43 protein-coding genes (1 of these 43 cut by a window edge) are annotated in these 57,671 nt (G+C 40.5%); 11 read left to right on the top strand and 32 right to left on the bottom strand.

The annotated features are described in order from the left end of the window. Positions 1–239, top strand: partial view of a serine hydrolase domain-containing protein gene (locus tag ACFSKL_RS03895; RefSeq protein ID WP_376883662.1) — the 3' portion only. It extends 1,063 nt beyond the left edge of the window; only the last 239 of its 1,302 coding nucleotides appear in the window; the start codon falls outside the window, past its left edge; it ends in the stop codon at positions 237–239. 75 nt (positions 240–314) lie between these two features. After that, entirely contained in the window at positions 315–545 is a 231-nt protein-coding gene (locus ACFSKL_RS03890) for a hypothetical protein (protein WP_376883660.1), read from the top strand. Positions 546–750: 205 nt separating this feature from the next. Here ACFSKL_RS03890 and ACFSKL_RS03885 read toward each other — a convergent pair whose 3' ends face one another. From ACFSKL_RS03885 to ACFSKL_RS03860, 6 genes are all read right to left on the bottom strand, one after another. After that, a complete protein-coding gene (locus tag ACFSKL_RS03885; protein WP_376883658.1) occupies positions 751–1,599 on the bottom strand; it encodes a prephenate dehydrogenase in 849 nt (282 codons plus the stop codon). Between the two features lie 10 nt (positions 1,600–1,609). Further along, positions 1,610–2,755, bottom strand: a complete 1,146-nt coding sequence (locus ACFSKL_RS03880; RefSeq protein WP_376883656.1) for a pyridoxal phosphate-dependent aminotransferase — start codon at positions 2,753–2,755, stop codon at positions 1,610–1,612. Next, positions 2,755–3,573, bottom strand: a complete 819-nt coding sequence (locus ACFSKL_RS03875) for a prephenate dehydratase (RefSeq protein WP_376883654.1) — start codon at positions 3,571–3,573, stop codon at positions 2,755–2,757. Before ACFSKL_RS03875 ends, ACFSKL_RS03880 begins: the two co-directional genes overlap by 1 nt. 424 nt (positions 3,574–3,997) lie before the next feature. Continuing rightward, positions 3,998–5,206 carry a 3-phosphoshikimate 1-carboxyvinyltransferase gene (locus ACFSKL_RS03870; protein ID WP_376883652.1) on the bottom strand — a complete coding sequence of 403 codons (1,209 nt, stop codon included), beginning with the start codon at positions 5,204–5,206 and terminating at the stop codon, positions 3,998–4,000. 42 nt (positions 5,207–5,248) lie between these two features. Further along, entirely contained in the window at positions 5,249–6,286 is a 1,038-nt protein-coding gene (aroB, locus tag ACFSKL_RS03865; RefSeq protein ID WP_376883650.1) for a 3-dehydroquinate synthase, read from the bottom strand. A 195-nt stretch (positions 6,287–6,481) separates the two neighbouring features. Next, a complete protein-coding gene (locus tag ACFSKL_RS03860) occupies positions 6,482–7,579 on the bottom strand; it encodes a chorismate mutase (protein ID WP_376883649.1) in 1,098 nt (365 codons plus the stop codon). Between the two features lie 619 nt (positions 7,580–8,198). Between ACFSKL_RS03860 and ACFSKL_RS03855 the strand changes: the two genes are divergently transcribed. Continuing rightward, positions 8,199–8,426: a hypothetical protein gene (locus tag ACFSKL_RS03855; RefSeq protein WP_376883647.1), complete on the top strand. Its 228-nt coding sequence runs from the start codon at positions 8,199–8,201 to the stop codon at positions 8,424–8,426. 126 nt (positions 8,427–8,552) lie between these two features. Here ACFSKL_RS03855 and ACFSKL_RS03850 read toward each other — a convergent pair whose 3' ends face one another. From ACFSKL_RS03850 to ACFSKL_RS03800, 11 genes are all read right to left on the bottom strand, one after another. After that, entirely contained in the window at positions 8,553–9,176 is a 624-nt protein-coding gene (locus ACFSKL_RS03850; RefSeq protein ID WP_376883645.1) for an HmuY family protein, read from the bottom strand. A 19-nt stretch (positions 9,177–9,195) separates the two neighbouring features. Beyond that, positions 9,196–11,523 (bottom strand): TonB-dependent receptor plug domain-containing protein, encoded by a 2,328-nt coding sequence (locus tag ACFSKL_RS03845; protein WP_376883643.1) that lies wholly within the window; start codon positions 11,521–11,523, stop codon positions 9,196–9,198. A 50-nt stretch (positions 11,524–11,573) separates the two neighbouring features. After that, positions 11,574–12,617, bottom strand: a complete 1,044-nt coding sequence (locus tag ACFSKL_RS03840) for a hemin-degrading factor (RefSeq protein ID WP_376883641.1) — start codon at positions 12,615–12,617, stop codon at positions 11,574–11,576. Positions 12,618–12,624: 7 nt separating this feature from the next. Then, positions 12,625–13,428, bottom strand: a complete 804-nt coding sequence (locus tag ACFSKL_RS03835; protein ID WP_376883639.1) for a heme ABC transporter ATP-binding protein — start codon at positions 13,426–13,428, stop codon at positions 12,625–12,627. A gap of 1 nt (position 13,429) precedes the next feature. Next, a complete protein-coding gene (locus ACFSKL_RS03830) occupies positions 13,430–14,503 on the bottom strand; it encodes a FecCD family ABC transporter permease (protein WP_376883637.1) in 1,074 nt (357 codons plus the stop codon). Next, a complete protein-coding gene (locus ACFSKL_RS03825) occupies positions 14,500–15,351 on the bottom strand; it encodes a heme/hemin ABC transporter substrate-binding protein (protein ID WP_376883636.1) in 852 nt (283 codons plus the stop codon). Before ACFSKL_RS03825 ends, ACFSKL_RS03830 begins: the two co-directional genes overlap by 4 nt. Positions 15,352–15,648: 297 nt before the next feature. After that, positions 15,649–17,205, bottom strand: coding sequence for a hypothetical protein (locus ACFSKL_RS03820; protein ID WP_376883634.1), 1,557 nt, complete (start codon positions 17,203–17,205; stop codon positions 15,649–15,651). Further along, positions 17,202–19,121, bottom strand: coding sequence for a glycosyltransferase family 2 protein (locus ACFSKL_RS03815; RefSeq protein ID WP_376883632.1), 1,920 nt, complete (start codon positions 19,119–19,121; stop codon positions 17,202–17,204). Before ACFSKL_RS03815 ends, ACFSKL_RS03820 begins: the two co-directional genes overlap by 4 nt. Continuing rightward, complete coding sequence (locus tag ACFSKL_RS03810) at positions 19,118–19,963, bottom strand: transporter family protein (protein WP_376883631.1); 846 nt, start codon at positions 19,961–19,963, stop codon at positions 19,118–19,120. The genes ACFSKL_RS03815 and ACFSKL_RS03810 overlap by 4 nt, the downstream gene beginning before the upstream one ends. After that, a complete protein-coding gene (locus tag ACFSKL_RS03805) occupies positions 19,950–22,007 on the bottom strand; it encodes a cellulose biosynthesis cyclic di-GMP-binding regulatory protein BcsB (protein WP_376883629.1) in 2,058 nt (685 codons plus the stop codon). Before ACFSKL_RS03805 ends, ACFSKL_RS03810 begins: the two co-directional genes overlap by 14 nt. A 30-nt stretch (positions 22,008–22,037) precedes the next feature. Continuing rightward, positions 22,038–23,384 (bottom strand): sensor histidine kinase, encoded by a 1,347-nt coding sequence (locus tag ACFSKL_RS03800; protein WP_376883628.1) that lies wholly within the window; start codon positions 23,382–23,384, stop codon positions 22,038–22,040. Positions 23,385–23,524: 140 nt separating this feature from the next. Between ACFSKL_RS03800 and ACFSKL_RS03795 the strand changes: the two genes are divergently transcribed. The 3 genes from ACFSKL_RS03795 to ACFSKL_RS03785 all read left to right on the top strand — a co-directional run bounded on the left by ACFSKL_RS03795 (position 23,525) and on the right by ACFSKL_RS03785 (position 30,071). Continuing rightward, positions 23,525–24,526: a glycoside hydrolase family 5 protein gene (locus ACFSKL_RS03795; protein WP_376883626.1), complete on the top strand. Its 1,002-nt coding sequence runs from the start codon at positions 23,525–23,527 to the stop codon at positions 24,524–24,526. Positions 24,527–25,026: 500 nt separating this feature from the next. Then, the gene (locus ACFSKL_RS03790; RefSeq protein WP_376883624.1) at positions 25,027–28,146 is read left to right on the top strand and encodes a SusC/RagA family TonB-linked outer membrane protein; all 3,120 of its coding nucleotides are present in this window, start codon (positions 25,027–25,029) and stop codon (positions 28,144–28,146) included. 20 nt (positions 28,147–28,166) lie between these two features. Then, the gene (locus tag ACFSKL_RS03785; RefSeq protein ID WP_376883622.1) at positions 28,167–30,071 is read left to right on the top strand and encodes a SusD/RagB family nutrient-binding outer membrane lipoprotein; all 1,905 of its coding nucleotides are present in this window, start codon (positions 28,167–28,169) and stop codon (positions 30,069–30,071) included. A 69-nt stretch (positions 30,072–30,140) separates the two neighbouring features. Here the strand turns inward: ACFSKL_RS03785 and ACFSKL_RS03780 are convergent, their stop codons facing one another. The 5 genes from ACFSKL_RS03780 to ACFSKL_RS03760 all read right to left on the bottom strand — a co-directional run bounded on the left by ACFSKL_RS03780 (position 30,141) and on the right by ACFSKL_RS03760 (position 39,999). Beyond that, entirely contained in the window at positions 30,141–30,734 is a 594-nt protein-coding gene (locus ACFSKL_RS03780) for a carboxypeptidase-like regulatory domain-containing protein (RefSeq protein WP_376883620.1), read from the bottom strand. Positions 30,735–30,951: 217 nt separating this feature from the next. Next, the gene (locus ACFSKL_RS03775) at positions 30,952–33,369 is read right to left on the bottom strand and encodes a glycoside hydrolase family 2 protein (protein ID WP_376883619.1); all 2,418 of its coding nucleotides are present in this window, start codon (positions 33,367–33,369) and stop codon (positions 30,952–30,954) included. Between the two features lies 1 nt (position 33,370). After that, the gene (locus tag ACFSKL_RS03770; RefSeq protein ID WP_376883617.1) at positions 33,371–34,963 is read right to left on the bottom strand and encodes a glycoside hydrolase; all 1,593 of its coding nucleotides are present in this window, start codon (positions 34,961–34,963) and stop codon (positions 33,371–33,373) included. 230 nt (positions 34,964–35,193) lie between these two features. Beyond that, positions 35,194–36,894: a RagB/SusD family nutrient uptake outer membrane protein gene (locus ACFSKL_RS03765; protein ID WP_376883615.1), complete on the bottom strand. Its 1,701-nt coding sequence runs from the start codon at positions 36,892–36,894 to the stop codon at positions 35,194–35,196. A 12-nt stretch (positions 36,895–36,906) separates the two neighbouring features. Continuing rightward, complete coding sequence (locus tag ACFSKL_RS03760) at positions 36,907–39,999, bottom strand: SusC/RagA family TonB-linked outer membrane protein (RefSeq protein WP_376883613.1); 3,093 nt, start codon at positions 39,997–39,999, stop codon at positions 36,907–36,909. A gap of 224 nt (positions 40,000–40,223) precedes the next feature. On the opposite strand from ACFSKL_RS03760, the gene ACFSKL_RS03755 reads away from it, so the two are divergent. Next, positions 40,224–44,279, top strand: coding sequence for a two-component regulator propeller domain-containing protein (locus tag ACFSKL_RS03755; RefSeq protein WP_376883611.1), 4,056 nt, complete (start codon positions 40,224–40,226; stop codon positions 44,277–44,279). A 71-nt stretch (positions 44,280–44,350) separates the two neighbouring features. On the opposite strand, the gene ACFSKL_RS03750 is transcribed toward ACFSKL_RS03755, so the two are convergent. Beyond that, the gene (locus ACFSKL_RS03750) at positions 44,351–44,914 is read right to left on the bottom strand and encodes a hypothetical protein (protein ID WP_376883609.1); all 564 of its coding nucleotides are present in this window, start codon (positions 44,912–44,914) and stop codon (positions 44,351–44,353) included. A gap of 187 nt (positions 44,915–45,101) precedes the next feature. On the opposite strand from ACFSKL_RS03750, the gene ACFSKL_RS03745 reads away from it, so the two are divergent. Further along, a complete protein-coding gene (locus ACFSKL_RS03745; protein ID WP_376883607.1) occupies positions 45,102–45,467 on the top strand; it encodes an iron chaperone in 366 nt (121 codons plus the stop codon). Beyond that, positions 45,468–48,068, top strand: a complete 2,601-nt coding sequence (locus tag ACFSKL_RS03740; RefSeq protein ID WP_376883606.1) for a glycoside hydrolase family 3 C-terminal domain-containing protein — start codon at positions 45,468–45,470, stop codon at positions 48,066–48,068. A gap of 343 nt (positions 48,069–48,411) precedes the next feature. On the opposite strand, the gene ACFSKL_RS03735 is transcribed toward ACFSKL_RS03740, so the two are convergent. From ACFSKL_RS03735 to ACFSKL_RS03710, 6 genes are all read right to left on the bottom strand, one after another. Beyond that, positions 48,412–49,128 (bottom strand): head GIN domain-containing protein, encoded by a 717-nt coding sequence (locus tag ACFSKL_RS03735; protein ID WP_376883604.1) that lies wholly within the window; start codon positions 49,126–49,128, stop codon positions 48,412–48,414. Between the two features lie 94 nt (positions 49,129–49,222). Further along, positions 49,223–49,915, bottom strand: coding sequence for an alpha/beta fold hydrolase (locus ACFSKL_RS03730; protein WP_376883602.1), 693 nt, complete (start codon positions 49,913–49,915; stop codon positions 49,223–49,225). 47 nt (positions 49,916–49,962) lie between these two features. Continuing rightward, complete coding sequence (locus ACFSKL_RS03725) at positions 49,963–50,361, bottom strand: SRPBCC family protein (protein ID WP_376883600.1); 399 nt, start codon at positions 50,359–50,361, stop codon at positions 49,963–49,965. A gap of 201 nt (positions 50,362–50,562) precedes the next feature. After that, positions 50,563–51,000 carry a VOC family protein gene (locus ACFSKL_RS03720; protein WP_376883598.1) on the bottom strand — a complete coding sequence of 146 codons (438 nt, stop codon included), beginning with the start codon at positions 50,998–51,000 and terminating at the stop codon, positions 50,563–50,565. A 12-nt stretch (positions 51,001–51,012) separates the two neighbouring features. Further along, the gene (locus tag ACFSKL_RS03715; RefSeq protein WP_376883596.1) at positions 51,013–51,879 is read right to left on the bottom strand and encodes an SRPBCC family protein; all 867 of its coding nucleotides are present in this window, start codon (positions 51,877–51,879) and stop codon (positions 51,013–51,015) included. A 153-nt stretch (positions 51,880–52,032) separates the two neighbouring features. Further along, the gene (locus ACFSKL_RS03710) at positions 52,033–53,007 is read right to left on the bottom strand and encodes a GlxA family transcriptional regulator (protein ID WP_376883594.1); all 975 of its coding nucleotides are present in this window, start codon (positions 53,005–53,007) and stop codon (positions 52,033–52,035) included. A 122-nt stretch (positions 53,008–53,129) separates the two neighbouring features. On the opposite strand from ACFSKL_RS03710, the gene ACFSKL_RS03705 reads away from it, so the two are divergent. Beyond that, positions 53,130–53,360, top strand: coding sequence for a hypothetical protein (locus tag ACFSKL_RS03705; RefSeq protein WP_376883592.1), 231 nt, complete (start codon positions 53,130–53,132; stop codon positions 53,358–53,360). A 33-nt stretch (positions 53,361–53,393) separates the two neighbouring features. Then, positions 53,394–54,818, top strand: a complete 1,425-nt coding sequence (locus ACFSKL_RS03700) for an MATE family efflux transporter (RefSeq protein ID WP_376883591.1) — start codon at positions 53,394–53,396, stop codon at positions 54,816–54,818. A gap of 1 nt (position 54,819) precedes the next feature. On the opposite strand, the gene ACFSKL_RS03695 is transcribed toward ACFSKL_RS03700, so the two are convergent. The 3 genes from ACFSKL_RS03695 to ACFSKL_RS03685 all read right to left on the bottom strand — a co-directional run bounded on the left by ACFSKL_RS03695 (position 54,820) and on the right by ACFSKL_RS03685 (position 57,365). Beyond that, positions 54,820–54,939, bottom strand: coding sequence for a FeoB-associated Cys-rich membrane protein (locus ACFSKL_RS03695; RefSeq protein WP_376883589.1), 120 nt, complete (start codon positions 54,937–54,939; stop codon positions 54,820–54,822). A gap of 1 nt (position 54,940) precedes the next feature. Then, positions 54,941–57,064, bottom strand: coding sequence for a ferrous iron transport protein B (gene feoB, locus ACFSKL_RS03690; RefSeq protein ID WP_376883588.1), 2,124 nt, complete (start codon positions 57,062–57,064; stop codon positions 54,941–54,943). A 76-nt stretch (positions 57,065–57,140) separates the two neighbouring features. Continuing rightward, on the bottom strand, positions 57,141–57,365 hold the full coding sequence (locus ACFSKL_RS03685) for a FeoA family protein (protein WP_376883586.1): 225 nt from the start codon (positions 57,363–57,365) through the stop codon (positions 57,141–57,143). Positions 57,366–57,671 lie beyond the last annotated feature (306 nt).

Here is a 57,671-nt window from a genome sequence, read left to right as displayed (position 1 = left end):
GTGTTGGCAAAGATCATTTTGCCTATGGCTATCAGATTGCTGCTGAAGATGGTGATCTGAGATTTGACAGAAAGGCAGGAAAGATCTCTTGGGGCGGTGCTTTCCAAACCACATTCTGGATGGATCCAACCCGAGGTATAGTCGCCATCCTACTCACGCAAGTCTACCCATCCATGCATTCCCAAAAACTCTATGGCCCATTTGAACAAATGGTAAATGGGGCTGTATTGGAGGATTGAATGGGCTAACAAAAATTAGAATAATTCATGAAATATTTTTAAATTGAAGTAGAATTTAAAGATCAGACTAAGAAAATGAATATTGAAAAAGATAAACTGGAAATAATCAAATGGATTACTACAATCAAAGATGAAACGTCTATTGAAAAGCTTAGGATGTTAATGAATAGTACTATTGATATTGATTGGTTGGAACAGATTTCTGATGAAGAATTAAATTCAATTGAAAAAGGATTAGAAGACATTAAAGCGGGCAGAGTTAAACCCCACAAAGATGTGAAAAAACTGTATGAAAAATGGTTATGAAATCAGAGGGCTGTCCCTGATCTACCTCAAAAATTAACCACCACGAACACAAAGGCTGCACAAAGGACACAAGGTTTTTAATCCATTACGATTTTCTTGTGTCCTTTGTGTTAACCTTAGTGAACTTAGTGGTTTTCAAATTCCTTTAAGCAGACAACAGTGTATTTGCAAAGACTAAATCTCTCAGGTTATTATTACCCCCAACTTATTTCCCCAAATCCAAGATATCACCAATCTTGTTGATTTTTTGCATTTCCAATGCCAAGCCTTCATAATCATCTTCAATGATTTTATCCCTAAACTTGGATAAATTGGAGATATATAAACTCAGGGCTTTGAGCATGTTGTTTTTGTTTTCTTCCATGATAGGCGCCCACATTGCTGGGGAAGATTTTGCCAACCTCACAGTAGAGGCGAAACCAGAACCTGCCATATCAAAAATGCTTTTTTCATCTTCCATCTTATCCAAGACAGTTTTGCCCAGCATAAATGAAGACACGTGGGAAAGATGGGAGACAAATGCCAAATGGCGGTCATGCTCTTCCGCATCCATAAACCTCAACTTCATATTGAGCGCTTCGAAAATTTCATAAGCCAAACCTTTCAGTTGTACATCTGTCAGTTCCATTTCACAGATGATAAAGACTTTCTGATCCAACAAATCTGCCTTGGCAGCCTTTGGTCCCGAATATTCTGTACCCGCAATCGGATGCCCTGCCAAATACTGGGCTCTCTTGGGATGGTCTGCTACTGTTTTACAAAGATTCTCTTTGGTGGATCCGAAATCAATGACCAAGGTATTTGGTCCAATCTGATCCAAGGTTTTGGTCAACAAGCCCCCAAGCGTGTTGGCTGGAGTAGCAAGGATAATGACGTCGGTATCTTCATCAGGTTGTGATTTCCCCTCGTCAATAATTCCCAAAGCCAAGGCATCTTCCTGATTTTTCGGATCGGCATCAAAACCTGTAAACTTTATTTCCGGCTTTATTTTTTTCAACGCCAATGCAAAAGAACCTCCCAAAAGTCCCAAGCCTATGATATGTATTTTTTTCATTCTGATATATTTACGTTATTCTATCTATTGCTTCCTGAATCAATTCTGTCGTAACACAAAGCGAGAATCTGACATAGCCTTCTCCTTTGCTCCCAAAAATCCTTCCGGGTGTGATGAAAATTGATTTCTCATACAAGAGCTTGTCAACCAAGTCCAAGTCGCTCATCTGCTCCGGCAACTTCGCCCAAACAAACATCCCTACCGCACTTTTATCATAGCTCAAGCCCAATTTCCCAGCCAACTTCCAAACCAGATTCCTTCTTTTTCTATACTCCTTGTTTAGCTCGGCATACCAATCATCTTTGAGGTTCAATGCCGCTATCGCGCCTTCCTGAATTCCCAAAAACATCCCCGAATCCATATTGCTTTTTACTTTGGTGATCGCTTGGATCCAATCCTTCTTCCCCCCTACCATCCCTACTCTCCAACCCGCCATGTTCGCCGTTTTGCTCAGGGAGTTCAACTCCAAAGCCACATCCATAGCTCCTTCCACTGCAAAGATGCTCAATGGTTTCTCTTCCAAAATAAAACTATATGGATTATCATGGACGATAATGATATCATTCTTTTTTCCAAATTCAACCAATTTCCCAAACAAGGCTTTACTTGCCTTGGCACCGGTTGGCATATTGGGATAATTGACCCACATCAATTTGACTTTGCTTAAATCCATTTTTGACAAAGCCCCAAAATCCGGCTCCCAGTTTTGGTTTTCCACCAGATCAAAATATATAGGCTCTACTTGTAGCAACTTGCATACAGAACTATAAGTCGGGTAGCCTGGGTTCGGTACCAATACCTGATCCCCTGCGTCCAAAAATGCCATAGAGATATGCATGATTCCTTCTTTTGAACCCAACAAGGGCAAGACTTCTCCCTCAGGATTCAAATTGACCCCATAATGCTCTTTGTAGAAATCCGAAAAAGACTCCCTTAATCTTGGAATTCCCTGGTAGCCCTGATAGCCATGTCCTTCGGGATTGATGGCGGCTTGGCAAATGGCTTTGACCACTTTGGCATGTGGTGGCAGATCGGGACTTCCTATGCCCATATTCAAAATAGGTTTCCCGGCTGCTTTCAGGGTATGGACTTCTTTGAGTTTTTTGGAAAAATAGTATTCCTGTACTTCCTCCAATCGTTTCGAAAACCCTTTCATTATTTTCTGTTCAGATATTTTCCAAAAATTTTGACTGTCCCGAAATTCGCATTTATCTCTGACACAGCGCTTTCGAAAGCATTATGATCTTCAAATTGTGTATCGATGAAAAAAGCATATTCCCAAGGCTTTTCGATTACTGGAATGGACTGGATTTTACTTAGATCCAAACCGTATTCACTCATCAGCATCAAGAGTTCTGCCAAAATCCCCTTCTCATTGTTTACTGTCACTTTTATGGAAGCTTTATTGGCTTTGACCAAACCAAGATCCAAAGAAGGTTTTTGCAGAATGATGAATCTTGTAAAATTATTCTTTACTGTCTGGATATCGGAAGCAAGGACATCCAATTGATATATCTGTGAAGCTGTTTTGCTTGCGATTGCACCTACTCCTTTTATTTTTTCTTCATGGATTCTTTTGGCTACCGAAGCGGTGTCAATATCATCCACCAGTTTGATTTGTGGATAATCCGCAAAAAACTTTTTGCACTGGAGCAATGCCATTGGATGGGACCTGACTTCTACCAAATCCTCTATCTGCTGTCCTTTCAGGCACATCAGATTATGTGAAATGGGCAGGTAATATTCGTCTTTGATGGTCAGATTGTAGCGGTCTATCAATTCATAATTTGGAAGAATCGCCCCAGCGATGGAGTTCTCTATCGCCAATACGCCATAGTCGCAGGTACCTTGAGCCACACATTTGGCAACTTCTTCAAATATCCTATACCCCACAATTTCCACTTCAGCCCCAAAACAATTGATCGCTACCTGATGGTGAAATGAACCTGGAATTCCTTGTATTGCTATTTTCATTTTCTTAAGATATGAGATATGAGATTTTAGACGTTAGACACAAGATACAAAGCCAGAGAGATTCTGGTAGCTAACCGACTTAACATATAAATTCCGTTGTATGTTCACTTTTTTTGATTGTACAAAGTACGATGTACCAAGTACCAAGAAATCCACCAAAGGAAAACTCAATCCAATCTTTAATCCCCACAGTCAGACAAGTCCGATTGATTGTACTAAGTATCAAGAATCCCCCAACTTTGTAACCTTAAAACTTTTTAACTTTCCAACTAATCTTGCAATTTTTCAATCTTCCAATCCCTATAAATCGGAACAAGCTCTTCCAATTTTACAATCCCTATTAAGAAATCCATTGCCTCAACTTTTCAACATTTAAACTTCTTAATAATTTTCAAATCTTCCCAATCTTTAAATTCATCAATTTTCAACCCTCTACCAGCTCCACATGCTTCCAAAAGCTTGGATAGGACTTGTTGACTACTTCGGGATCTTCGATGATTACGTTGGTTTTGGTCATCAGTGGCATAAATGCCATCGCCATCCTGTGATCGTCATAGGTATGAATCTGCACTTCATTTGGGATCTCCACAGACGGTATCAGTGTAAATACTTCGTTCTCTCCTTCTACAAGCTGTGCATTGAATTTAGCCAGTTCTTGTTGCAGTGCGTAAATCCTATCTGTTTCTTTGATCCGCAAACTTTCAAGACCTGAAAAGTCTACTTTTTGCCCCAATACAGAACATGTTACTGCGACTGTTTGAGCCAAATCAGGGCAATGTGTAAAATCCCATGATTTCAGACCTTTCACTTTCTGTTTTGTCAACTGGACGCCTCCTTCGACAAACTCACTTTTCACCCCAAGGTGATCCATGATTTCGACGATTTTGGAATCTCCCTGCAAACTGTCTTCCTTCAAACCTTTCAAAAACAAAGAACCGCTCTCTGCACAAGCCAACAAACTAAACCAATAACTCGCACCTGACCAATCTGATTCTACTGCAAAGGTTGTTGGCTGATACTTTTGTGATTCTACTTTGATCAAATTGCCTTCCCAAGTATGTTTTATCCCAAACTGCTTCATCAATTCCAAAGTCATTTGGATGTATGTCACCGAACCTACTTTCCCAATAAGTTCGAGTGTCAATCCATTGGGTAAAAGTGGAGCAACCATCAACAATGCAGAAATATACTGGCTGCTGACATCTCCCCTAATACTGATTCTGTCAGTCAATTGCCCCTTGAATCCATTGATTGCCAAAGGAGGGTAACCTTCTTTGTTCATATAATGAATATCTGCACCGAGTTCCCTCAATGCATCCACCAAGATCCCGATAGGTCGCTCACACATCCTTGCAGTGCCTGTCATCACTTTGTTTTGGTTGGTCACAGCAGAGAAAGCCGTCAAAAAACGCATCGTCGTACCAGCATCCAACACATCAAAAACCGGCGGGTTGGTAGTAAGTAGCCGGATCATCGTCTGGGTATCCCTAGCTTCTGCGAGATTGGAGATTTGGTTGTCACCATCCGTCAATGCATCGATGATCAATACCCTGTTGCTTTCACTTTTGGATGAAGGCAAAGGGATTTCCGTAGGTATAAAACTCGGTAATTGTTTGAGGTAAATCGTATTCATTAGGTTTGAGTGGCTATAGACACATTACAAAGTAATGCCTTGTTAATTTTTTAGGGAAATATAATAAGCAATAGCTTCTTCGATTTCCGCAAGATTGATATGGATGTTGTATTCACAAGAGCCGATTTTTTTCAACAGGGAAAAATTGATTACGGCTCCTTCATTTTTCTTGTCCTGGGCACAGAGTGATATAATTGCAGGAATATTCTCTTTCGGAAAATCGAAATGTCCATATATCTTCACGAGCATCTGGGAGATTGTATTCAAATCATCTTCCGGCATGCCCATTCTTTTGTAAGAAAGAAATGCTTCCGCAATCATTCCAATTGCGATGGCTTCTCCATGCAAAAGATGACGCTCAGAGTCCAAATAAAAAGACTCAAAAGCATGTCCAATCGTATGACCGAAATTGAGGATTTTCCTTAACCCTGCTTCTTTCGGATCCTTTTCTACAACAGACTTTTTGATACTGACTGATTTCTCAATGATTGATTTCCAATCTTGCTTTTCCCAATCGGTAGATCTAAGGCTGGAAAAGTAATCTGCATTTTGGATCAAACCATGTTTGATAACTTCTGCATATCCAGATCTTAGCTCTTCTTGTGGAAGTGTTGGAAGGAATTCATCGGATATCAATACTGCTATCGGTTCTGTAAAAACACCGATGTGGTTTTTGAAACCATTGAAATCTATTCCCAATTTCCCCCCTACACTGGCATCGACCTGTGAAAGCAAGGTAGTTGGAATATTGATAAAACGGACACCTCTCTTATAGGTACTCGCACAAAAACCACCCATATCACCACATACGCCACCGCCCAAATTGATGATCAAAGCTTTTCTGTCAAATCCACAATCTGTCATCCACTGCCAAATGGCGGAACATGTAGAGAGGTTTTTATTGACTTCGCCTGCATCAAATGCAAATTGCTGGTGCTTGGGAAGCTTCTCCCCAATCAGGGGATAGCAAAATTTTTGGGTATTGCTATCCATGATCAGCCCTAATTGAGAAAAATCCTGCCGGCTGATAAAGCCGACAAGATCATTTGCTATTGATTGGGAAAATATAATTGATTCCAATTTTTCTAAGTTATAATTTGACTCGAAATTACGAAAAGGCTGAAAAAGATATAAAGTTGAAAGGTTTAAAAGTTGAAAGGTTTAAAAGTTATTGGAAAAGTTGATTTTTATTAAATACCAAACTTTCCAACTTTATAACCTTTTAACATTACAACAATTTTAACCTTGTAACATTATAACCTTACAACTTCCCAATTATTTCTTCACAGGATCGGCTTCCCTTAACTGTTTTTCCTGTCTTTTTACAGACTCTTCGTGGATACAGTAAAGCAATTCCTTCATGAATTTTTCACTCAAATTTTTCTTTACGCCTTTTTCAGTACGGGATTCCATTACAAATTTCCATCTGTCTGACTGAAATACTGTCAAGTTCTGCTCTTTCTTGTAAGCGCCGATTTGGTCTATCAGAGAAAATCTTTCTTGAAGGATATCCAACAATTGATCATCCAAATGATCTATGGCTGTCCTTAAATCGTTCAACCTTTCTCCTGGATTCTCTACCCCTCCAGTTTGTTTGAAATCAATTTGCGACAATATCTGCTTCAATCCGGCAGGCGTAACTTGCTGCTTTGCATCAGACCATGCATTGTCAGGGTCATGGTGGGTTTCGATCATCAATCCGTCCAATCCGAAATTGATTGCCCTTTGTGCTGTTTCCAAAATCCCCGCCCTATTACCAACAATATGACTTGGGTCATTGATCACTTCCATCCCTTTCCACTCTCTCTTCAAATGGATCGGCATAGACCAATTTGGCTTGTTTCTGAATCTCTTGTCGTAAGAATCCGAGAAACCTCTGTGGATCGCTGCAAGTTTGTTGATTCCTACTGCCTGCAATCTTTCCAAAGCTCCCAACCACAACTGTAAATCTGGGTTCATTGGGTTTTTGACCATTACAGGGATATCCACGCCTTTCAATGCATCAGCGATTTCCTGCACTGCAAATGGGTTCACAGTAGTCCTGGCACCAATCCAAAGTACATCTACTTTGTGCTTCAAAGCCAATTCCACGTGCGCTGCATTTCCAACTTCGGTAGTGATCGGGATGTTCAGGTGATTTCTCACGATTTCCATCCATTTCAAACCATCTTCACCTATACCTTCGAAGCTTCCCGGTCTGGTTCTTGGCTTCCAAATCCCAGCGCGGAATATATGCGGCACCATGTTTTCATTTTTCATGTCCAAACAGACTTTTTCAATCTGTTCAGGCGTTTCTGCGCTACAAGGTCCTGCTATGATCACGTGGCCATTTAGTCCTAGTCCCCAGTCTTTTGTTTGTAAGTGATTTTCCATGAGTTTAATTGGTTTGAATAAAAAAAGCCCGATTCTTTCGAACCGGGCTTTTGTGTATGTATGAATGTTTATTTTTTAACTAGACAATACGCAGCTCCGATTCGACTTTTGTGACGAAAGTAAAAGTAAAAGAAGCTAAAATATATTACGACTGCGATTAACATGCCCCAAATGTAAAGGGTCATTTTTTAAAAACAAATTAATTTTTCATTATTTTTTTGTCTTTTACATAATTGCAAGTCAATGTATTGCTTTTTCGGCAAATTGACCCATATTTTCATTGATTGTCAAAATTATATTTGGAGCTTTATTTTGTCCATTTTTAAATTAGAATAAAAAAGAAGGTAGAGACGAGATGCTAGAGACCTGTATTGTGAAAAAGAACCTTCCAGGTTTCAAACTATTTAGTTTTAAAAAATCAATGAAACCTGAAAGGTTTACTGATTACAACTAACTCCTACAGTTTTTAGAATAATATTGATTCCAAGGTTATGTTTATTTGAATCAATTACAAATTACTGCTTATCAGATTTTTAACGTAACTAACTTATGGCTTTTGAGTATATTTATATGAATACAAAGTTTAAAAACACTAACACAAAATTTAAACAATAGAAAAATGGAAAAGGTATGTTCAAACTGCAATTACTGGGAAACAGAAGCACCAGTAGTCGCTCAAAAGGAAAATTACGGTGAATGCAATAAATTAAGCCACATTGAATCCAAAATGGATCCGGATTATATCATCCCAGTTCTCAACGATGGGAGACCGCTTGACGCCAATGCTAAGTCGATAGAGTTTATCACTGGGGCCAATTTTGGTTGCAACCAATTCGCTAGTGCGTAGTAAGTCGCAAATTCAAAAATAAGGCTATGGATAAAATTTTTCCATAGCCTATTTTTTTATAAAAAAAGAAGCCCTAACGAGCTTCTCTTTTTTCTAATCAATAAACCATACAATCAATGTTATTTTCTAAAATTTCATTGAACCATTTGGTTGTAAAACAAACCTAAATGTGTAAAATGAACCAGGTGTCACCATTGGGTTTACATCTTCCAATGCAGGATTATCTTTGTAATAACTTAGAATCTCAATTTTGGCATAATTACCTGCATTGGTTTTGACTAGAACAATTCTCCCTGGGATAGGACTGACAATATGGGTTGTCGAGTTGTAATTATACCATCCATTACCACTACCTGTTGGAATAGCCATTCCTGAATCACTATCAGATTTGAATTCTGTAGATGAATCTACTTCTTCAAATTCATCAAATATCCCGGTAGCAACAAATGCTTGAGCTGAGCCTGCCCCACTAATACCACTATTTATAATGATAGTCGTGCCTTTGAACCCTATGTCCCAATTGCCATCTTTGCTTTCCGCCAATTTATTCTCTTCAAGACTAAAGTAAACAAAAGGGTTTTCCTTAGTAATAGTTCCAGTGGTTCTATCAATCACATCACCTGGTGCCTCAATGTTGGAAACGAGTTGTGCATCCAATTCAACATCAGGCTGAGGGTCATCCTTTTTGTCACAGCTGTATAAGAATGCTGTAATAGTTAACATAGAAAGAGACAATAATAATTTTTTCATTTTTTGTTAATTTATAGTTTTACTTAGATTTAGTTATTTCATGAATTGGCAATCTAAATCCTGCAAAAATTATCCTGCCGGGATTAGTTGGGTCATTTACATTTTGTAGATTGGTTACATTGATTCCTCCAACTTCCAATGTAAGTCCATTGGAAAATTGCTTGTTTAATGTAATGTTAAGCGAATATATAGCCTTTGTATATTCAGATGGGTCATCCAAAATCAGGTTGCCATTTGTGTCTCCAAATCCAAAAGGGCCTCTGTATATCAGTCTTGTTGACAAATTGATCTCTGACGGTTTATGTTGGTAATTGATCTTTAAATTGCCACTATGCCTACTCCTATTGAACAATCCTCCATAATCTTGTCGAGTCACCCTGACAGTTCGATTTTGGGAGTCTCTTTTGAAGATCTCCCCATTGTCTATGCGCTCTAATACGTACATGTCCCGGGTATCCAAATACATATAGCCTAGTGAAAATTGCAACTGGTAGCCAAGTCTGTAGGTCAGATCTATTTCAGCACCTTGGGTTAGAACACTGGCTACGTTTAAATATGAGAAGGCATTCTGCCCACTTGTCAATCGAGCAACCGCTGCTGTTTCGATCAGATTAGTGATGTGATTGCGGAAAAAATTGCTTTGGACAAGTAGGTCATCTGAGAGTTTCCACCGGAATCCCGTATTGAAAGCCCAAGAATGCTCGGCTTTCAATTCACCAAAGAGGGATGGGTCAATCAGGATTTGTTGGACAAGTCCCTGTTCCTGAAGTCTCGCAATACCTTCTTGTGCCAAATTGGCGCCGAAGACATAATATCCGGCGGAAGCATTGTTGAAATTGAGCAAAAGTTGTCTAAAATCAGGTGCTTTGAATCCGGCACCCACAGAGGCTTGCCAACTTATTTTTTTGCTGATTTTGTACATACCTGAGACCTTGGGGCTCAGCCTTTCCCCATATTGACTGTGAATATCCCCTCTCATCCCGGTGACTACACTCCATTTTTCAGATGGATTCCATTGGTGTTGTAAAAACAGGTAGGCAGCATCGAAACGGTTCACACCATCATAACGAGTCGCTTCCACAGTTTCCATCAGATGTCCTCCACCTAAAGTCATCAACTGTTTATCATTCAGTTGGTGATCCATTTGAAGTTCTGTACGATGGTAAAACTGGGTAAAATCCTGTCTATCCAATAGTTCCCTATCTTCCTGATAGTGGCTGGTACTCAGTGTTTCAAAGCGGGATGTCATGCTTCGAAGTGTAAAAGACCATCTATCATTGGGCTTAAAATTCAAAGTAGGATTAATATTGAAATCCTGCCTTTCACCAGCCATATCAATCAAGGCTAGGTTTCCTTGACGCATACTTTCCATAATATTATGTGAGTCTTCTGTATAGAAACGGCTAAAGACCTTGGCCTCCCATCTTTTATCTATTTTTTTTCCTACTTTAAACTGAGCTGTATTGGCCTGATATGGAGCTTGGGTCTGTCCTATGATTTCCGGACGGAGATCATACCCGTCTGTATTGAAATGATTGAAATAGGCATAGACATTCCAGTTATTTTGATTGATTCCCGCTTCTGCGCTGATGTCCAAAGTGTTGAAGGAACGGTAGCGGGTTTCCAAATTCCCAAGGAATTTCTCTCCGGTGTTTTTTGTGATGATATTGATTACCCCAGCCATAGCTTCAGAGCCGTAGATTGAGCTGGAGGGGCCTCTCAATACTTCGATTTTCTCTATGTTGCTTACAGAAATCCTATCCAAGTCAAAAGTTCCAGCAGTCCTCCCAATCAATGGTTCACCATCTAACAGAATCAGGATATAATCAGAAGAAAGTCCCTGCATCTGTAGTCCTGCCCCATGATTGGAAACTACTTGCAAACCTGTCTGCTCTCTCAAAACTTCCGACAATCGCATCCCACCTGTTTCTTTTATCTGCTTTTGGCTGATGACTTGTACCGGCATAGGCAAATCTTCAACACTCCTGTCGGTTCTCGTGGCAGATACAACTACCTCCCCCAAATGACCCATTTTCTCATTTAGAGTAACCCGTTCAGCATCAAGTAAGTCAGCAATTTTTGTAATGAGGGAATTATATCCCATAGCCAATATTTCTATTTTTGAATCATTTGAAATCTCATTTGTGATGATAAAGTAACCTTCTATATCTACAGGAATGATTTTTTCATTGTCAACTCTGACCAAAGCATGGTTGATGGGATCATTGTTAAGATCCACTATTCTGACTTTATGGATAATATTTGCTGAAATTGCATTGACAGCACAAATCATCACAATTAGAATTAGACAGACAAACTTGGCTTTATTAAGATCAATTCTAAACATATGTTTAAATTTTTTTGCGGGCAGGAATGAAATCCCTGCCCGCTGTAAAATCAAAGGCTATCAACCAACTCTTTCCATGCTGCCAACTGGGGCAAACCAGGTTTTCTGAGTCCGAAAAATTGGGCAATCATCTCCCCTTCATGGTCAAAAAGCTCCACTGAAGAAACCAAACCGTCTTCAGTATTTTTGTGTACAACGAATGCATGGGCAATCAAATCTTCGTTTAGGTGCATGTTAAACTGTGGATCGAGCACATTGAGCCAGCTACCCATCTGTCTTATAGTCTTCACCTTACCTTGGTGAATTTGAATATTGCCTTTATTTCCTGCGAAAATCATGATCGGCATTTTCGAGCTCGAAGCTTCTTCCAAAATTTTCCTTGGGGCAAACTTATCCACCTCATACGCCCATTTGTCATCGATCCATTTGATCGCATCGAGCCTGTGAACTTTGTATCGTCTCAGCATGCCAAAGAAGTCATGTGTATCTTTCATGTTTTCCCAGTCCTTGGTAAATGCATCCATATCAATAGATTTGGCATATTCTGGTGTAGCAAACTGCTCGATCTCCAAATCTGGTGATTGATCTTCTGCTAGATAGTGTGTCACCAATTTTCGGTATGCTTCTAGACTTGACTCCTCTTGTAGGTATACTTTGAGGATGGCAGTGCCTTCTTTGTCAAAAAACTGAAAACTTCTCATCACACCCCTAGGGGAATCTGATTCCACAGCAAAGCCAAATTTCCATGCACTGAAAAATATCCTTTGTTCAATCGGACCAATGACTGTACCTACTTGATGGACTGGACTCCCTTCTATATTGATTTTCTGGAAATTCCCCTTATGCTCCAAAACACAGCCATTGCTTCTGCAAAGAGACATTACTTTGCCCAGTTTCTTAAATTCAAAAAGCAAAGAGGTCCATTCAGCTTTCAGCCTGATCACCCCATCGCCTATTTTGGTTGCCAAAAGCTCCGCTTCCGACACTCCCAATTTTTCTGCTGCATCCCTGATCCTCAATTTTTGATTTTCAGATACCAACTTTTCCCACTCTTTTTTGAGTAAATTCTTTTGATCTAAAGTTGAAGTTTCCATATGTTTCTTATTGTGCTTGTTTGATAGTATGGTTAATATGATGAAGTGGAAGGCTGTGGACCATGATCCCCAAACCCTCTTCATGTTTCTTGACTTGTATGGGATATCCGAATAGCTTTTCTAGGTTTTTACTGTCAAAAACCTCTTTCAGATCCCCTTGTGATTCGATGCCGCCAGCTTTCATCATGATCACTTGATCGGCATAATTTGCCACCAACCCAAGATCATGCAATACTGCCAAAACACCTATATTTCTATTTTTTAGATCATTCAGCAGTGCCAGTACCAAATGTTGCAATGAGACATCCATACTGGAAATTGGCTCGTCCAAGAGTAGGTATCGGGGAAATGCCTGCTTTTTCCAGATTTGTACCAATACCCTTGCGAGCTGTACCCTTTGTCTTTCCCCTCCCGAAAGAAGGTTATAATTCCTTGCTTTCAGATGCCATATTTGCAGGAGTTCCATGACCTCTTGGATATCTTCCTGTCCGATTTCCTTCGGAGCATTCAATGCGCCCAACTCCACAACTTCCCATGCCGAAAAAGGAAAAGAAAGAACGCTATGCTGTGGCATCACAGCACGTACACGGGCGAGTTGTTGACTTTTGTATTTTTCGATCTCCAGTCCATTGTAGCGTACTTCACCCCTACTGCATTGAAGATCACCGGTTAGGATTTTGAAGAGCGTTGATTTGCCTGCTCCATTCGGTCCGATGATGGCGGTAAACTGTCCAGGCTTCAATTTGACGCTAACCTCACCCAATATTGGCTTTTCACTGATACAGAAATGTATGTTTATCCCTTGTAGCATATCAGTAGCTTATTTTTTTGAAATTCAGAATCAGGTAAATAAAGAAGGGTGCCCCCAATAAAGCCGTGATGATCCCAACTGGAAGTTCTGCCGGCCTGACGATATTTCTTGCCAAAAGATCCGCTCCAGAAAGTAGGATTGCCCCCAAAAGAAAGGATCCTGGCAATACCAGTCGATGATCTGCACCAAATCCCAACCGGATCAGATGAGGCACCACCAAACCGACAAATCCAATTGTACCACTCATGGAAACTGCTGTACCGACGATTAGTGCTGATGAAAGAAATATCGAATATTTTACTCTTTGGACATTGACTCCCATGTGATAAGCCTCGCTTTCTCCCAAAGCCATGGCATTCAACTCCGGATACAATCTCAATATCAAACCAATCGCAGGAAGGATCAGTACTGCCCCAACACCTACTTTGGACCAATTGCTTCCTCCAAGGTCACCCAAAGTCCAAAAAGTGTAATTTCTCAATGCTGCTTCATCAGCATAAAACAAAACCAAACCTACCAAAGCCATCATCAGCGCATTGATGGCCACTCCAGCCAAAATCAATACGGAAATATCGGTTTTGCCCGAACTGCTGGAAATTTTGTAGACACATGCTGTGACCAACAAACCTCCCATGAAAGCAAACAATGGTAATCCGATCAAAGATAATATGGGGGTCATTGTCAGTAAGTTTGCCCCAAATACGATAAATACAACCGCAAATAAAGACCCACCAGCACTCACACCGATCAAACCCGGTTCTACCAGAGGATTTCTAAACAAGCCCTGCAATGCCGCACCTGCCAAACCCAAACCACCCCCGATCAATACTGTCATCAATATCCTAGGGAACCTGATATTCAACAGTACCTGTGCTTGTGTTTCTGTAAATATGGATGAATGAAAACCTATTTGGTTTTTCAAAATCCCAAAAACAGCATCTATTGGAATATGAAAAGCTCCAATCGAGGAAGAAAACAAGAGGATCAAAGCCAATACCAACAAGAGCATGAGCATGACACCGTTTTGGGTTCGGTGTTTTGTAGTCCTCATGGTTGATTGCAGGGTTTTCATCATTGATAGACTGATTTTGCAATTTCAAGAGCCACTTCTGCCACCCTTGGTCCAAACCCCGAAAGCAAAAGCCCATCATAAACGAGAATTTGATCATTTTGGAATGCTTTAGTCTGTTCCATTCCCCGGATTTTTTTCAGTCCTTCCTTGCCTCCCAAAGATGCCAATCCAGAATCAAACAGGAGAATATAATCAGGATTGAACTTAGACAAAGCTTCCGGCGTCAATGGGATAAATTCCTTGAAACCTAAGGCTGGAGACTGAAGCCCGGAAAGCGAAGTAATAGCGGTGGCAAATGTCTCATCTCCCCCAACAAAAACCATATCCTCTCCCCTCGCCATGATAAAAAGCATACTTGGTTTTTCATCGATTTGCTGGGCTGCAAGGAAAGATTCCAATTCGCCTAAGTCATTTTTCACTTCTTGGGCAAGCAATTTTCCTTTTTCTTCAGCTTCAAAATACGTGGCAAGGTCAGCAATCAATGCAAATGTACCTTCAATTGATTTTGGCTTTTCGAAGAACCTTACTTCTACACCCGTTGATTTCAATTGGTCTACTACCTCAGGCAATAGGTAGTCTGCCTCTGCCAGGATTACATCAGGTGCCAGTGAAAGGATCCCTTCTGTCTTGATCTGGTTTCTATAGCCTATGGAAGGCAATTCTTTCATCGATTCGGGAAAAGTCGAAGTAATGTCCGTAGCGATGATCAATTCTCCAAAACCCAGCTCATGGACTATTTCGGTGATCGTCCCGCCAGCGGTGATGATTTTTTTCTTTTCAGATTCCTGGTTTTGCTGTGGAGCGGAACATGCTCCGATTATGAATAATACCAAAAGTAAATTCGCTTTCATTTATTTAGATTGATTTTAAATAACACGACAAATGTCTATATATTTAGATTAAATCCAAATAAATATTAATTGATTTTTTCTATCATTAAAAAGATTTGATTAATTGATAATCAGATAGAAAAATTCAATTAAAGTATTATAATCCAAGGAAATAGCTTTTAGCATAAATACCCTGTGGGGATTTATGCTTGAAAAATATACCACATTAAAATCAACCCGACATATTATAGTATAAACGCTTGAATATCCCTCATTTTGGAATTGTCAAAAGCAATATCCTGGGATTAAGCCCATTTCTTATTTATTTTTTGCTTTGATTTTCAAAAGCATGAAAAGTCGGTCTTCGTATACCAGATCTGAATCAAAGGGTACATTGAGAGCCTCAAACCTTCTAATCGATGCTGCGACTACGTCATTTGGATACAATAAAAAAGATGGTTTGCTGACAACTACATAATCTGCATAGGCTTCAGGCTGTTGCAAAGCCGCAAGAAAATTGGGGCTGAAATGTCCTTCCCAAGTCGAGTTCTTGCCTAACTTGGTAAGTACAGGATAAAAGATTGCATCATCTGCCAATACCCTTTCTGCTCCCAATTCATTCAGCTTCCAGGCAATATTATTGAGCCCAATCATCGTTTCGTCTTCTTGAGGATCCATGAAAGCTTGGAAAAACAAATTCTCGTTGTGATTGACTGTAACTTTGAAATAATTAAACTCTAGGAAAACCATCAAAAAGGGAACAATAAAATAGAAGGCTGAACTAAATGATTTTTGCTTTCGCATCTCAAATCCAGTGTTATAAAACACTGCCGACAATCCCGCAGCAGTAACCAAAGTGAGGTTGCTGAGGTTGAGATTGAGAATTCTGTCATCAATAATTTCGGAAAAACAGAAAAGTAAACCCAAAAGGATAAAGGCATTTTTGGTGACGGATCCATCAAATTCAAAAAGTTTGATCAATGCCAAACCTGAAACAAAAAACATGGGCAAGATAAATGAAACTTTATTTTCAGCTATCAATTTCCAAATGCTATCGTTCGTATATTTCAATGGATAAAGTGTAGAGTAACTAGTCCAATAATCTCCAATTCCATCCAAAAAATAAAAATAGTCTCCAGCAAATATCCTGTTGATAATCAAATAGATTAAAATTGCCATCAGTGGGATAAATGCAACAATGAATATGGAAGAGAAGAATCCAGTATAGAATTTTCTCCTTTGTGATTCATTACTGAAAATGATGGAAGCTCTATAGTAAAAACTCCCATTGATGCCTTTTGCTTTGAAAAAGTTTACGAAGAAAAACACTGGAATCAGGATCAACAAAAATTTCAGGAGGTTCATATCGAAAAGTACAAACACCCCAAGCAAAAGACTTAGCAAAGTAAGATGAAATACAGAATACGAAGCCGTGTATTTGAACAATATGGTGAAAAAGAAAAAGTAGAATACCAGATACATCGCCACACTTCCTCCAGAAGTACCCGCATAGATTATTATCGGACTACACAAGACATAAAGCAAGAATATGCTTACCTTCCACTTTTCCTTTAACCCTTTCAGGAACAGATGGTTTGTAAGACCTCCGATCAGGATTGCATTGATGATGTAGGTACTGTAAGCGTGCTTTATAAACGATGCCAACAAGGATGCCAAATACAGAATCGAAGGTTTGGTAAAGAAGAATGTACGAAGAAACCCGGATTCATGATTCTTGATAAGAATGATCTTATATTCAATAAAATATGCTTCCAGATTGTAGAATCCTCTATGCTGTAACCATAGGCTCAAGAGAAAGTAAGCTGATGAGAACAAAAGCCAACAGATAGCATATATGATCGAGCTCTTTTTCATATAGACCCGGATTTAGTTCCTTTTGTCAAACCATGGTTTGTTTTCTCCCAATAAAAAGGCTTGGTAATCAATTGTATCAGTCCCTTGTAAGCTGAAATCGAATGCATCAGCCAATAGAAAGGATTGATAAGGGCATACAATATCAATGGATAAGATCTTCTTCTGAATACTGCAATCATATTGACATAGATCATCATCAGATTCCCAACAGTAAAGTTGAAAATCGCAACTACTACCAGCCAATCTGGGAAAAATATTGAAATAGAATCCAAAAGATTCTGGCTGATATCCGTCCCAGTCCAAAACAGCAGGTAATTCAACAAACCCGTATGCAGAAAGAGGATAAACATCAGAAAAGCCAAAAGTAAAGGATAAACCAGGAAAGTAAAGAAAGTCCCTCCTATGAAAAACTGAAAGCCGAAAAATCCTTTCAGTCCAATCTTATTGAACAGTTTGATTGGATTGCGCATATGCACCAAATAAGTTTGCATATAGCCTTTGATCCATCTGGATCTCTGTCTGATCCAGTTGAAGAAATCATTGTTCGCTTCCTCCAATGTGGTCGAATCCAAGACTGTAACTTTATAGGATTTGGCATAGGCACGCAGTCCAAGATCTGCATCCTCTGTGACATTGAAACCATCCCAACCACCTAACTCCATCAATTTGTCAAATCTAAAATGATTGCTCGTACCCCCCAAAGGAATCGGCACATCAAGGTTGTCCAAGCCAGGAAGCATATAATCAAACCAATAGGAATACTCCAAGGTGAACAAACGTGTCAGCAGATTTTCCTTTTTGTTGAAGTAATTCAAGGCACATTGTACTACTACATATTGATCCGAAATCTTCTTGAAGAGCGCATATACCATCTTCAATTGGTTGTTGTCAGGAATGTCTTCCGCATCATATATGGTGAGGTATTTTCCTTTGCTGAAGTAAAGCCCATAATTACAGGCTTTTGGTTTTGTCTTTGGTTGTGCATATGGAATAATGACAGGTTCAAAAACACAGGGAAAATCCATTTCTTTCACTGCATTGTAAGTCATTTCATCATCAGACTCTATCAATAATTTGATATCCAGTTTTTCAAGTGGATAATCCAGGTTCTTGAGATTCCAAACCAGTTTATGGATCACTTCCGATTCTTTGAATACAGGCAAAAGAATCGTATAAAATGGCAATTCTTCATCCTTGATGGCATCCAATTCCGCTTTTGAAATCTTCCTGGCTGTCTCCATCTTTGATCCATACAAGGTCAAAAGGAACTTGAAACTAATGGAAAAAAACAGCAGAAAATTCAAAATCAAGTTGATCGTAATGGCTGTATTTATAGGGAAAAAGAAGAAAAACAAAATCCCAACGGCAAAGGTCAAGCCGATGGCTATCAATTGCGGCTTGGTGAATGTCTCGATGGCACAACTATCCCGATCGCTGTCATAAATGCCAAAAACCGCCTTGTCCAAATAATCCAACCCGTAAGTCACATGGAGGGCTTTCAATATATCCATGTCCTCAGCTACTTGAAACTTATTTACTTTTTGTCCAAGAATCGCCTCTATCTGATTGATATTGATGCTATCTGAAGGATCTGCCAAGATGACTTCCATGTAATCATCTGTCTGAACCAACGGAAATACCAAGGCATCCAAAAACTTATGCAGGTTTTCCTTGATGATTTCCTTTTTTGGAATCTGATCCAAATTGCCAAAATCAAAATCATAAAGCCCTATCCCCTCTTCTACCAATATACTTTTCCATGCCTTTCTACTTAAATAGCCATAATTCAATACAATCTTCAAAAAGCTCTTATTGAGGCTTTTTTCGAGTCCCTCTATTTTATCAAGCTTCTTTCGGCTGATTTTAGCTTTCTCCTGAAACAGTGATTTTCTGTAAAATTCCCGGCTTTCCATCATTTTTTATCTATTCTGATTACAGAAAATATTTGGAATCCACTGCCTATTCCTGAATTTCTGTTCAACACATCGTGGAATAGCCCTCCATAAAGTGAAAATTTTGGAGTGAATTCATAGCCAATATTCGCAGAAGCCTTAATCACAGAAAAATCTGAAACCAGTTGAAGGTTATTTTCGAAAAACTCACTTTCATTGCTGAATGAAAATATGGCATCTAATTCACCCAAGAGTACGACTTTATCCACCACCTTGAAACCTTTGGAAGAAAAAAACCTGATCTGCCCTGGGTCACTTGGAAAAAAATATCTGTAACCCAATTCTATCTTATGAAAATTATTGCTTTCACCAATCCATGGGGAATTCCCACTCAAAATCACCCTACCTTCCATTCCAAATCTCCCAAACCCCGTGTATGGAAGTTGATCATTGCTATAGGCTGGTATGAATGTGGTGACACTTGCCATCAGGTAGTGCATCTTGAATTTCCTCAGATGAAATCTAGCTCCCAATTCAATATCCCCCAAATCCCTATTTCTCTGTCTTAAATTATTATCTTCATACTGGTTAAAAAACCAAGGCAATGACCCGAATAAATTTACTTTGTAGCCATTGATTGGCATACTGAAATACAATCTTGGGTTATAGTTGACGAACTGTCCCTGATTTTCAAAATCAACTTTATCACCATCTCTGTTTCGAAAAGCAGAAGCACTGTAATGACTCAAATACGGAGACAAAAGAAACTCTCCTTTATCCTGTTGCCATGGATTCTGGGCATGGATTGTCCCTGACAAGAAGAATATCAGCAAAATGAGACAGGTAATGTATTTATTTTCTCGCATCTTCAATCTGTGTTTTAGCCAATTCTGATTTTCTGAAAATATAACTCAGTAGCACGATAATGAATGCCAAAAGGATAATGATGATAAACAGCTTGTAGCTATCCCAAAAAGACTCAAAGCTTTTCTTTTTTTCCAATTTTTGACTCCCCGAGACCTTATCCCTCAAGTCAAAAAAGTAATATCGCTGATCATTTGCCAAAAGTACATTCCCAGAATTGGTCAAGAACTGGTCATACATTCCATCTATGATTTTATTCAGAGACTCAGAATTGTCGGAAAGATGGGAAATCATCAACACCTTTTGGTCCAAATTTGAAAACAATTGGGCATAGGTCAACCCCTTGTTGTAATTGACAGTAAAGAAAGTCTCCAGTTCATCCGATTGATATGAGATGCTATCCCCATAGAACCGAACATATTGATTGGCTTGAAATAAATTGTTATACTTATGCGGTTGGTTGGTGATGATTACAACATGGTTGTTCGAGTTATCAAATAAATTTTCTTGAAGGATGTTCATCTCGGGAAGATATACATTATCGAGAAAGTCTGTCTGCAAATTGATTTGGCTTATCAAATTGGACAGCGCGGGAATCTCCTCTTTGGTGATTTGCAAATCAGTCAACAGCTGGATGGGTTTTCCTGCGAAATTTTCCGGGAAGGCAGAAAAAATCATTGGTGCTTTCCCGTCAATATCCAGGTTGATCTTTGATTCAAATGGATCTATTTGGGCAAAAAAACCAGTTTCGTGTGAATTGCAACAACCTCCAACAGGTATATTAATGAATTCCATCGTAAAATAACTGCTGGCATAGATTGGCTTTCTCTTTATGTCAATTTTCATGTCCACTACACCCGACTCATCGAGGGAGAAAGTCTGCAGTAAACTGTTGTTTAGGTAAACATTGATATACCCCTGATTTGCAGCAGTAATTGGCATATGATTCACCCTCAACTTCAATGAGAGGAGTTTCAACTCGCTTTTTGAAAGGAAACGTGGGATTTCAACATTCTTTATGATTCGGCAAGTACCTGAAGTCATTTCTTCCTTCAATCCCAACTCATTGAGACTATATTCATTTTTTATATGGTATGTAAATTCGGAAGCAGAAGTACTGGATTTGTATATTTTCAAATGGTCAGTAACAGCGCTTTTAGAAAGGTCCTTTTCAAACAATAGACGAATGGCTTTATCCATTCCCTCAAAATCCCCACCAGTAAGGACAATATTTGAGGTAAAATACAGCTTACCAGTCTGGGAATTGATGACTTCTTTTTGCAGGATTTTCAATTCACCTTGTCCAGCTTTCACTGGAAGATTATCATCAATGGATTTTCCTATCAAATCCCATGTACCAATGATCAACGCATAGTCAAGTGAATCCACCGGAATCTCATCCAAATAGGAAATAGGCAGATTTTGCCCAAGACTACTTCTATAATAAAAGTGTACATATGAGGCAAGTTGGGCAAGTTTCAGGTCATTGTTTCTCGGAATAACCAACCGTTCTATTTGAGGGATAAATTTATCCAAGGTTTTGGAAGCCTTTATTGTAGCAAACTGATTTACAAGCTCTGTGCTGAGAAATGAATCAGATGTGACCTTGACCCAATAATCAGGATCCCCATAATCCCTACAATCTTCGTCTTTTTTGAAAAGATTGGACCTGACTTCCAGCTTCAAATATCCAGTGGCAAAATCCGCTGTTTTTACAGGAAGGTCTATTTTCAAAGTATCACCTAGACCCAATATTTTGGTAGTCAAGACTGGAGTGTCGTTGAGAACAAAGACTATTGAACTCAAGTCTGTATCGAGCACTTGGGAAGAGACGACTTCAAGATGGACAAAGCTCCCAGAATGTTCTAAGTCATTCCTTTGCTTGAAGAAAAATGCCGTACTGCTTTTTGGTCCATAGATCATCGTATTATTGGGATAGCCGAATTCACTGAAAAATTGATCTCCTGCAAATGATAGGTTCCCTATAAATAAACCCAAAATCAGCGCTATGCATTTTAGTATTGAAAACCTGTATAATTTCTTCATCTGTAAATATTTATGATTCAAATAAAACCCTTATGCTTTTGGAAACTCCAACTTGAAAATGACTCCACTTTCTTCACTTGCCTGATACTTAAAATACCCTCCCATCTGCTCTGTCATATTTCTGGCAATCTGAAGCCCCATTCCTTGCGGTGGTGAGATGCTTGTTTGATTCTCAAAATTCTCAAGTGGTTTGAAAATCCTGTTCAATTCATTTGGTTGGATTTTCGCAGATGGCGCAACCAATTCAATTCTTATATTCCCTTTATGTGCAAACCACCTGACCACGATGTGGCTGTTTGGAGAAGACCAATTTATAAGATAGTTAAAAACGTTTTCCAGGCTATTTTTAAACACAAGAAAATCAGCATGCACCTTCGCCTTCACATCGCTGTCAACCATTTCCAACTGCATCCTTTTGCCTTCCAATTTAAGTTTTAACTCTTTCGTGGTCCTGGTGATACAAGATTGGATTGAAACTGGCTCAAGCTGGATCTTAAGTGGACTTTCAGCATCCAATGAGTTGTCAGTAAAAATATTGTTGGCATATTTCAGAAGGTCGAATCCGACTTCTTTCAATAGCTGGTTATAGCTTTGCGTTTCTTCCTGTGGCTGTTGTACATGATCATCAATCAAATCCGAAAGCCCTATGATGTTATTAATCTTGTTCTTGAGATCATGAAGTACCAGCTTTTCTTTCTCCTTGTGGATTTTGGAGATTTGCATTAACTCTGTCAGCTTAAGATTGCTATTGATGAGTTCTTCATTCAATCTTTGGATGATCTGGTTCTTCTTTTCCTCCCTCAAAATATTCACATGGTAGTTTCTTTTCCTTGAATCAGGAATAAATGATGTCACGATCAAAACAATAAAAAAGGCATAACCACCTAGACTTAAATCTTCATTGAGAGTTTCGAAATTGTATTGATATTGAAATACGATGAATAACAATGTGTTGTACAAAAATAGAAGCACCCCGAATTTAGATCTCCAAAGAGCCAAAAAGTTACCAGCCCCTATCACAATTGTCAGAATGATAAAATAGAAAGTAACAAAGAATCCAGAAGACAAATGTATTATATTGAAAATATACGCTGAAAACAATGCCAAAATCCCAAACATTAACCATTCGGGTTTTTTAAGGAGTGGCTTCAGTATAAAATAGGCGAAAAAACTAATTGCTATAAATGCAACCTTCAAGTAAAATGTTGCCTTCCATAAATCCTTCAACAAAAAGAAATCCAATATAAACAACAACAATACAATACTGACGATGCTCCAATAAATGTAATTGGCTGCATCCCAAGTCTTTTTTTCAAATGTCTGGCTCAAATTCAAAGGTGAATCTTTGTCCATTGATTTTGGTAAATCTAGTATCATGGCGTAGAGGGTGGTAACACAAATATGTATATAATTTTCTCTTGAAAAAATATTTCCAGACAAGTTGCCAACCTAATTTTCCCAACTAAATTGATCCAAAATCGTTTCGAGAATTCAGGTAGTGTTAATCAATCCGAATCATGTCCAAAAAAAATCTTTATGCATTGTGTTTTTTGTTTTTCGCTACTTTCATGACTCTTCCACAAAGTTTCGCACAAAATATTCCGAGAGGAATAAATTTAACGGGAAAAGAAAGAATTTGGGAAAGGCAAAGTTTTGAAGCAAAAGAAATCATTCAGGATATCCAAGTTTTAAGGGACAATGGGTTTGGATCTATAAGATTGCCAATAGCCTTTGATCAATATCTAAACAAGGACAAGAATTTCTTAAGAGAACTGAAACAAGTAGTTCAATATACAGAATCCAATGAAATTGTCCTGATCTTGGCATACTTCGACCATGGACTCGATAACAACAATGCGCAAAGACAAGCAAAATCAATCACCAGGAATTGGAGAAAGGTGTTGAAAAATATTGAGTCGGATTCCAAAAACCTGTATATAGAACTGGTGAACGAGCCGAATATAAACCCATCTGTATGGGAGGATATAGCTCCAAAAATCATTAAAGGTGTGCACAAGGAGAATAGGAAAATACCAATCATTGTCGGGGGGACAAATTTCAACAGTCTCTTCGAGCTAAGCAGGACAAAACCATTCGATTTTCAAAACATCATCTACACTTTTCATTATTATGAACCCTATATTTTCACCCATCAGGGAACTGAATGGACTGGTAAACAAAATGCAACTTTAGGAATTCCATATCCTTTTCAGCAAAACAAAATGCCAAATTTGTCTGTCAAAGCTAAAGGGACAGAAGGAGAAATCAACCATAGGGATTATGCTTTGACTGGGAACAAAACCGCAGTCATAGACAAGATTTCCCAAATTTCAACTTGGGCAAAAAATAATCAAGTGCAACTATGGTGTACTGAGTATGGAGCAAGCCATAATGCAGCAAAAGATTCTCGAATTGCATACCTCAGGGATGTGGAAGAAGTCCTTAGCACATACAAAATCCCAGGATTCGTTTGGGAATGGGAGGGGAATTTTGGTATTCGGGAATTACTTAACAAATAACAAAAACTTTTTAATCCTGATTTCAAATCTAAGTAATTTAAGTAAATACTTACCAGAATATTTCCATAGCATTGCTATAGCAAATTTCATCATGATTTTCATTTTTACATCTAACATCTTCAAAATCGGATAAGCGTAAAAAAAACACTTAAATAGGCAAATGGACACATATCCTTATCTATTAGTGGGATTCATGACTTTTTTTTAAAAATTAATTTTTTTATTAAACAATTTAAAGTTTTATGATTTTTTTACATAACTTCAATTATGAAAACCCAATCTATGTTACAGATATAATTATATTAAACGTAGAATAAGTCAATTTAAAAGTAAGTATTATTACTTAAAAAACCTTCAAACCCAAACAAGGAGCAACATGTATCCAATATAGTTTTCCAAACCCAGAACCCTATGATATAAAACAAGTACAGCCAATCCCCATATTATGGAAAAAAGACTAGAAGAAATAAAATAACCCATCCAATAAATCCTAAATAACTATGAAAAAAAATTACTCAAAAGTATTGCTATTGGGCCTACTGTTTGTAATATACAGTTTGCCAATATTGGCACAACAACAAGTCAGTGGCCTAGTCAAAGACTCCAGTACAGGAGAAACCCTACCCGGGGTGAATGTCATCGTAGTAGGTACCACAAATGGAACCACTACCGATCTAGATGGACAATTCAACATAACTGTTCCCCAAGATGGTTCTTTACAATTCCGTTTTGTGGGCTTTCAGCCACAGACTGTCAAAATTGGCAATCTCACGGAAATCGAAATCTTCCTCAAACCGGATTCCCAAAACCTGGATGAAGTGGTCGTCACAGCCATGGGGGTTAAGAAAGAACGTAAATCTCTTGGGTATGCTTTTCAAGAGATCAAATCTGCTGATTTGGTTGATTCGAGGGAAAACAATATCGCCAATGCCCTGATTGGCAAAGTTTCGGGACTTCAAGTCATGAGGAGTAGCAGTAGCCCTGCGGCTTCTTCCAAGATCATCCTACGTGGCTTCAACTCATTGACTGGAGACAACCAGCCACTTATCGTAGTAGATGGTGTTCCACTCTCCAATTTTACAGGGGCGGCAAACAACGATTTTTGGAATCCTACTGCTGATATGGGGAATGGATTAGGTGACCTTAACCCTGACGATATAGAATCCATGTCAGTATTGAAAGGTGGTGCAGCTTCAGCACTTTATGGATCAAGGGCTGCCAATGGTGTCATCCTCATCACTACAAAGTCGGGAAAAGACAGGGAAGGTACCGGCATCAGCTACTCTGCAACAGTAGGGTTTGAAAATATATTCATGCAACCCGATCTACAAAACAAATTTGGACAGGGTTCCAACGGGATCTACGATCCACTTTCGGGCAATAGCTGGGGACCGGAAATCACAGGACAGATGGTACCAGATTGGACCGGCAACTCCACACCTTTCCGTGCATATGACAATCTCGGCAATTTCTTCAGAACTGGAAACAACACCACACACAACCTATCTTTCCAACAGTCCCTGAACAAGAACACCACCATATACTCCTCTGCAAATTACTTGAGGGACAACAGCAAAACACCTGGAGTAACCCTTGACAGGATAAATTTGATGACCAGATTGACTTCCAGCTTTGGCAAAAACGAACGCTGGATGACTGACATCAAGGTTCAGTATATGAATACCGATGCCAACAACAGACCAATAGGCGGCAACAATTCGGGGAACTACTATGGAACCGTTTTGACAATGCCAAACACTGTGGATATCGCTTCTTTGAAGGCAGGTATGGATCAACTAGGGGCACCACAAGTATGGTACAATCCGCAATCCAGCCAAGTGAACCCTTATTGGGCTGCAAACAACAGGCTGAACCAAGATGTGCGAAACAGGTTTCTGATGAATGCTACAGTGAAGTACCAAATCAATGATTGGCTGGATGCCCAGTTCCAGGGAGGTTCGGATATCTACACTACAAAAACCACAGGCAGAACCTACACAGGTGCACCAATCAATCCAAGTTACAGCATAGGATTCGACAGTTTTTATGAAAACAACTTTATCCTGAGCTTAAATGCCCGTAAAGATGACCTTTACGGAAAATGGGGCGGTGCGGCCTCTGTCTATGGACAATTGATGAAGACAGCCTTCTCTTCACTATCAGGAAGTACCGGAGAACTTGAAGTACCGAACCTCTTTTTCCTTGGAAATGCTGTTGGCATGCCAGGCATTGGGGAAAGCTTCAACCAAAAGCAAATCAATTCCCTCTTCGCAACAGCTGAGATCAACTATGACAAATATTGGTTTTTGAATGTTACAGGAAGAAACGATTGGTCATCTTCGCTTGGTCCTGGAAACAGAAGTTTCTTCTACCCATCGATCAGCACCTCTTTAGTCATCAGTGAAATGATAGGAAAAAGAGGAGGCACTATCCCCAACTGGATGGATTTTGCCAAAGCCCGTGTTTCCTATGCAGAAACGGGTTCAGATCTTTCTCCATATCGTATCTTCAACGTGTATAACATTGGCAGGGATCCACGAGGCAATACCACAGCAAATAGAAGAGGTACCTTATTCAATGAAAATATCCGAAGTGAATTGGTCAAATCCTTCGAAGCCGGATTTGATATGGGATTCTTTGACAACAGGTTTGGAATCGACTTCACTTATTACAAAAGCAATGCAGTCAACCAAATATTGACAATCCCGATGAACCCATTATCAGGGTACACCGGTAGATTGGTCAATGCAGGTGACATCGAAAACAGAGGGGTTGAAATGATATTCAATGCATCTGTTTTGAGAAGCTTCTCTGGCCTTAACTGGGATATCAGTGCCAACTTCGCCAGAAACATCAACACCATCAATGAACTTCATGAAGAAGTAAGACAGGTTCCCCTAGGCGGATACGACAATGTCACTGTATTCGGAGAAGTAGGTCAGCTTTATGGAGCCATTTATGGTTCGAGGTTCAGAAGGGTGCAAGATGAAAATAGCGAGCATTTCGGTAAACTACTTCTCAATGATGAAGGGTTACCAGTTGCAGACAATGGCACCCATCTACTCGGAAACCAGACTGCCAAGTACCTATTGGGAGTAACCAACACCTTCAAGTACAAAAACTTCACGCTTTCCGCACAGGTTGATGGAAGGTTTGGCGGAGTGTTCTTTGCGGGAACCAATGTGATGACACAGCGTGCAGGTCTAGCAGCTGAAACAGTCGTCAATGGCAAAAGAGAAGACTTTGTGGTCGATGGTGTTATCAGCTCTGGCGAGCAGTTTGTACCAAATACGAATGCTGTATCCCACCAAAATTATTGGAATGCAGTAGCAGGTGTTGGAAACTTAGGGATCACAGAGCAAAACATCTACGATGCCACGAATGTAAGGTTGAGGCTTGTGCAAATGTCCTACAATGTTCCAAAAAAAGTACTCGGGGATTCATTTGTCAAAAGCCTGAGGCTTTCTTTCACCGGAAACAATCTTTTGATGCTTGTGAGCCATGCCAATGGAGTTGATCCTGAATCAGTGTTTGCAACCAATACCAACGCCGTGGGTTTTGAACTTCTTTCATTCCCTACTTCACGTTCCTACTTCTTTACGGCAGCATTTGGATTTTAAGTATAAAAACGAGACATATCATGAAAAATATAATCTATAAAATAATCATACCAGCACTTTTGGGAGTTTCCCTAATGGGTTGCGAGGACTTTGATGCCATCAATGACGACCCAATGGCTGCCAGCGCCGATCAGGTTCAGGTTGAATATTTCATCAACCAATCAATCATCGGAGCACAACAGAATCCACACGTGGCTGAAAGGATTTTTGTATTGTATTGGAAAGGTACAGGCATGCATCATCTAGGTGGTGGGATCGCTTTGGGAACACATAATGACGGATGGTCTGTAGATTATTGGGGATCCGCTTCCTCTTGGCTCAACGCCGCATCTACAGCTATACAGATTGGCAATGAGAAGGCCGAAAATGGATCGGCACAACCATACAACGAAAACCTCATCCAAGTAGCCAGAATATGGAGAGCGTATTTGATGTCAGAACTTACTGACAGCTTTGGACCACTTCCTGTCAATGCATTCCAGGGAGTCAACCCAGAGTTTGTCTCCACCAAGGAGGTATATGACTATATGCTTGAAGAATTGGCACAATCCCAAGCGGCTATCGATGTCAATATAGCCAGGCCTTCCAAACTCCAAAATCTCGATGCAGCCTATATGTATGAATGGGAGAAATGGATCAGATTTGCAAATTCCCTTAGAATGAGATTGTCGATGAGACTTTCGGAAGTCGATCCTGCAAAAGCTTCTACTGAATTTCAGGCTGCGGCAAGTACCAACATGTATATAGCGGATGCATCACATAACTTCACGGTGGAAGAACGTCCGGGATGGGATGACCTGACGGGTGTAATGTCACGTGAATGGAATATCCAGTGGCTTTCCTCCACGTTGAATAATCTTTATGTAGGTTTGGGAGGTGTTCCAACCCAATCCCAAGTGGCCAGTCAGATGCATGGACATATCAAGCCAGCCGATTATTTGGGCATGTATTTCCCAGATCAATACGCTGACAGAACCAATGATCCTGCAAAAGCCCATTGGCTGGACGGACTTCCAGAAGCAATGGATCCTAGAGCTTACAAAGCTTTCTATATCCCTGGTGACTTCAACAACCAGAACTATTCCTTCTTTCCTTCATGGACCAATGACGCAAGAAACCAGCAGGGATACCTGTTGGAAACAAATGGTGACACAGTGAAAATCGATGCCACTTATACTTGGAATGCATTTGCAAATGGAGATTGGGGAGCCAAGGGCACCCGCAACAGACTACGTGGAATCGTCGGTAAAGCACCTGCTTTGGGACAACAGTTCAGAAGTAGTAACAACAGACGGGTATTCTTCGGAAGTTGGGAGTCTTACTTCCTTTTGGCGGAAGCTGCCGTGAGAGGATGGACTGTCTCCATGAGTGATGAGCAAGCATATGAGACTGGAGTGAGACACTCTTTCGAATACTTCAATGTAGGTCAGTTCGCGGATGCCTATCTAAGCTCAGATGCTTACAACAGAAACGGCACTTCGGCTAGGTTCTCTCACACCCAAGAGCCACCGTCTACTGTGGCAATGACACATAGAATTGGCAAAAATGGGCCGGTGACCACATTTAATTATGCATATCCGACTAACAATCTGTATCAATCGGGAGCGATAAGAAACGATAAGCTCACAAAAATCATCACCCAGAAATACTTGGCAAACGTTCCGTGGCTACCTCTGGAAGGATGGAATGACCATAGAAGGTTGGGATTGCCATTCTTCGTGAATCCAGCGGTAGAAAATCCATTACCTAATCTTCCTGGCTTGAACTCTTCCAGCTATATGACTAGTAGTAATGCTTTTTTCCCACAGAGACTTCCTTACCCATCTTCATTGAGAAATGCAGACCCAACAGGCTATGCTGCCGCTACAGGATTTTTGGATGGTCCGGATGCTGTTTTGACACCACTCTACTGGGCCAAAAAGTAAATTACAAATTCAAATAGGGCTAATTTTCCAAGGCTGTCCTACACTGTGTGTAGGATAGCCTTTTTTTCATCAATACTTTCTCAAAAAATTGTATTTGGATTGATAAATCTTATTGACTTTTGCAGAGTCTTTTTCTTGATATACCGGCTTTGGTAATTCATAATCCTGTCTCAACTCCCTAATCACCTGCAACAATCCACCCCCTTTTGAATTGAAAAATGTCGCTCCGCCAGCTCCATTTGGAATGGCCCGTTCCATAAATTGCCCAAAAGCATCTTTTCCTGAACTTGGAATATACATATAGACCATTTTCATGACTGTCGTATTTCTTTTCAGGTTTAATTCAAATTGACTTGGGATGTATGGTTTGGAAAGAAGCAGTTCTTTAAGCTCACCTTCACTTGGAAAGGGCCTGACTTCTACCACATCCAATTCACTTTCTTTTGGAAAAAGGTATACCACGGCAGGCAATTCATCCAATGACACCGAAACCTTATTTACCTCATATCCAATATGGCTAAAGGTGACAATTTCATCCGCTTTCAAAACCAATTCAAATTGACCTTGGGAGTCAGAAACATCCTGATCGTTTTTATAAAACACATGGACGTTCTCGATCGGAAGACCAGTGGCACCATCCAATACTTTGCCTTTCCAAGTCACTTCTTTTTTCTCCAAAAAACCAAAAAACGCTAAGAAACATAAACAAGCATACCACATAGATTCCCAAAATTGATTTATTGAATTTGGAGAAAATCACCGATAAAGCTGTATTGACTGATTGGATTCAGTAGTGTTTTTAACTTACAATAAGATAATTTATAAGGGTTTAAGAAAAATTTAGAAGAAATATTCTCCTGGGAGAATGAATGTTGCCAGCTTATTTTGAATTTATTGAGAATATCTTCTCAGGTAAACTTGATGATTTGACTACAAATTTCAACTCCCCTTTATCATCCAAAGTTCTGATAAAAGTTTTCAGACGTCCTTGGTATGTTTTCCTTGTAGCCGAATGATAGGGTTCATGGCTTGACAAATCACCACTCTCCATAACAATGATCTCAGCAGGACCATCAATATCCACAGATAATGACACATCATTATCTTCAATTAAATTTCCTGCACCATCAGTCAACCAAAGATTCAACTCAATCACATCTCCTTTATTGGTGTATGCTGTTTCAGATAGTTCACCCTCTATTTTTTTTAAATCCCCTGGTGATTCAAGCGTATACTCAGCAACTTTGTTTCCATCTATGAAAGCGATCGCTTTTAAATCCCCTTTCTCATAAGGCACTTCCCATGCGATCATTTCTTCCACACTGTATTGGCCATTCTTTTTGCCCAATGAGCGTCCATTGAGAAACAACTCAACTTCATCTGCATTTGTATAAGCTGTGACCCAACGTGGTTCACCAGTTTGCCCATTCCAAGTATTTGAAATACCAATCCTTCGCAACACTTGTCTTTCACTATCTGTGACACCTAAATAGACCATTGGCTCTTCCGTCCAAAGACTCTGTCTGAAATAATAATCCGGCTTGGGATTCCCTGCAAGGTCAATGATGCCTGCACCACTACTTCTAGATGGCCAAGGTCTTGCCTCTCCAATAAAGTCAAACGCTGTCCATAAAAACTGGGATGAGATAAAATCATTCTCGGAAACAGCAAGCCATGCTTCAAGGGCATCACCGTTTTCACTTCCGTAAATCACTCGTTCTGGAAACTCCTTATGGTCTTCTGCATATCTGTATTCCTGATAGTTATACCCGACAATATCCAAATTTGAAGGGTATTCGGTATGGTTGGACATGGCCACCCCAGCCAAAGCAGCTGTCACAGGCCTGGATGTATCCCAACGCTTGACAGCTTTTGCCAGCTTCTCCGAAATACGGCCCAGGTTGGAAGCTGCAGGATTATCAGGTTGGTAACCTTTCCCATATATCTGTGGATTTCTTCCTTCATCCAGAACTGGGTGGCTGTAGGGATCATTTGGATAATCAATCTCATTGCCAATACTCCACATGATGATGGAAGGCCTATTTCGATTTCTTCTCACCATATCTTCCACATCCCTTACTGCCCATTCCTCAAATGCATCATGATGCCTGTCATTTCCCGGGGTTCCGGCATTCCAACCTTCGATCCACTTATTTTTGCCGATTTCCCACTCGTCAAATGCCTCGTCTTGTACCAAAAATCCCATTTCATCACAAAGTTCATACATATAATCCTGGTGAGGATAATGGCTCATCCTGATGGCATTGCTTCCCAATTTCTTCAAGGTCTCCAGTCTGTTTCTCCAAACTTCTTTGGGTACAGCAGCACCAAAGCCTCCCGCATCATGGTGAATACAAACCCCTTTGAGCAACATAGACTCTCCATTAAGCGTGAAACCTTTGTTTGCATCAAAATCAAAAGTCCTCACTCCAACTTTTTCCTTCCAGCTATCCAATTGGCTATCAGCTTCCCAAAGCTCTACTGCCAAAGTATATAGATAGGGCTGGTCTGGGGACCATAGATTTGGATTTGGGATGGTCAATTCCAGTTTCAAAGGATCTGACTTACCTTTTTTTGCAGTGAATTCCTGATAGCTTTCCCCTACCTTTTTCCCATCTTTATCACTGATGATGGCTTTCAACCGAAGTTCGGAACTTGGTTTTTGGTTTTGTTCAACTTCAATTTCCACAACTGCTTTCGCAAATGAGGAATTCACTTCAGGGGTATGGAAAAACACACCCCATTGGGCAAAATGGATTTGGTTTGATGTGATCAAATATACATTTCGATAGATACCAGAACCGGTATAGTATCTCGCATCCGCAAAATTCCTATGGTCAACTTTTACATGGATTGTGTTGTCTCCCGCCTTCAAAAATGAAGTCAAGTCGTATTGAAAAGGTATAAACCCGAATGGTCTTTTGCCCAAATAATGGCCATTGATCCATACTTCACTGTTTTTATAAACCCCATCAAAGTATATCGAATATACTTTTTCTTTATCGTAACTTTCTATACTGAATTCTTTTTTGTACCAGGCAACACCGGCAGGAAGAAATCCTGTCCCACTTGCCCATTCAGGACTAAAGGGACCTTCGATGCTCCAGTCATGCGGCAAATCCAACTGCCTCCATCCATTTTCCAATGATTGAACCCCTTCCCAATCGGTATCTACCAACTGAAATTGCCAATTTTCATTAAATATTTTTTTGTCCTGCTGCTGTGCTGAAAGCATCAATGCATTGCACACAAAAAGAATAATTACCAAGAACGGTTTCAGTTGATACTTTGGGTTCATTTTATTGTTGTTTTTGGGTGGTCAAAGTAATTATTGAGCGAGCTGGCACTACTATATGATCACCAGCATGAAAATCCATCGGTGCCAAATCATTCTCCAGATCTGTAAGATAACCAGTCAAATCCAATTTTCCTTTTAGTTGCACACTTTTCAAATCCAATTCAACCTCGTTTACTGAAGAATTTACTGCGACAATCACCATCTCATTTGTTTCCGGATCTTTGTAAGCTGAGCATAACAGGTTTTGGCTTTGCTCTATTTGCCCATTTACCTGCACACCTATCCGCTGAAAACCAGGCCTGATGAATCGGCTATAGTTTCCCAAAGCCCACATCATCTTGCTGCTTTCATATGAGCCATCGCTTTCAGTCTTTGAAATATAGACCAAACCATCTTTGTAGTTGTATGGTGAAATAGCAATCCACCAATGCCAAGCCGAAGCCTGTGCGATGGCCAGGTCATTGTGAATCACCCTAGCCATATATAAAGCAGGAGTCATCCCCAAATCCTTTCCATTGCCTTGGATTTCCCCATCATTGTCCCCCAAGATGCAGTATTCCGACATCCAATATTTCAGTCCATTAGTACTTTCTATGGCCTGGGAGAGTTGTCTTCTTTTGCTTACAGCTTGTTGAAAAGGTGAAGTTGTGAAATAGCTGTGACCAGAAATATTTTGGCTAATATGCCTGAGATCGCCAATATAATTTTCGGAAGTTTCATTGAAAAAATCAACGATCTGATTGGATCTACCGGGACGGTTATGCTCTTCATAAAGATATTCAATCTGTCCTGCTTCGGCAACATCGATTTTTGTACCGAGCCCTTTTTCATCCAACTTCCGATCCAATGCCCTTACTATGCCGGCTATTTCATGGTTCCAAAATGGAGTTCCCTCCTGTCCCCCATCTATCCAGTCCCATTGTGGTTCATTCACTGGGCTGATGTAATCTACCTTGAGGCCTTCTTTCTCCATCCCTTGGATCGACGCTGCCATATATTCCCCAAAAGCGTCATAATTCTCTGCTGCAAGGTTTGATTCGTTTGCATTGGACGCAAAGGCTCTTCCATTTTTGGTCAACCAAACCGGTGGACTATTGAGAAAAGTGAGTAAATAGTCAACCGACCTATCTTTGGCAGCTTTTGCAAACCAAACCTGGGCAGCTTGTCTTTCCGCATTGAAATTTCCCTCAGCATCCATGAAAGACGGCGCACGTCTCCAAAGATCCCCAATTCCACTTCCTGCCCCCTGTTCAGCACTTCCGGCTCCAAGATTGAACCTCCACAAAGAAAGCCCAATCCCCTTGGGTTGTCCCTGGGAATCCAACTCTTGGCTAAAAAGAAGATCTGCTATGGCATTTTTCTTCTCTTCCGGCCAATTGCCGACAAATTGTCCCGACCATGCATCAGATGCCCCAAAGTGGTCTATTTCCTGATATGTTGTTTCAGGATCAATCTCAATGCTATAAATATTTCGCTGTCCCTCATGCTTTTGGTCACCATTTTCATTATCACTACAGGATGTAGATGACAACAGTATCCAAGCCGAACCAAGACAAACAGCTATTCTGATGCTTTTAATTATTCCAGTTTTCATATTCAAATTCTTAAATCCGGATTATGCATTAGGGTTCGTATCGTGAGGTCAAAACACAAAATAATCAAGTATTTAGCGAATGAAGCATAGTCATCTCTATGGTGGGTAAGCTAAATGCAGTGAAGCGATTGATTATGATGTGTTTTAAACTTGTAATAGAAATTCTAATGCATATTTCGGGTTAAAATAAAAAAAGGGGGACAAAATCCCCCCATGGTTGCTGAGGCCATTTAATTGTAACCTGGATTCTGTTCCAAAACATTGTTTGAGGCCAGTATTTCCTGTCTTGGAATCGGTAACCAGTAATGTCTTTCCAAGAACCTTCTCCCCTGTAGGGAAATCTTCTTCTGATAGGTAAGGGTACCATCCTGAGCTCTTCGGATATCGATACCATATGCAGGTTCATTTTCTGTAGTTTCAGCTATCATCCATCTCCTTACATCATAGAACCTGTGTTCTTCAAATGCCAATTCAATTCTCCTTTCATGCCGAATCCTTTCTCTCATTTGGTCTTTCGAAAGCCCAGTTGGCAAAGGTGGCATGTTGACACCATTTCTTTCCCTGATACTATTGACTGCTTCGTAAACCGATGCATCAGGTCCAGAAGCTTCATTCCTTGCCTCTGCATAATTCAACAGAATTTCCGCATACCTGAAATATAGCCAGTTTTGTGTACCTGCCACCTGCCAAGGGTTTTGTATTGGCAAGGATTCATCGATGAATTTCTTCATATAGTATCCTGTACGGCTTGTATTCCAGTTGGAAGGACCATCCTGACTATCTCTGCCTCCCGGAAGGAAAGTCTCGACTGCCCTACCTCTATATTGTGAGCCATTGTATAAAATGGTTTCTGACAAACGTGGATCTCTGTTTGCATATGGATTGGTTGCATGTGCAGGATTGTCCCAATCAAACGAAGATCCATCCATCATTTCGTAATCATCAATCAGGTTTTGGAGCGGTGCATTTCCTCCCCAAGCATCATAGCCATTTGGACCATTGGCAATCTCCAACGCTGTATGTCTTTGGTTTAGATTGTAGAACCGAGCAAAAATCACTTCTTGGTGGCTTTCAGAAGCTGTAAACATTTCTGAATAACCCTGCTGATACAAAGAATAAATCCCCAAATCCATCACATCTTGAGCCGCTTGGGCCGCAAGTCCCCACTGCTGGGCGCTTCCTGTAGTACCACCATTGTAGAGAGGACTGGCAGCGTAAAGCAACAACCTCGATTTCAATGCCATGGCTGCTCCTTTTGTAGCCCTGCCTTCAAGCCAGTTATTGCTATTTTGGGTAGGTAGGCCGGCAATTGCTTCATCCAACTCCGCTATCACATACGCAAGTCCCTCTTCGATACTTACCCTTTCAAACAAGGAAGGATCCGTAAAATCATCACCCAACATCGACACTTCATCTCCTCTCAGGATGACTTTTCCATAGTTCCTGATCAGGTCATGATATCGGAAAGCTCTGATAAACTTCAACTCAGCCCTCAATCTCGCTTTTCCAGATTCTGACATGGAAATGTTTGGCAAATTGGTCAATGCGTAGTTGCATTCACGGATACTTCTATAACTTCTACCCCAAAGTGTACCAGCTATACCGGTATTCTCTGGAGACAACAATCCCTGCTGAATTACCCAAGTGTTGTCATCGTTATTATAAATAGACTCATCTGTCAAAGAAGACCATAGAGCATATTCAAATCCTCTACCAAAACCAGGCACTGAACCATCTCCCTCTTTGTCTGTAAGTCTTACTCCTAAGTATCTATTAATCACATACGCTTCAAACAAGGTCGTATCAGAAAGGATAGATGCATCGGAAACCCTATCTGTCGGGGCAATGTCGAGGTAGTCTTCGTTGCATCCAGCGAAAAGAGCGCAGAATAAAACAACTATATATAATTTTAAATTTTTCAATGAATTCATGGCTTTTCGGGATTAAAACTGAATGTTGACACCTAGATTGATAATTCTCTGCTGTGGATAGAATTGCCCACTGTTGCTTGAACCTTCCGGATCAAAATCCTTCACTTTGGTGATGGTAAACAAGTTGAAACCATTGGCATAAACCCTCAGGTTGCCAATCGAATACCTTTCCAAAATAGTTTTTGGCACTGTATATCCTACCTCAAGGTTTTTCAGACGGACAAAAGAAACATCCTGCAACCAGAAGTCACTTGGGAACAAACCTCCACTGATTGCTGTAGAAGAACGCTCACTCACCCTTGGGTATGTACCATTTGGAGTATCTGGGCTCCAGCGGTTGTCAGCCCAAGAGCTATAGTAGTTACCTACAGTTCCGGATTCAGGCAATACATATTGTCTAGCCCTTCCCTGACCCGAGAATAACATGGCGAAATCAAAGTTTTTGTATGTTGCATTCAGGTTCAATCCGAATGTGATTTGGGGGATATTTCCCAGTTCCGTTCTGTACATATCATCGGCGGTAATCTGCCCATCTCCATTGATATCTTCGTAGATCAAATCACCCAACTGGGCTCCCGGTACATGTGGGAACTGGTCAAACTGATCCTCAGACGTGAAAATCCCAATCGCTCTATAAAGCAGATAATTATTCATCGGCCTTCCAGTGAGTCGTTGATAATCCAGTACACCGGCGGCTTCATCCATAAAAACAACTTCATTCTTGGCGAACGTAAAGTTTCCCGATGCCCCAAAGCTGAAATCATTGCCACGGTGTTCGTAGCCCAAAGTAGTCTCTATACCGCGGCTTTTTACTTGTCCGATGTTCTCTGACGGAACCAAGGACTCACCATTATATGGATTCACAATTCCGGAAGACCAAGGAATAGATGCATTTCTGGTAGTCAGGATATTTGTCCTGTTTTCATAGAAATAAATAAATTCGGTGGTAAACTTTTTCAACCAAACGGCATTCAAACCAATATCGGTTTTGTTTGCAGTCTCCCAAGTAATGTTTGGGTTGCCCAAACGGACCAAATCAATCCCAGGTCTCACTACATTTCCCAAAACGTAACGGTTGTTGAAAGTGTAGTTGTCATAAAACTGGAATTGGCCTACATTGTCATTTCCCAATTGGCCATGCGACACCCTGAATTTCAAATCATCCATAAAATTGAAACTGTCCCTAAACCAATCCTCTTCAGAGATTCTATAACCTGCGGATACAGCTGGGAAAAACCCATATCTATTGCCACGGGGAAAAATGGAAGATCCGTCTACCCTGGCCTGTACCTCAAGTAGGTATTTCTCATTGTAGTTGTAATTCAACTTACTGATGAAACTTCTACGTGTAAAGTTGTAGCTGCTTCCCCAGTTATTAAAGTCTGTGGCAGCAGAACCTCCCTGAGAAAGTTCTGGTGTTTCGGCTGTCGGAAAATTGATCCTGGCGGCACCGAATGTATGGGATTTGTTTTCACTCTGCTCATATCCTACAAATGCATCTACGAAATGATTTCCAAAAGAACGGTTGAAGTTCAACTTGATATGACTGACGATCATGGAAGCATTTGTATGACCTTCATCCAAAGATGGACGTTGGTTTGGCCCTCCTCCGATCACTATAGGATCGTAGGTATCTGCATTTCTGTTGTAGTTGTGCAAAGTGTAGGGAACCCTGAATGTTCTATACCTGTCAGAGCTTTCATCCACCGAATAAAAACCATCTACAGAAAGGCCTTCCAAGAAAGGAAGTTCATACTTTGCCCTCAAGATCCCATTGAACACATACCTGGGATTGTCATTGGTACCACCCATATCAGTTGCCAAGACAGCTGGGTTAGCATTTTCAATTCCCGTAGAAGGCAATCCATTTGGATAGAATGCATTGACAGTAGGATAAGCCCTGTAGATAGATCTGAAAATATGCCCAGCTCCTTCTGTTGGGAACATTCTTGCTTCTTTTCTTCCTGACAATCCAAGCCCTACTGTCAGACGCTCATTGATAGTCGCATCTATGTTGGATCGGAAACTATACTGATCAAAATTGGCGACACCATTTTTATAAAGCCCATCTTGTGACAGTTTGCCAAGGGAAACAAAGTAGTTTACATTTTCACTTCCGCCCCTTAGGCTCAAGTTATGTTGATTTTGTAAGGCGAAATTTTGAAGGGTTTCCCTCTGCCAATTTGTATTGGGATAATTCAAAGGATCAGATCCGTTTCTGAACAATTCAATTTCTTCTGGGCTGTAAACCTGGTTTAGGCCATTTTGATTGTTGTTGTAATAAGCTATCTCATTACGGATCGTTCCATATGTAGCGGCATCTGCAAGACTTGGCAGTCTTGTCGGTGAAGAGAAACCTTGGTTGTAACTGTAGGAAATCACAGGCTTACCTGATTTGCCTCGTTTGGTTGTGATCAAAATCACCCCATTAGCTGCCCTGCTACCGTACACAGCCGCAGAGGCATCCTTCAGTACTGAGACACTCTCAATATCATCTGGATTCAATCTTTCCAGACCACCGATCTGTCCTGGAACACCATCTATCACCACCAACACATCATTGTTGCCTGTTGTAGCCAAACCCCTTACTGATATGCTTGAACCATCATACCCGGGCTCACCACTTCGGTTGGAGGCGATCAAACCTGAGAACCTACCTGCAAGGGAATTGGAAACATTTGGTTGGGGACTCTTGGTCAATTCCTTCCCATCGATCTGTGAAACAGAACCAGTCAGGGTCACTTTTTTCTGCTCTCCATAACCCACTACGACCACTTCACTCAAGTCGTCCATATCGGATTCCATTGTAATGCTGATTTCCGTCTGTGAACCAAGAGGGATTTCTTGTGTTTTGTAACCAATAAACGACACTCTCAATACTGTTTGTGGAGTGGGGTTTACACTGATCGTAAAGTTACCATCAAGGTCAGTTACTGCTCCGATGGTAGTTCCTTTTACCAATACTGAAGCTCCGGGCAATGATTCCCCGTTTTCATCGTAGACTTTCCCTTTGATGGTCGATTGCTGCGCAATAACCGAAGTTTGGAAAGCGAAAAACAGTACCATTGCAATGAATGGTACCCATTTAGAGTATTGTTTTTTCATCTTACTTTGGGTTAAATCGTTAAATTGATTCTAAAACTCAAATTTCACCCAATGGACTCCCATTGAGAATTATTACAATATTCCGAATTGCAAACTGGTCTATAGGGTGGCAAACCGACAAAAAAGGGGGGATAAATCGTCCAATGATTGTAATTGTCACAAATATTCCAAAATATTGTACCTGCGATAATTTCTCTCCAATGATTCCCAAATATATCCTCTGTTTGATTTTCCTATTGTGTGGTTACATTTCTTCAACTGCCCAGAGTGTCCCCGATAAACAAATAGGATCACAGGAACAACTCACTTTTTATTTGCTGGATATGGAAGCTGGACTTGCCCACAATGTGGTCAACAGTATCGAACAAGATGGTTTGGGGTATATTTGGATAGCCACCAATGAAGGGATCAGCAGATACAATGGAAACCAATTTTTGAATTACAAACAGAACGTACAAAATCCCGAGCATGCCTTGGTCAATAATTTCATCCAGCAAATTTCACTGAAGAAGGATGGTAAGTTGATGATGGCCACAGATGGTGGGCTCAACATTTACAATCTGGAAAAAGAGAAATTTGATCTTTTTCAGCAAAAAGATGGTTTGCTGACCAACAGTATCAGCTCTGTCTTTGAATGCCCTGATGGAAAAATCATCTTGGGTGCATACAAATATGGACTACAGATTTTGGACGGAAAAGGAAATGTAGACTATACCATGACGCATGATGCCAAAGATAATAACAGCCTCTCCTCCAACCTGATTTCTACCATTGGCATGCAGGGGGATTCTATCGCATGGATTGGCACTTATGATGCAGGATTGAATAGGTTGAATCTCAAAAACAAATCAAACCAGCGGTTTTTACAGTCAAAACCCAATTCCACACCAACCCAAATCAATGCCCTATACACCGATAGAATCGGCAATCTATGGGTAGGTACCAATTCAGGCATAAGGGTATTCACTATCAAAGGCGATACACTTTCCATCCATGAGGCAGACCACCCAGACAATGGACTTTCTGATTCAGATGTGTTGAGTTTTGAAGAAGATCGAAGTGGAAATATATGGATTGGTACGAGAAATGGCGGATTGAACATACTGGCAATGCAGGATTTTCTGGAAAGAAAAAACACAAAAATCAATTGGTACCTAAGCAAGTCTGACGGATCCAGCGTATTCAACCGTACGGTATCAGCTTTGAAAATGGATAAGGATGGGAATATGTGGATAGGAACAAGTACCGGAGTGAATTTCGTAAACCCACATGGTGAGCCTATCAAATTACTCTTAAGAAATCCCAATTCCCAGCAAACCTTATCCCACAACAGGATTGGGGCAGTTGCCAGAGGTTCAAAAAACAGAATTTGGATTGGGACAGATGGTGGTGGACTGGATGAATATGACCCTATCAACAGAAAATTCAGAAGTTTCCAGCATGACCCTTCCAAAAAGGAAAGTCTTAGCAGTAACTATATCATCTCCCTCAAAGAAGATAGCAAAGAAAGACTATGGATAGGCACTTATCAAGCAGGATTAAATCGTCTGGACCTTTCTACCGGTAATTTCTACCGCTATCTGCAGGGAAGTTCCCAAGATGGATCTGATGTAAGGGTCATCGCAGAAGATAATAAACAGCAAATCTGGGTAGGCACCAACCAGGGGGGGCTATACCGATATGACGAAAAAAGTGATACATTCCAATACATATCATCATTGGGAAAAATCGATATCAGGGGGATTGCTTTTGATGCAAGACAAAGGATTTGGTTGGCTACATTTGGTTCTGGGATCATTTGCTATGAACCAAAGACAGACAGCTACAAAGACTACCATACTTCTGAATATGGAAAACTTCCCGACAACATCTATTTCTCCATTGCGGTCCTTCCAAACCAAGAAATTTTGGTGGGAAGCAGATATGGTGGACTTGTGAGGCTAAACCCTAAAAGTGAATCTATAAGATTGTTTACAGAAGCAGATGGACTCAGCAACAACACCATCAGCAGCATGCAAGTAGACCAAAAAGGATTGGTTTGGCTGGGCACATACAATGGCATCAGCCATTACAACCCACATACAAACCATATCGACCACCTCAATACTTACGACAATTTACAAAAAAGTGAATTCAACATTGGTGCTGTTGCATTGACTGGTGATGGCAATATTTATTTTGGGGGAAATAAGGGAGTCAATATCATAAACCCCGACAAGATTGATCATCGAGCTCATGATTACAGCCTTATTTTTGAAAACTTCAAACTCTTCAACAACCGGGTAGCGGTAGGTGAGGAATTTCTTGATTCTGCTGTTTCAATCAAAAATTCATTGACTCTAGACCATAAACAGTCCCTGATATCATTCGATTTCTCCCTACTCAAATTTCCTTTTGCCCAAAACGTGACCTATTCCTACAAACTTGAAGGTTTTCACAAGCATTGGGTTCAAGTCCAAGGTACTGGAACAGCCAATCTAAGCAATATTCCTCCTGGCACTTATATCCTACTTACCAGGGCCAAAATCGGGAATGAATATGAAGTGGAACGCCAAATCCACCTGACGGTCACTCCTCCCTTTTGGAAAACAATGCCTGCCTATCTCCTTTATCTAGTATTCATACTTGCCCTTGTCATTGGGGTAATGAGATACTACACTGAGCGGGTAAAACTCAAGAACTCCCTTCTTCTTGAAAAACAACAACGCTCTCTTGAACATGATATCAATGAAGAGCGGATACGGTTTTTCACAAGTTTCTCACACGAATTGAAGACCCCTCTTACCCTGATCTTGGCTCCGATCGAAGATCTCATCAACCAAGTCAAATCCAAAACACACCTCAACAAACTTACGCTTGTCCAAAAAAATGCAGCATATCTCCATCAGTTGATAGGGAATTTGTTAGAATTCAGAAAAGCGGAAACTGGTTTGAGTCAATTGACGGTTGGGGAATACAATCTTTCACTCTATTTGGAGCAATGGGTCCAAAATTACCTACCACTTGCCAAAAAACGGCATATCCAACTAAGCTGCTCGCTTTCCGAAAGAAACATGCTTGCCCGGTTTGATTTCGAAAAGTTGCAAATCATCATCAACAACCTCCTATCCAATGCCCTCAAACATGCTGTAGACAATGACAAAATCCAGGTGAGTCTGTATTCTGATGAGCAAAGTTTCTATATCTCCGTCTCAGACAATGGTCTTGGCATCGCTGTTGAGGACAAAAAAAGGATATTTGAGTGGTTCTATCAATCAGGAACCAAACTCAAAAAAGGAGGGACAGGGATTGGTTTGGCCCTGGCCAAAAGCCTGACAGAACTCCACCACGGCGCTATCCAAGTCGTCAGCGAACAAGGGAAAGGAACCACATTTATCGTAGAAATACCGAGAGATCTTCCTGTCACTTCTCCAGAGCGCTGGTCCTCAGACCAACAACAAGTACCTTTACTTGCAGATGCCCCCCTACTTTCACTCTACGAATCCCCGTATCAGGAGATACTGATGAATGGGGAAGAAGAAAGACCTATCATTTTGTTGATAGATGACAATACGGACATTCTCAATTATCTGGACAGTCTTTTGAGAAAAAAATATGACCTGATCCATGCGCAAGATGGAGAAGATGGGATACAGAAAGCACTCAAGCATGTACCCGACTTGATAATCTCGGATATCATGATGCCATTGAGAGATGGTATTGAACTCTGTGCTACCCTCAAAAAAAATGATATCACTTCACATATACCCATTATTCTGCTTTCCGCTAAAGGGAATGTAGAGAGTATGCAAACAGGATTTGTGGAAGGTGCAGACGATTATATCACCAAGCCATTCAATAGCTTGTTGCTCCAAACAAGAGTCCATAACCTAATCGAAAGCAGGCAGAATTTAAGAAAACATTTTTCTGGTCAAAACATTAACCCAGAACCACTTGATGCCAAGCAAAATGATCTTCTTCTAGTGGAAAAGAAATTCCTTGCGAAGCTGGATGGTATCATTCTCTCCCAAATCGGCAAAGAAGAAGCACAGGTAGATGCAATCGTCATGGAAATGGGGATGAGTAGGACTTCACTGTTCAGAAAAATAAAAGCAATCACTGGATACAATATCAATGCCTATATCCGGATGACCAAACTAAAAAAAGCTGCCCATCTTATCGTCAACCAGAAAATCCCCATTTCCCAAGCTGCATTTGAGTCTGGGTTCAATGATGTGAAATACTTCAGAAAGGTGTTTAAAGAACAATTTGGTGTACTTCCTTCGGCTTATAAAGGATAAACTATCAATCGAATCAAACAAAAATAGGGGCTACATGAGCCCCTATATCCGTAAAACCTACAACCAAAAATCTATTTTTTAATTTCATTCAAGATTTCTTTGGCGCCGTCCACGCTGGAATTAAGAGCTGTTTTTACCGATTCCACCGATTCACCTCCAATATCCTTGGCTGCCTCCAGTGCAGCTATAATGGCATCCTTGGCTGCCCCTACAGTATCACCGCCTATTTGCTTGACGCCATTGACAGCACCTTTCACTGCCTCAACAGCCACTTCCGCCACATCTTCACCCAAATCTTTGGCAGATTCAATAGCCTGTCTTACGCTGCCTTGGACTGCGTCCTTATGGCTTACCCCAGAGTCTGTAGCCCCCTGGATAGTCCCGTTTACAATGCCACGTGCTGATTTGACTACTGATACCCCAATATCTGCTACACCTTCAAATGCTCCAGCAACAATCGATGCAGGTACCTGCAGACCCTTTACTACCAACTCTCCTGTCCCCTTCAATGTGGTCACAGTAATATTTTTCACAGAATTTGCCAATACACTTCCTGTATCAGCTGTTCCTTTCAAGGTAGCTTTCACCCCACCTTTGATCCCATTTACTACATTAGAAATAATTGGTACACCCATAGTATTATGATTTTAGTGATTAATAATATCTTAATTTAACAACATAAAATCATAAAATAAAATTTTTAAATGATTAATTAGTCTTTAATTGATAGTTCAAATAAATATTCCACACTGTTTTTGTATTCCCTTATATTGTTTTGGAGGAAAAAGAATAGATTTTCCTATTTTTAAAATAAAAATCAAAATGAACGAAATCGACAAATACATTGGACAGTTTCCAAAAGATGTTCAGGAAAAGCTAAAGCAAATAAGGAGTTTAGTGTTAAATAATGCTCCTGGTTCCGAGGAGTTGATTGCTTATGGGATGCCCAGCTATAAGGTAAATAAGAAACCTTTGGTTTACTTTGCCGCTTTCAAAAACCATATAGGATTTTACGCCACTCCTTCGGGACACAGTGAGTTCCAAGAAGAACTTTCCAAATACAAACAGGGGAAAGGTTCAGTACAATTCCCACTTGATCAAGACATTCCCTTTGAACTGATAGAAAGAATGGTCAAATTTAGGGTTTCGGAAAACAAAAATTTGATAAAAAACAAACCCAGAAAATAAATGCCTTCATTCATAAGATTGTTCATTGTCTCTATATCCTTTTTGGTAACCATATCCTGTAAAACAACTCCACAATACGAATTCCCATACCAAGACCCGGAATTGTCTACAGCACAAAGAGTAGATGATTTGGTCTCTAGACTGAGTTTGGAGCAGAAAGTCAGTCAGATGGTCAATGAATCTGTTGCAATTGATGAATTTGGAATCCCAGCATACAATTGGTGGAATGAAGGTCTTCATGGAATGGCAAGAGCCGGAATCGCAACCGTATTTCCACAGGCAATAGGTATGGCAGCTACTTGGGATACCGACCTCATTTTTGATGTTGCCACAGCTATTTCAGATGAAACCAGGGCAAAGCACCATGACTTTGTAAGAAAGGATAAGCGCTTTCTTTATCAAGGATTGACGCTTTGGTCACCAAACATCAACATTTTCAGAGATCCCCGCTGGGGAAGAGGACAAGAGACCTATGGAGAAGACCCTTACTTAAGTGGCACCCTTGCCATTCCATTTATTAAAGGCCTGCAAGGTGATGACCCTGAATATTTCAAAACAATCGCAACCATCAAACATTTTGCAGTCCATAGCGGACCAGAGCCTGAAAGGCATCAATTTGATGCCAAAGTGAGTATCAAAGACATTCGCGAGACCTATCTTCCACAATTCAAAATGGCAATTGAGCAAGCCCACCCCTACTCTGCCATGTGCGCTTACAATAGGCTCAATGGAGAAGCCTGCTGTGGAAGTGAATGGCTCTTGCAAACAACCTTGAAAGATGAATTGGGTTTTGATGGATTCATAGTATCAGACTGTTTTGCGGTTACCGATATATGGGAATTCCATAAAATCACCAACACCGAAGCCGAGGCAGCTGCATTGGCAGTAAAATCAGGTACTGATCTTAGCTGTGGAAATGAATACCTCTCTTTGGTAGAAGCAGTGGACAAAGGATTTATTACAGAAGAAGAAATCGACATATCTGTCAAGCGGCTATTTAATGCCAGGTTCAAATTGGGAATGTTCGATCCAATTGAGAAAGTGAAGTATGCACAAATACCATACACTGTAGTGGATCAGGATTCCCATAAAAATCTCGCCCTACAAACGGCTAGGAAATCTATGGTATTGTTAAAGAACGACAACCATACATTGCCCCTAAAAAAAGACCTCAGAAAAATAGCTGTAATAGGACCAAACTCCGACCAATGGCTGATGTTGCTGGGGAACTACAATGGAGTACCTTCCGAAGCTGTCACACCTTTGCAAGGAATACGGCATAAAGTCGGGGAGAATACAGAGATCGTGTTTGCCCAAGGTTCAGAATATGCAGATGGACTTCCAATGTTCTATACTATACCCAAAGAAGCAATCAAAGGAAAAATAAAAGCTGAATATTACGACAACAGTAAGCTGGAGGGAAATGTACTTTTCTCAGAATCAATTGACAATCTGGATATCAATTGGAATGACAAAGCTCCACGGGATGATATGGATGATGATGATTTTGGGGTAAGCTGGTCTGGCGAACTCATAGCAAACAAAACAGGATACCACCAAATTGGCGTCATTACGACATGTAACACACAGTTGTATTTTGAAGATCAATTGGCAGCAAAGACAACTTATCATTTCAGGGATGAATATGGCGATCCTAGATTGGTTCACTCAGATCCTATCTGGTTGGAATCTGGTCAAACCTACCCTTTCAAAGTTGATGCCGGGGAAACCTATGCGGATGCCATGGTGCAACTGGTATGGGCAGAACCCAAGCCCGATCTGGAAAAAGAGGCATTGGAAACTGCCAAGGATGCTGATGTAATCGTGATGTTTATGGGACTTACCCCAAGGATGGAAGGTGAAGAAATGGATATCCAGGTAGATGGTTTCAAGGGTGGTGACCGAACTAAGCTTGGACTACCTGCAACTCAACTTAATCTTATCAAATCCATGCATGCATTCGGAAAACCTATTGTTTTGGTCTTGTTGAATGGCTCTGCACTAGCAGTAAATTGGGAAAACGATCATATTCCTGCTATTCTGGAAGCCTGGTATCCCGGACAAGCAGGTGGTACCGCTATTGCCGATATACTTTTTGGAGACTACAATCCATCAGGTAAACTACCAATTACCTATTACAGATCAGAAGACGACTTGCCTGACTTTACAGATTATAACATGACCAACCAAACTTACCGATTTTTCAAAGGAAAGCCTCTTTATCCGTTCGGACATGGTTTGAGTTACACCACCTTTGACTTCTCGGATCTTAAGCTGAATAGTGAAACAACCATAGGCAAAGAAATCAATGTCAATCTTACAGTTAAGAACACTGGTGAGATGGATGGAGAGGAAGTAGTCCAACTCTATGTCAAGGACAAAAACCGAAAAACTGATTCACCCATTAAAAATCTGGCAGCATACAAAAGAATCCATCTCAAAGCTGGTGAAAGCATAAATCTGGACATGAAAATTGACAAAGAAGCATTTCAGACATTCGATGAAACCTTCAATTATGTCAACCTACCCGGAGAATTCGAAATTTCTGTTGGAAGTTCTTCAGCCAACGACAAGCTTAAAATTGGGATTAGTATTCAGTAAAGTAGTACTGAAAGGGCTGAAATCCAAGAAAAGGGATCATGTGTCATGGAAATTGCTTTTAACAATTTCAAAGTGAGAAACTTCGAGAGTTGTCCAATTTGGTGAATTGGTCTGTGGAGACACAGTCCAATGGTGATTAAGTTCAAACCCTGGAAGTTTTTTTTGGATAAAAGCGATTTCCCTGGATCATGTGTCAATGTCGTATAGATAAGACCTGCCAGGTTTTCTGTTAAATAAGAACAGGTATCTTATTTGGCAAGGAAAGCCATTAAAAGATTTAAACCTGGCAGGTCTGGTTTCTTTACTAAACGACATTGGATCATAAATCTTTAAATCAACACCCTTAATTCCTACTGATATTTCCCAGTCCATTTATATTTTCATGAACTACCTTTGGATCGCCTGTATAACTAATGGAGCCAATGCCATTTATCTCCAATGACAACTCTCCAATGCAATGCACAGAAACTGATCCGATGCCATTACTGACAATTTCCGCATCCTGAACGATAAGTTCAGACGCATCTATATTCCCTATTCCTTCATTGGAAAGGTAAAGCTTATCGGCAACTCCCTTGAGGTTCAAGATACCGACAAAATTAAGCCGACTCGATATTTCCCCTACTTCCAAGTCCATCTCCACATTCCCTACTCCTTCCCCATTGATCTCAAGCTTGTCAAATGCCAACTGACCTTCTGATTGGATCTGGCCAACTCCCTGAAAATCCAAACTCTCAAGATTTGTCACCGTCAAAAATATTTTCACTTCATTTTTCAGAAACTTCCTCTTCTCCTTCGATTCCAGCGTAATCCTCAATTCTTTGCCGATTTGATCCACCTTGACTTTGTCAATCAAATCTTCATTTCCTTCTAACCTAAGTGACACTTCTTCTCCCTGTAGCAATACAAGCTCAAATGTTCCTTTCAGATACAGCTGACTGAACTCTGAAATATCTTTATTGATTTCTGCAACTTCTCCTTTGTATTCGGAAATACGCAAATCGCAAGAAGTCCAAATAAACATCAAAATAAGTGGTATTATTGCAATCGACTTTTTCATGAGTTGATGAGTTTGTGGGTTAAATTTATGTACGAAATGTCCCATATCGTACAAAATTCAGATTTAATGCTTATAGAGGAACCAATCTAGTAAATTATCCTATATTTTTTATTAAATCTGCCAATTCTTTGGTCTTCGTTAGCATAGGCCAGTGTCCACCGTTCAATTCAAGAAATTGGATATGTTTAAAGTTGGAATTGCTTTTATTTGGAATAGAGAGGTTTGCCCCTATATAGATGGTCGGTATTTTATTTAGGTTTCCTGGACGAATAATAGCTTTATCAGTCACTGTTTTACCGGGATGACCAATCATATTATCTGTCAAAAACCCAAGAAGCTCCTCAGTCAAATGTGGCTGAAAAATCAATTCTTCCTTCGTCGGTGGTGGCCAAAAACCATTGTTGGCATTGATGCTTCCAATTTCGTCTTCCACATCCAACCCAGCTGCTTCAAGTAAGGAAACTCCATTTTCCGGCAAAAAAGATTCAACAAATACTAAAACAGAGATCTTCTCAGGTATCATATCTGCTACTATTGTCGTCACAAATCCTGAATAGCTGTGGCCGACTAAAATAATTTCACCCAGATTTTCGCTATGAATAAAATCAATTACATCCTTTACATGATCCATCAAACCCACTGCCTTTGTACCCCCATCACCTTCAAGTCCACCCAAATTCAGAGATTGCACATCGCATCCCATTGTCGTGAGTTCAGTTATCAGCTTTCCCCAAACAATTTTACCCATCCAAGCTCCCGGTACCAATAAGTAAGTCTTGTTTGCCATTGTTTCTTATTCTATTCCAAACATATTTATCCTTAAAAAAGCACAATCTATCCATTCTCGCAATGGTTCTTCAACCTTTGTAAGAACATCGCCCAATTGTAGCTACACCAACGGTAATAATCGGTCAGCTCCCTCCAATCGTAGTGTTTGAGCAATATTTTAGTCTTATTACCCTCTTCCGAAAGTTCGAAAGATACGGAAGTACCAATCCATTCCTGATCGGATTCGATGCATTCCCAAATGACTTTTTTGTTTTCTTCCAATGCAATGATTTTCATCTTTGTGAGCGATTCTTCACCAAAATCAAATTCATTGACAAAACCGATTTCCGGCTTCACTTTCAATTTCTTTGTCCAGATCTTTCCCAGGCCTTCTTCCGTCGTAATCGTTTTGTAGATTTCAGCTGAAGACGCCTTGATATAATTGATTTGCTCTATACTTTCCATTGGTTATATAGTTGGTTGTTTTTGAAATATGCTTGAAAAAAATATTAGACTGGTCCAGGAAGGTCGATAACCCTCCAAAAAATGTCCCTAATTGGTCTTTGGATAAAAGCTGACAGGTTTTAACCTCAAAGCATTTTTGTTGCTTATTGGGTTGTTTTCCCTGTCAGATTCTCTCTATTATCCTATGTGGCTATATATCACCTACTTTCCTGAAGGACAGTGAAACATCCACTGAATACCAAACTTATCGGTACAGCTGCCGTAATAATCTCCCCAAAACATGTCTTGAAGCTCCATGGAAATATTCCCACCTTCTGCCAGTGAGTTGAAATACTTCTGGACTTCTTCTTTGCTGTCCAAATGCAAGCTGATATGTACATTATTGCCAATATTCACATCAAAGCCCATTGTGGAAGGACAATCCGATCCCATCAAGAGGTGACCACCTACGATTGGGAGTGTCATGTTCATGATTAGGTCCTTGTCTTCTTCAGATGCAGGAGGAAATTCTTCGGATGGAGGCATATCACTATACCTGTGGACCCCTTCGATAAATTCAGTGCCGAATACTTCTTTGTAGAAATTAAATGCGGCTTCGGTTTCCCGAGCAAAATTGAGATAAGTGCTTACTGCTGCCATTTTTTTTGGTTTTTATTGTTCACAAATTGATTTCAAAATTTCCAATGCCTTGGGCCAAGCTTCCAGAAAATATCCCTTATACTCCTTATTACAATCACTCAATACCTTGACCGTGGTCAATCCTGCTTTTTCCTCGAATCTGTATTCCTCAATAGCACCTGCCCATGCAGAGACTTCTGGGTCTTCAAGTAGCTCTTCGCCTTTATCATACATCCCCACATGCTCTATACTTACAATTTCACTTGGTATCAGTTTTCTCACCCTTGAAACCATACCGCCTTCATTGCCATTTTCATCCAAGCCCAAGAAAAGGATTTTCTCTCCCTCTTCCCATTTTCCCCTGTAGAATGAACTTGGATGAAATGCAGCTGTCCATTTCGGATATGTTTCTTGGCCAAGCATGGTATCATAAACCTTCTCTACCGGAGCTGATATGTCTATTTGAAATGTCAACCGATCCATGGTATTGAGTTCTTCAGTATACTTTTTGAAATTATCCAAAATAGCCTGCCAGCCATTTTTCTGCATCTCAGAAGAGTTCATTTCTTCCGCCTCAAACTCCTCTGTTACCAATACATGATCTTCTTTTTGTTCAAACTTCACCAAAACACTTCTCCCATCAGCCAAAGTGTACGCCAATGATTCCATCTCTTTGACATCATCGAAAGTCCCCTCAAAATCAAAAGCCATGCTCCCATCTTTTGCAGCCATATGATAGTTGAACTTCCCACCAACCTGTAGGTCCAACTCCGCCTTGGGGCAGTGCCAAGTATCTGAAGCGAAGTTCCAGTTGACAATATGCTGGGATGAAGTCCAAGACCTCCATGCCTGGCTTAGTGAAGCCTTAACGTTGGTGCTGATTGAGATGATCGTTTTCATTTGCCTAGAAAGTTTGTTTATGAATTAGGTTAAAACAAATTTAAGCATCTCCAAAAGAAGACAATATGTGAAAAACGACATAAAAAAGGGAGATTGCGACAATCGTTCCAAGCTTTTAAAAAATCGCTTTTGTAGTTGTGCACTTTGGAAATGTTATTTCTCCATAATGCCATATTTCTCCCTGTAATCTATAGGTGAGATCCCTGAATATTTTTTGAATACGTCCCTGAAGGACTTTGAGTCGGCATAGCCCACATCATACATGACTTCATTGATGGTTTTCCTGGTCTTTTCGAGATCTCTTTTTGCAGCTTCCACCCTCACCCTCTGGATATACTCCACCAGTGTATTGGTTGTCGCATGCTTAAACCTTCTCTCCATTGTCCTCCGGACCATATTGAATTTTAGGCACAAATCATTCACATTGATTTTCTCCTGAAAATTCTGTTCCACAAATTCCTGGATTTCTTTCACTGCTTTGTCCGCATGGTCTTTTTGACCCGAAAAAATGATAAACTCGGACTGGGAGTTCCTACCCATATCTATCTGGAATATCTTGGAACAATAGATTGCTGCCTCCCGATCGATGAATTTTTCTATAATATACAAAATTAGGTTTGCGGAAGAAAAGGCACCTCCCCCGGTATAAATACCTTTTTCATCCGTCATCAGACTGTCATCAGCTAAATTGGTTTCAGGGAACAACTTCCTGAACTGGGGTGCTGCTTGCCAATGGGTCACACAGCTCTTGCCATCCAACAATCCCGTATCTCCCAATATAAAAGCACCCAGGCAAAGGGAAACCAATTCTGCCCCTCCGACATATTGCCTGATAATCCAATCCTTGAATCCCTGATTGGCAATAATCCCCTGCTCTAGATCATACTGCACCGGAGGGATGATGATCAAATCGGTTTTGGAAACTTGACCGATGGTTTTGTCCGGTTTGATGGTATACAAACCATTGTTAAGCTTGACTTCCTGTTCAAGACCTACCAATTCTACCTTGAATGCTTCAGGCTTTCCCTTCATTTTCAGATAGATATTGGCTTCCAGCAATCCATGTCTGGCATTCTCCATGCTCCCAAGATTGACATGGTTCAGAAGTAGTATGGATACATGTTTCATGATTCAAAGTTAGTATCTCAAATTGTCGCAATCAACCGCATCAATTGTCGTATTTACGTATTGAAGTTATGGTTTTATCCTGATAGATTTGTAATTACATTCTAATTTTTAAATTTGGGAAAATGATCGAAGTCTTCTGCACCAATGTTCAATGTCATGAAGTGGCGAACAAAATCCTCGATTTGATTGGAGAAAAACTTCCTGGATACAAAGTGAATTTTGACTTGGAAGATTGTGATAAAATCCTCAGAGTGGAAAGTCCAGACAATTTGGAAACAGCAACGATCATGGATTTGGTGATTTCCTATGGATATTCCATTTGGATTTTGGAGCATAATATCCATCCATGCTAATCTTCTATTCCCCCTTTACCCCCGACCCACATCATGGAAAATAACCTGTCAACAAAAGATAAATCAATTGCAAAAAGAAGCTTTTGGTATCAACTCAAGCAAGCCATCAAAGGCACAGAGGAAGATTATACCCGAATCGATATGAGAAAGGCTATTTTCCTGTTGTCGGTGCCTATGATTTTGGAGCTGGTGATGGAATCCACATTTGCTGTGGTTGACATTTATTTTGTGGGCAAGTTGGGATCCTCCGCTGTGGCGACTGTGGGACTCACGGAAACTTACCTATTCCTATTGTATTCGATAGGCATGGGATTGTCCATGGCAGTGACGGCCATCATCGCAAGGAGGACTGGGGAGAAAGAAAAGGACAAAGCTGCAATCTCAGCGGTACAAGCTATCTTCTTGGCACTTTTTGCGTCAATTCCCTTTACTATTCTGGGGATTTTCTTCTCCAAAGAGATGCTCGCAGTGATGGGGGCGGATGCTTGGGCCATCGAACACGGCTATCGCTACACCCAGTGGATGTTGGGGACCAATGCCGTGATCATGATGCTTTTCGTAATCAATGCCATCTACCGGGGAGCTGGTGATGCGGCCATTGCCATGCGTATTCTTTGGATATCCAATGGTATCAATATCCTGTTGGATCCACTTTTGATCTTCGGTTGGGGCCCTATACCAGCTATGGGGATAGAAGGTGCCGCAGTAGCCACCACCATCGGACGGGGCATTGGTGTGGCTATCCAAGTCTGGCTTCTTTTCAAGGGAGGGAAACATATAAAAATACTCCTAAGACATCTTTCTTGGAATGGGAAAATGATGCTGAACATCTTCCGTACTTCCCTGGGGGGAATCGGGCAGATGATCATTGCCATGAGTGCATGGATATTCATCATGCGTATCCTCGCAGATATCGGAAGTGAGGCAGTTGCCGGAGCTACGATAGCACTCAGGGTAATGCTATTTACCTTGATGCCGGCATGGGGGCTTTCCAATGCTGCTGCTACACTAGTCGGACAAAATCTCGGAGCAGATCAATCCGATAGGGCTGAATCAGCCATTTGGAAAACAGGAACCTATAACATGATTTTTCTGGTGGCAGTTTCGATAGTCTATTTCATCTATGCAGAAAACCTGATGGGTATTTTTACGGCAGATATGGAAGTGATCCTGATAGGTTCGAAATGGCTCAGGATATTATCCTACTCCTTCTTTATCTATGGTTGGTGGATGGTTTCTGTCCAAGCCTTCAACGGCGCTGGGGACACTGTCACCCCGACCAAAATCAATGTGGTATTCTTCTGGATGATCCAGATTCCATTGGCATATACATTGGCAATCACATTTGATTGGGGTTATTCAGGTGTGTTTTGGGCGATTTTCTTTTCTGAGAGTTCTGTAGGGCTGTTTACCCTTTGGCTGTTTACCAAAGGAAAATGGAAAACTGTGAAAGTATAAGTTAGCAACTATTACAGCCACAGCCATTTTTCTTTTCCGGATTCTTCCTGAAAAACAACCTGTACACACCCCATAAAACCACAAGGGCAAATAAACTGAACACAATTATTTCCTGAACCATATCAACTAAGGATTTGATAAGTGATCAATGCAGCCAAATACGCAAACCCCGTCATGACGACTGTTTGGTAAATCGGCCATTTCCAAGATTTGGTCTCCCTTCTTACTACTGCAATGGTACTCATACATTGCATGGCAAATGCATAGAATACCATCAGTGAAATCCCGGTTGGAATGTCGAATACTTTCTCTCCTGTATCTACCCATACCTCATTCGCCATTTTTTCACGGAGTGTCACCTCATCTTCAGATTCCTGGCCAACACTGTAGATCGTAGCCAAGGTGCCGACAAATACTTCCCGTGCTGCAAAAGAGGTAATTAGGGCAATCCCTATTTTCCAATCATAACCAAGTGGCTTGATCGCTGGCTCTATTGATTTGCCCATGATTCCTATGTAGGAATTTTCCAGCATTTTTGATGCATACAAATCTTCAATTTCAGCTGATTCCTCTTCCGAAGTTGCATTTTCAACCATTGAATTTTTCTCTTGCTCCAAGGCGTCCATTCTCGATGGTGGACCATAACTGGCCAAAACCCAAAGCACGATAGACACTGTCAAGATAACTTTCCCAGCTTCCAACACAAATACTTTTGACTTTCCAAACATGGTCAAAAGCACCGCTTTCCATCTTGGAACCCTATAGATAGGCAACTCAGTCAACAAGAAACTCTTTTCTTTCTGTTTCAGGAATAATTTAAGGACAAATGCACCAGCCAAAGTTGCTACAATCCCCAATAGATACATCCCCAGCAATGCCAATGCCTGGTAATCCAAACCATAAAATGATTCTGATGGGATAATCAATCCAATGATGATGATATATACAGGCAACCTGGCAGAACAACTCATCCATGGTGCCACCAAAATGGTTATCAATTTTTCCTTGCTATTACTGATGGTCCTAGCTGCCATCACTGCCGGAATGGCGCAAGCCATGGCTGAAATAAGCGGAACCACACTTTTGCCATGCAATCCAAGTGGCTTCATCACCCTATCCATCAAAAACACCACACGGGAAAGATATCCCGTATCTTCCAGCAACGCCAAGAAACCAAATAAAAGGGCAATCTGAGGGACAAATATCACCACCCCACCAATACCTGGCACCAATCCTTCAGACAGAAAATCAGTAAAAACACCTTCGGGCAAATTGGAAGAAATCAGGGATGACAAAGTCGCAAAAGCTCCATCAATCAAATCCATTGGGGCTTCTGCCCAAGCAAATATCGCCTGAAATACCAAAAGCATAATCCCCAAAAATATCAAGTACCCAAATACTGGGTGCAGTAAAACAGTATCCAGTTTTTTGGAAAAACCATTCCCTTTGCTATTGCCCGTAGCTACAACCTGATTCATCAGGGACTTTATTTTTTGGTTCCGCTTTCTCGTTTCTTCCAGTTGGCAACTGGAAATATTTACTTCTGAAGCTGCAAGCAGTTCCCCAATCCATTGGCGATCTTCATTGCTTAGATTCCTATTGGATGCTGCAAATACCAAAAACTGGAAAGCAAGATAATCCCCTTCCAGAGAGAAGCGTGCCTTTACCTGCTCCAGAACTCCGCTCTGGAGAACTTCATTTATGTTTAGAAAGGGATTGGATTTTTGAAAACGGTTTTCTTGGATCAGGATTCTGATAGCTTCCAATCCGTCAGATTTCCTTGCATCGGTCAAAATCAAGGGGATTCCAAGTTCCTTGAAAAGTTGGTGGCTTTTGATCTGGATGCCATTTTTCTCGGCAAGGTCTTTCATGTTCAAGACAAAAGCCACAGGTATTCCCAAATCCATCACTTGTGTACCGAGCAGCAAGCCTCTTTCAAGATTGCAGGAATCCAAGATCACCAATGCAGCATCCGGCTTCTCATCCTCCATTCCAGTCAGTACCCTATAAGCTACCAACTCATCTTCAGACTTTGGAAAAATACTGTAAGTACCTGGAAGGTCAACCAATTGGATCGATTTTTTGGATCCTTTCAAAAAACCGGTTGATTTATCTACCGTCACTCCCGGATAGTTGCCGATTTTTTGGTTTAAACCTGTGAGCTGATTAAAAATACTTGATTTGCCTACATTGGGATTCCCAATAATTGCAACTGTGGTAATAGATTTGCCTGCTAATGTTTGCATTGTATTAAATAGCTGATCCGTCAACCAACATCAACAAAACGCTGTGTCAGGTTGAAATAATTGTCAAAGGGTAAAACTAGTTTTCTGAAATGACCTGGATCAATTCAGCTTCTGCAGTTCTCATACAAATGAAGTTTTCTCCTATCTGAAAAGCGAATGCCCCAGAAAAAGGAGCTCTTCGAATCAGCTTTATTGTTTTTCCTTCCACTACACCGATCTCCAAAAGATTTACATCAATTTCAGAAGGAATGACTTTTTCTATCAAATAAGTTATATCGCGGGATATTTCAGAGGCTTTCATACTTTTTACTGATTAAGAATACAAATATGCGGCATGAAAAAGACAATTCATCGATTTATTAAGATTAATTTTAAATAAATACATTAATGGTGAAATTCTTATGTCTGTCCAGTCTGAGGTTTCGCCTATAGACAACTAAAGTGCATCCGAGACTTAGTGTTAGTGTGAAAAACTTGGTGATCTTAGTGGTTATAATTTTTACCACAATGATCACAAAGTAAAAACACCAAGTTCACAAAGTAAAAAAACACTATCACCTTGGTAGGTGTCCCCACCGACCAATCCACCCAAATAGAACAACCTTTG

Source organism: Belliella marina (assembly GCF_042682445.1).
Classification (GTDB): Bacteria; Bacteroidota; Bacteroidia; order Cytophagales; family Cyclobacteriaceae; genus Belliella; species Belliella marina.
This window is presented reverse-complemented; position numbering and strand designations above follow the sequence as displayed.

Coding starts and splice junctions, on each gene's coding strand:
- ACFSKL_RS03890 (WP_376883660.1), top strand. CDS start 315: ATGAATATTGAAAAAGATAAACTGGAAATAATCAAATGGATTACTACA.
- ACFSKL_RS03885 (WP_376883658.1), bottom strand. CDS start 1,599: ATGAAAAAAATACATATCATAGGCTTGGGACTTTTGGGAGGTTCTTTT.
- ACFSKL_RS03880 (WP_376883656.1), bottom strand. CDS start 2,755: ATGAAAGGGTTTTCGAAACGATTGGAGGAAGTACAGGAATACTATTTT.
- ACFSKL_RS03875 (WP_376883654.1), bottom strand. CDS start 3,573: ATGAAAATAGCAATACAAGGAATTCCAGGTTCATTTCACCATCAGGTA.
- ACFSKL_RS03870 (WP_376883652.1), bottom strand. CDS start 5,206: ATGAATACGATTTACCTCAAACAATTACCGAGTTTTATACCTACGGAA.
- ACFSKL_RS03860 (WP_376883649.1), bottom strand. CDS start 7,579: ATGGAAAATCACTTACAAACAAAAGACTGGGGACTAGGACTAAATGGC.
- ACFSKL_RS03855 (WP_376883647.1), top strand. CDS start 8,199: ATGGAAAAGGTATGTTCAAACTGCAATTACTGGGAAACAGAAGCACCA.
- ACFSKL_RS03850 (WP_376883645.1), bottom strand. CDS start 9,176: ATGAAAAAATTATTATTGTCTCTTTCTATGTTAACTATTACAGCATTC.
- ACFSKL_RS03845 (WP_376883643.1), bottom strand. CDS start 11,523: ATGTTTAGAATTGATCTTAATAAAGCCAAGTTTGTCTGTCTAATTCTA.
- ACFSKL_RS03840 (WP_376883641.1), bottom strand. CDS start 12,617: ATGGAAACTTCAACTTTAGATCAAAAGAATTTACTCAAAAAAGAGTGG.
- ACFSKL_RS03835 (WP_376883639.1), bottom strand. CDS start 13,428: ATGCTACAAGGGATAAACATACATTTCTGTATCAGTGAAAAGCCAATA.
- ACFSKL_RS03830 (WP_376883637.1), bottom strand. CDS start 14,503: ATGATGAAAACCCTGCAATCAACCATGAGGACTACAAAACACCGAACC.
- ACFSKL_RS03825 (WP_376883636.1), bottom strand. CDS start 15,351: ATGAAAGCGAATTTACTTTTGGTATTATTCATAATCGGAGCATGTTCC.
- ACFSKL_RS03820 (WP_376883634.1), bottom strand. CDS start 17,205: ATGAAAAAGAGCTCGATCATATATGCTATCTGTTGGCTTTTGTTCTCA.
- ACFSKL_RS03815 (WP_376883632.1), bottom strand. CDS start 19,121: ATGATGGAAAGCCGGGAATTTTACAGAAAATCACTGTTTCAGGAGAAA.
- ACFSKL_RS03810 (WP_376883631.1), bottom strand. CDS start 19,963: ATGCGAGAAAATAAATACATTACCTGTCTCATTTTGCTGATATTCTTC.
- ACFSKL_RS03805 (WP_376883629.1), bottom strand. CDS start 22,007: ATGAAGAAATTATACAGGTTTTCAATACTAAAATGCATAGCGCTGATT.
- ACFSKL_RS03800 (WP_376883628.1), bottom strand. CDS start 23,384: ATGATACTAGATTTACCAAAATCAATGGACAAAGATTCACCTTTGAAT.
- ACFSKL_RS03795 (WP_376883626.1), top strand. CDS start 23,525: ATGTCCAAAAAAAATCTTTATGCATTGTGTTTTTTGTTTTTCGCTACT.
- ACFSKL_RS03790 (WP_376883624.1), top strand. CDS start 25,027: ATGAAAAAAAATTACTCAAAAGTATTGCTATTGGGCCTACTGTTTGTA.
- ACFSKL_RS03785 (WP_376883622.1), top strand. CDS start 28,167: ATGAAAAATATAATCTATAAAATAATCATACCAGCACTTTTGGGAGTT.
- ACFSKL_RS03775 (WP_376883619.1), bottom strand. CDS start 33,369: ATGAACCCAAAGTATCAACTGAAACCGTTCTTGGTAATTATTCTTTTT.
- ACFSKL_RS03770 (WP_376883617.1), bottom strand. CDS start 34,963: ATGAAAACTGGAATAATTAAAAGCATCAGAATAGCTGTTTGTCTTGGT.
- ACFSKL_RS03765 (WP_376883615.1), bottom strand. CDS start 36,894: ATGAATTCATTGAAAAATTTAAAATTATATATAGTTGTTTTATTCTGC.
- ACFSKL_RS03760 (WP_376883613.1), bottom strand. CDS start 39,999: ATGAAAAAACAATACTCTAAATGGGTACCATTCATTGCAATGGTACTG.
- ACFSKL_RS03750 (WP_376883609.1), bottom strand. CDS start 44,914: ATGGGTGTACCAATTATTTCTAATGTAGTAAATGGGATCAAAGGTGGG.
- ACFSKL_RS03745 (WP_376883607.1), top strand. CDS start 45,102: ATGAACGAAATCGACAAATACATTGGACAGTTTCCAAAAGATGTTCAG.
- ACFSKL_RS03740 (WP_376883606.1), top strand. CDS start 45,468: ATGCCTTCATTCATAAGATTGTTCATTGTCTCTATATCCTTTTTGGTA.
- ACFSKL_RS03735 (WP_376883604.1), bottom strand. CDS start 49,128: ATGAAAAAGTCGATTGCAATAATACCACTTATTTTGATGTTTATTTGG.
- ACFSKL_RS03730 (WP_376883602.1), bottom strand. CDS start 49,915: ATGGCAAACAAGACTTACTTATTGGTACCGGGAGCTTGGATGGGTAAA.
- ACFSKL_RS03725 (WP_376883600.1), bottom strand. CDS start 50,361: ATGGAAAGTATAGAGCAAATCAATTATATCAAGGCGTCTTCAGCTGAA.
- ACFSKL_RS03720 (WP_376883598.1), bottom strand. CDS start 51,000: ATGGCAGCAGTAAGCACTTATCTCAATTTTGCTCGGGAAACCGAAGCC.
- ACFSKL_RS03715 (WP_376883596.1), bottom strand. CDS start 51,879: ATGAAAACGATCATCTCAATCAGCACCAACGTTAAGGCTTCACTAAGC.
- ACFSKL_RS03710 (WP_376883594.1), bottom strand. CDS start 53,007: ATGAAACATGTATCCATACTACTTCTGAACCATGTCAATCTTGGGAGC.
- ACFSKL_RS03705 (WP_376883592.1), top strand. CDS start 53,130: ATGATCGAAGTCTTCTGCACCAATGTTCAATGTCATGAAGTGGCGAAC.
- ACFSKL_RS03700 (WP_376883591.1), top strand. CDS start 53,394: ATGGAAAATAACCTGTCAACAAAAGATAAATCAATTGCAAAAAGAAGC.
- ACFSKL_RS03695 (WP_376883589.1), bottom strand. CDS start 54,939: ATGGTTCAGGAAATAATTGTGTTCAGTTTATTTGCCCTTGTGGTTTTA.
- feoB (WP_376883588.1), bottom strand. CDS start 57,064: ATGCAAACATTAGCAGGCAAATCTATTACCACAGTTGCAATTATTGGG.
- ACFSKL_RS03685 (WP_376883586.1), bottom strand. CDS start 57,365: ATGAAAGCCTCTGAAATATCCCGCGATATAACTTATTTGATAGAAAAA.